The sequence below is a fragment of the Bacillus sp. AFS037270 genome (assembly GCF_002585305.1).
The window spans coordinates 1-52,747 of the sequence record NZ_NUNF01000085.1 but is presented as its reverse complement, the minus strand read 5'-3'; the positions used below and the strand labels follow the sequence as shown (position 1 = coordinate 52,747).

Below are 52,747 nucleotides of genomic sequence, written 5' to 3'. Positions count from 1 at the left end.
GACAAGTCGCCCTATATCGGGGCTGACCAAGGCGCTTGCGCTTTTCTTATTTTCGAATTCAGAATTACTTTTCCTCAGACTTTTGGTTTGATGTGGAAGTCATCCCACCAGAGAGGACAAACTTCATTGCATCCTCAGCCTTCACCTCTATAATTTCCACTTGCTCTTTAGGGATTAAAAAGGTAAATCCAGCAACCTGAAACGTTTGCGGAATATAGACGGCTACATGATCCTTTAATGGACTATAAAAATCTTCCAATTCCTCTGATGTAATAAACCCAATACTTCTCATTTCTGTTCCTGGGATTATCACCAACGCCACTTTAGAAAAAGCCTTTTTATCGCCAAGAAAGGATTGAACAGTATCTTTTATAACCGAATAAATGGTTTTAACAACAGGAATTTTTTCAAGTAAGTAATCAATTAGTTTAATGATTTTTCCTGTTATGTATTTAGTAGACATCCAGCCTAAAACAGTAATAAGGATAACCGTGGTTAACAGACCAAATCCGGGAATGTAATCACCCTTGAGGTAAGGCCTTAAAGAGTTGCCTAGAATGCCGTCCAAAAATAGAAAGGTCTTGTAAATCACATAAATAACAAGAATAATTGGAACAATGGTTAAAACGCCATTTAAAAAATTCTTTAAAACTGTTTTCATCCTATCACCTACAAAATATCATTGTCTTTCATAATATAGGCGAATGCACATACAGGTCAAGCATCTAGTTCATACAGTACTTATGAAAAGAAACAAATTTCCTTGAGGAGTGAATGTTTATGTATCATCATGGTTACGGTTATGGAATTGATGGCTGCGGCGGTTACCCAGCCTATCCAGTAGGTGGATGCGGTTATCCGGTAGGTGGATGTGTAGGCTTCGGCTTTGGCGGATTTGCGTTAATTGTTGTGTTATTTATTTTGTTAATCATCATTGGCGCAAGCTGGAATTATTGATAAATAGAAAATGGCTGATCCTAAAAGCGGGTCAGCCTTTCTTTTTCCGCCATTTTCATCAGACGGCAATATTTCTTGGCAGTCCCGATGAAATGAGATGATAGAATGAAAAATTACTTCATACAATGGAATATACCTACTTATTTTGATAAAGAAAGTGGTGTCCATTGTGGGAAAGTCATTTCTAATCAAACCAATGTTAGATGAAATATACCCGGTCATTGATTATGGCAAAGGGGTTTATTTATTTGATATGGAAGGAAAAAAATATCTGGATGCCGCTTCAGGTGCTGTGACTGCTAACATAGGTCATGGGGTAACGGAGATCATCGAAGCGATGCTAGAGCAGGCCAAAAAAGTCTCTTTCGTTTATCGTTCACAATTTACAAGTGAAGCCGCTGAAAAACTTGCTGACAAACTTGCAGAAATACTACCGGGTGAGCTAAAATGGAGCTTTTTTGTAAACAGTGGTTCAGAAGCAACCGAGACAGCGATGAAAATGGCGATCCAATACTGGCAAGAAACAGGGGTTCGAACGAAGAACAAGATTCTTTCAAGATGGGTTAGTTATCATGGTATTACAATGGGAGCGCTTTCAATGTCAGGCCATCCTGGAAGAAGGGCACGGTTTGTTCCTCTCTTAGAAGATTTTCCTGCTATAAATCCACCATATTGCTACCGGTGTCCGTACAATCTTGAAGCTCCCTCCTGTCAATACTTGTGTGCCCATGAATTAGAAACAGCAATAAAGCGAATTGGTGCTGAACAAATTGCAGCCTTCATTGCCGAACCCATTATCGGAGCAGCCGGAGGAGCAATTACGCCCCCAAAGGAGTATTTTAAACATATTAAAAAAATTTGTGAGGCCAATGACATCCTTTTTATTGCGGATGAGGTCATGACTGGTTTTGGCCGATCTGGAACTATGCTGGCCTGCGAGCATTGGGGAGTAGTACCTGATATTGTTGCTTTGGGGAAAGGAATGGGGGCAGGCTTTGCACCCATTGCCGCGGCTGTAGCAAGTGATAAGGTCATGGAGCCGATTCTGGCCGGGTCAAAGTCAGTCATGAGTGGTCATACCTTAAGTGCAAACCCACAATCATGTGCTGTGTCTTTGGCTGTTCTTGAATACTTAGAAAAAAACGAGATTATGAAAAAGGTAGATAATAAAGGGATTTATTTGAAAAACCAACTTGAGAAATTAAAGGCGCAATTCCACTTTATTGGCGATATCCGTGGCAGGGGCTTGCTGCTTGGCATTGAATTTGTTGAAGACCCAAGTATAAAACAGCCATTCCCGAGAAGGTCATCCGTAACACAAAAAATAATTGAAATTGCAAAAGACAAGGGACTCCTAGTATACCCGGCGGGTGCGGGTATAGACGGGGTAAATGGAGACGCCATTATTATCTCCCCTCCTTTAACAATTACAAAAAGGGAAATTGAGGAATTGGTTTTTCTTTTAAAAGACACATTTACAGCTTTTTCAAAAATAATAAGTACAGGAATGGATGGTGAACATTAATTGGAAAATCCATTCGGAAAAATTACGACGATTGAAACGGTCATGGATTTTTTTCACGATGGAATGACCTTAATGTTCGGCGGTTTTGGCGGGGTGGGTTCACCACCAACATTGATTGATAGCATTTTGAAGAAAGGCGTTCAAAATCTAACATTAATCGGCAATGATACGGGATTCCCCCACATAGGAATAGGTAAAATAGTCAGCCGTGGCAGGGCAAAGAAAGTTATCGCTTCCCATATTGGCTCAAATCCCGTCGCGGGTCAACTTATGCATGATGGTAAGTTAGAGGTTGAGTTCTCACCACAAGGAATCTTAGCAGAAAGAATCCGTGCTGGAGGGGTTGGTCTGCCGGCGATTTTATCTGACATAGGTATGGACAATGAAATAGTCTCCAATGATAAACCGCGATATGTACTAAACGGAAACGAATACTTAATAGAAACTGCCTTAACGGCCGAAGTTTCGATTGTCTATGCCAAAAAGGCAGATGTGTATGGTAACTTAATTTATGACAAAAGTGCCCGCAATACTAATCCACTTGTCGCAATGGCCGGGAAACTCACCATTGCAGAGGTAGAGGAAATAGTACCATTGGGCAGTCTTGATCCGGATGAAATTATCACACCCGGAGTATTTGTTGACTATGTAATCTCCTCCCAAGGGGTGAATTGGAAATGGGCATGGGAATAGACGAAAGAAACCGAATGGCCAAACGAGCTGCAGAGGAAATTCAGAATGGTATGGTGGTGAATCTCGGTATTGGTATTCCATCCCTTGTCCCTAACCACCTTTCAAGAGAAATACAGGTAATGTTTCATGCTGAGAATGGGATTACGGGAATGGGGCCAAGTCCCGGAAAAGGAAAAGAAGATGAGAATTTGTGCAATGCCGGCGGCTTTCCAGTGACCCTAATGAGTGGTGGTTCATACTGTGACAGTGCTGTTGCCTTTGGTATGATTCGCAGGGGAAGGGTTGATATTACCGTTCTAGGATCACTGCAAGTGAGTCAATATGGTGATTTGGCCAATTGGATTGTGCCGGGTAAAAAAGTACCGGGTATGGGAGGAGCAATGGAGCTCGCACAAAAAGCCAAAAAGGTAATCGTTGTGATGAACCACTGTGATAAAAACGGGTACCCCAAAATTGTTAATACATGTTCACTCCCCTTAACATCCTCCCGATGCGTTGACTTAATTATTACAGAAATGGCTGTCTTTAAGGTGTCCCACGAAGGACTGCTTTTGTCCGAAATATTTGCACCGTACAATCTTGAGAGTGTGGTCAGTAAAACAGGCTGTGAATTTAAAGTTAGTGAAAATATTCGCAACATACCGTACTAATGGGGAATTTGGCTTAAAGGGGTGAACAAAAGTGGAAAAATATGAACACCATGTAAAGCAATGGTTAAAGGAGAATCGGGCTCGAGCAGCAAGACTTTTACAACTGCTTGTCCGAGAAAATAGTACCCGTGGAAATGAGAGCAGTACACAAGCTATTGTCATTGAGAAATGTCGTCAGCTTGGATTAACACTCGACATATGGGAAATTGGCGGTGATGAATTAAAAAGCCACCCGGCCTATTGCTGCGACCGCCAAAGCTTTGATGGAAACCCAAACTTGGTCGCAGTCTTAAAAGGAGCTGGCGGTGGCAAATCGATTATTTTAAACGGCCATATTGATGTGGTTCCGGTTGGCGATGAGTCAAACTGGGATCATGAACCATTTAGTGGAGTAATTGAGTGCGGCAATCTTTATGGAAGAGGGTCAACTGACATGAAAGGAGGGAATGTTGCCCTATTAATGGCAATGGAAGCGATTATTGCCAACGGTATAAAGCTAAAAGGGGATGTTATTTTTCAAAGTGTCATTGAAGAAGAAAGTGGAGGAGCAGGTACACTGGCAGCTGTTTTAAGAGGCTATCAAGCAGACGGAGCAATCATTCCTGAGCCAACCAACATGAAGATGTTTCCAAAACAACAGGGTTCCATGTGGTTCCGGATTACTGTAACTGGAAAAGCGGCACATGGAGGAACAAGATACGAAGGTGTTAGTGCGATTGAGAAATCTCTAATAGTAATTCAGAGTTTGCAACAATTAGAGAAAGATAGAAATGCAAGGGTTACTGATCCTCTATTTAAAAAAATTCCTATCCCTATTCCAATTAATATCGGCAAAATGATGAGCGGAGATTGGCCTTCATCAGTCCCTGATACAGCCGTAATAGAAGGAAGGATGGGAGTATCTCCTGATGAAAGTATTCAATCTGCACAGATGGAAATGGAAAAATGTTTGCAAGATCTTTGTGATCAAGATGAATGGCTGAAGAGGCACCCTCTTAAGCTAGAATGGTTTGGCGGGAGATGGCAGCCGGGAAGTCTCGAGACTAACCACCCGTTAATTAATGAATTAACGAAAAGCTTTATTGAAGTTAAAGGAGAACCGCCTGTTATTGAAGCAAGTCCATGGGGCACAGATGGGGGAATCCTCTCAACTGTGGGCCATACTCCCGTTGTCGTCTTTGGACCCGGTTTAACGGCAGTAGCACATGATGCTAATGAACATATTATCCTTGAGGATTTGTTTGCAGCAAGTAATATAATCGCCCTAACCATTTTGAGATGGTGTGAAGTCGCGGAATCATCATGATTGGCACCTTCATTTGTTGATTGATAAAATCATATTATGATAATTCCGAATGCAGACTAGCATATGGAGAGTATTAGTATGAAATTTTAAGTCTGGCTAAATACCGGCCAGACTTTCATTTCGTCTACGATTGAAGAATTTATTCTCCGGGTTTTAGAAAAGCAGTTGAGGAGTGACAATATGAACCAAACCGCATCCACTATCTATGTGAACGAAACTAACTATTTTTGTGAAGTATATTTAGACCCCTTTAATAAACGAATCAGGGTTGATGATTACCGTGGAAATACAAAATTTTTATTAGAAAAAGTGGAAGAGCTTGTTAAGAAGTATCAAGCTGAAAAACTCATCATTAAAGCCCGTAGTGAAGACTTTAAAACGTTTGTCGAAGCAGGACTTCAGCCTGAAGCGATGGTGGACCGTTATTTTCTAGGTTCAGACGCTCATTTTTTTTCAAAATTTTTTACGCCTGAACGCAAAAGGAATGACCATTGGATTACCGAGGATGGAATTATTCAGAGTATCTATCAATTAAACCCTACAATAGATCAAACATTCCCACCAAAGGAATATAAATTGAATAAGGCAGATGAAAGCTGCGCTGGAGAGCTTTCCGCCTTATACAAACAAGTATTTCTAATTTATCCCACTCCATTGCATGATCCTCAATATGTAAAAAAGACTATGAAGGATGGGACAATCTATTATGTCTTTACCTATCAGGGAAAAATAGTAAGTGCCGCCTCTGCAGAGATTAACGCTTATTACAAAAATGCTGAATTAACCGATTGTGCAACGTTAATCGAGCACCGAAAATATGGACTTATGAAAATCATTCTCCAAGAACTAGAAAAGGACTTAATGAAAAATGGAATTTTTTGTGCCTATTCCATCGCTAGGGCTTTATCATTTGGGATGAATGCTGCTTTATTTCAACTGGGATATTCCTACAGAGGCAGGTTCATGAATAATTGCTACATCTATGACAAACTAGAGAATATGAATATGTGGGTGAAAAATCTGGCAAACTGCTAAGATTTCGGCTGGCGGTGCCAATTTTTCAGCACACTAGATGCTATAGCAGGCAGGTGAATAAAATAGGACAATTAACGGCATTAACACAAGAGGTTTTGACTGCCATTCTTAAAAGCATTGATGAAGGAATCCATGTTGTCAATACTGAAGGAAAAACCATTTTCTACAATGAAATAGCTGCCAAACATGATGGGATGGACGTAGAGGAAGTGTTAGGAAAGCATTTAATTGATGCATTTCCCTCTTTGACAGAAGAGTCGAGCACTCTTTTAAAGGTTATAAAAACAGGAAAGCCCATTTATAATCAAGCTCAGGTGTATGTCAATATGCACGGAGTGAGGATTGATACCATTAATACCACGCTGCCTATTTTTCTTGCGGAGGACTTTGTTGGCGCAGTCGAAATTGCCAAGGATTATTCAAGAATGAAGCTGCTTGCAGAAAGACTTTTAGACTTACAAAAAGGTTTTTCTAAGAGCAGCCCCAACAGACGTGCAAAGCAGGTAAAGTATACACTAAATGATATAAAAACAATCAACCCGGAATTAATTAATACTAAGGAAGAGGCAAGGAAACTGGCAAAATCGGATTCTCCGATTCTTGTCTACGGGGAGTCTGGAACTGGAAAGGAATTGTTTGTCCAGGGTATACACCATGAGTCCCATCGTTCAGAAGGTCCATTTGTCGCTCAAAATTGTGCTGCCATCCCAGAAACGCTGTTGGAAAGCATCCTTTTTGGGACAGTCAAAGGCAGTTATACTGGGTCTGTTGATCGGAAAGGTTTATTTGAATTGGCTGACGGCGGGACCCTTTTTCTCGATGAACTTCACACGATGTCGATAGAGCTTCAGGCCAAACTTTTACGGATATTAGAGGACGGGATGATTCGCAGGGTGGGCAGCTCACAAAATATTTCCGTTAATGTTCGTGTTATTGCCGCCATGAATGTACACCCACAAACAGCACTCCAAGAGAAAATGATTCGCCATGATCTGTATTATCGCTTGAATGTGTTTACCTTTTCTCTCTTGCCCTTAAGGGATAGGAGAGAGGATATCATGTACTTAACTGATTTTTTTATACAAGATTTTAATAGACAATTAAGTAAGACGATTCAAGGTGTGGAAAAAAATCTAGAGATATTTTTAACTGGATATCAATGGCCCGGAAATGTCCGAGAACTTAAACATACGCTAGAATATATGATGAATGTTTGTGAGGGAAATCACCTTGGGGTTGTTGATTTGCCTGTTATCCTGAGGCAGTATCCTGCTGGTGCCAAAGGTAATAATCATCCTTCTGATAATCTATCATTAAGAAAGAATTTGGAGGAAGTGGAGAAAAAGCTAATCATAAGTGCCCTCGACCTTTCTAAAGGAAATATCAATCAAGCTGCCAAGCTACTTGAAATACCAAGGCAGACTCTTCAATATAAATTAAAAAAAATTCCTCACTAAACCGCCGAATTTTCGGCGGTTTTTTTGAGTCTCAAAATCAAAATAACCAAGGAATCGGCTTTTTATCTGACTGTAGAGTTGGCACAATTCTTGCATATTATTTAGTGAAGCAAGATTGGAGGAAATGATATGAAACATTTTATATATAAACCAAACAGATATTGGAAAGATATAGAACTTTGGAAAGATGTTACCGAGGAACAGTGGAACGATTGGCTATGGCAATTAACCAATACCATTCGTACAGTCGATGATTTAAAAAAGGTAATCAACTTAACCCCAGATGAAGAAGAGGGGGTAAGAATTTCCACTAAAACCATTCCCTTAAATATCACACCCTATTACGCTTCATTAATGAATCCAGATGATCCCCGCTGTCCGATTCGGATGCAATCGGTACCGATCTCTAAAGAAATCTACAAAACGAAATATGATCTTGAAGATCCCTTACATGAGGATGAGGACTCACCGGTACCAGGACTAACACACCGCTATCCTGATCGGGTGCTCTTTCTAGTCACTAATCAATGCTCGATGTACTGCCGTTATTGTACGAGAAGACGTTTTTCGGGTCAGATTGGCATGGGTGTGCCTAAAAAACAGCTTGATGCTGCTATTTCCTACATCAGACAAACACCGGAGGTTCGCGATGTATTAATTTCCGGCGGGGATGGACTGTTGATTAATGATAATATTTTAGAATATATTTTGAAAAATCTACGTGAAATTGACCATGTGGAAATTATCCGAATCGGAACAAGGGCACCAGTGGTCTTCCCGCAGCGGATTACTGAAAACCTCTGCAATATTTTGAAAAAATACCATCCAATCTGGTTAAACACCCATTTTAATACTTCAATTGAAATTACCGAGGACTCAAAAAAAGCCTGTGAAATGCTGGCTAATGCCGGTGTACCTGTTGGAAACCAATCTGTCATTCTAGCAGGAATTAATGATAGCGTTCCAATCATGAAAAGGCTCATGCATGACCTCGTAAAAATCCGTGTCCGTCCTTACTATATCTATCAATGTGACCTTTCAGAGGGAATCGGGCATTTTCGTGCTCCTGTTTCCAAGGGACTAGAAATTATCGAGGGGTTGCGCGGCCATACGAGCGGATATGCTGTGCCAACCTTTGTCGTCGACGCTCCAGGTGGAGGCGGGAAAATTGCGCTGCAGCCGAACTATTTAATTTCTCAGAGTCCGGAAAAGGTCGTGCTCCGAAATTTTGAAGGTGTGATTACCTCCTATCCGGAGCCTGAAAACTATGTTCCTGGCAGAGCTGATGAATACTTTGAAAAAGTATACCCTGATATGGCAGACAAAAAGTCACTTGCAGGGATTGCCGGAATTATGAATGACCAGCATTTCAATTTAGTACCTGAAGGATTATCAAGGCTCAATCGCCGTAAACAATACATTCAAGACCCTGCTCATTCTTCGTTAAAAGATAAGCGGAGTAAACGGGATGAATTAAAGGAAAAGAAGTTTAAAGCAATGACGGAAAAAGGAAAGGGAAATAATTTAGGTGAAAATACAAACCAAGTAATTAAACCAATTAAGGAGTAGGAGGTGTATGGAGTGAAAATTCAATGCGAATGGTGCAATAATTCTAATGTTAAAGCCACATCAGACTCTGTTTACTGGGAATTACCTGACGGTTCGCGTGCAATTGAAATCAAAGAAACACCTACACAGCATTGCTGTGACTGTAATATGACCTATCAGAGTGAGAGCATTGTAAAAGAAATAGAAGATCAATTGTTTTTAATTAATTGTAAACAAATTGGAAAAGTGATTTCCTACGAGGAATTAATGAAAATTCCAAGATTATTAAAGAGGAATTATTTTGACTTTTCAAGTTAACATAAGAGCAGCCCTAAAAAGGCTGTTTTTTATTATGGTTTCCTGTAATTCCAACTGGACGATACGAATAGTATCCGTTATAGTAATTCATAAGAAAAATGACTCGTTTCCGAATTGGACAAGAAAGGCGTTAGAAAGTATGAGAAAATCATTTTATCATTTTTTAATGAAATATAGACATCCTGCACCGAAAGATGATATCAGTGCTTTTGCAAATAATGCGTTTTTGGATCATGGGTTTCCAAAAACATCGGAAGATTACCACCAAATAAGTTCATACTTGGAAATGCATGGACAGTATCTAAAATCGATGTCCGTCTTTGATGAAGCATGGGAGCATTATCTAAGTGCCGAAAGTTAAATAAAAACATTTAAATCGCCCAAAGCTGGCGATTTTTTTATTTCAAAATTGTCATGAGCGATATTTTTCACCCTGCATATACTATTGTAATTAAACTACACGACCAATCCATTTGAGGGGATGGGAGGATATGGCAAAGAGGAAGAAACCAAAGTATAAAATTGGTGATACCGTCGTGATCACCATCTATGGTACGGTTGGAAAAGTTACCGATATTAAATTATTGGACGGCAATTACGTTTATGAAGTCAATAAGAGTGAAGGTCTCTATATAGAAGAAGCCCTTCAATTGCTTTCAGAATATGATGGCACCTTGGTAGAGCAAGAGCAGATTGATATTGAGTATAAATTCTTTTTCGGTGACTTAGTTCAAGTAAGTGGATATGGCGCTGATTTATTTAAGGTAGTCGGTTTTAGAACGGAAATTTGGCGTTATAAAGAAGATGCTTGGGAAGATGTTATTTACGAACTATCTCGGGTTAGTGATGGAGAATGGCTTGAAGCCGGCGAAGAGGAATTAACCCTAGTCGCTGATGCCGAGAATGCTGATACCTTCATCCAAAAGCTGGGTCTCCTATACTTAGTCAATAAGCAAGAAAAAACTGAAAAAACACCTAAGGTTCAAGGAATGGTCCGAAAGGCCGAATTTGAGGAAATTGAACGAAAAAAAGAAAAAAAGGAATTAATCGATAACTTATTGGACATATTTAATGATTACCGGATTTTATATGAAATGTTTCAAGACCAAGAATACTATCAAGTAATGCGGGTAATCCTTAGGAAACTAGAAAGCCTGGTAAATAATGATGGCAAAAGCCATGTGTAACTACCATCTTGAAATCTCAAACAATAAATAAAGGACAAAGGGAATGCCGGCCCATTTTATTAAAGAAAACATGGTGTTAGTTAACTTCTCAAATAGTTGGAGGGTGTACCCATCCTCCTTGTTTACATCTTCAATAAATGCCTCTAACTTCAATTTGAAATTTGACATTCTATCACCTCATCAACTTCTTTTTTTTCATCCTATGCTTGTCCACTCAAAAAAAGACATAAATTTATTGGAACTTTATTAAGATGGAAACAGTGGAAATCCTTTCAAAGTAACTAGCATGAAAAGGCCATGTACATCATACATTCTCTAAAAAGGGGGCGATGCTATGAGAGAAATCGAAGTGTTTATTGATACAGAAGAAATTGCCGAATTTTTCTTTCATGAGCTGGTGAAGCGGGGTTACGTTCCTAGCGAAGAAGAATTAGAAGAACTCGCAGATATAACCTTCGAATATCTAATTGAAAAGAGTATTATTGATGAAGAAGTAGAGGATGACTAACTACCTAATTAAAAGAGTCTACCTCGTTAATGATAGATATGGCAAAAGACGAGCATGATGCTCGCTTTTTGTTTGTAATCAACATGTATAGTAACTCCTATGAGATTTGGATTATTTTTTTGTTTTTGACGAAACCTTTATTTGTTTGCCTCGTATATATGATTACGAACCTAAGGAGGGGTTTTTATGTTAAAGAAAATCCTTAAATCTCTTATAAGCGGAAAATTAAACAATCATCACAAATACTCATCTTCTAGTGATGTGTGGAAGAAAATGAATCACCATAAACATAGTCACTATGGACATCATCATTACAAAAAAAAGCATAAAAGCGGCAGTTTTTTGTCTAGTTTTTTTAGCAGCTAAAAAGGGGTTTAAATGTTTAAAAGGATTGTTTTGTTCTTTTCTAATTTGTTTGAAAGACCATTATCATCTGACGAAACAATTGCCGGGAAATTTAGGATAATCAAACATCTTGGAATGGGCAGCTATGGGCACAGTTATTTAGTTATGGATCTCTTAACCCAGCAGAATAAGGTATTAAAAGCATTAAGGATTCATAAAAGAATCACAAAATCAGGCAGGAAAGGCTTTGAACTGGAGAAGGAATTATTAAAATCCATTCATCATCCGGGATTCCCTAAGTATTTCGAAGATGGAACCTACAATAAAATTCCTTTTTATACAATGGAGTATATTGATGGGAAAAATTTTGAACAGCTTATTTTTTCTGAGGGCTTGACAATATCTGAGCAAGGGGCTTTTAAAATTGCTGATGAATTATTGACCCTAATCGAATATTTGCATGGCAGAGATATTATCCATCGAGATATTCGGATTCCGAATGTCATTTTTGATGGGTCGAAGGTCAGGTTGATTGACCTGGGGTTAGGGAGATATTTACGGCAGGAAAAAGAAGGTATAAAAAGAACAAAAGGATTAGATTTACGAAAAGGAATTAATTTTCAGGCTGACTTTTATGGACTCGGCCATTTCCTATTGTTTCTGTTGTATTCCAACTTTTCCTTTGAGCGGCACGAAAAGGAAAAAAGCTGGGAAGAAGAATTAGAAATTTCATCCTGGGCAAAACACATTATTAGAAGACTTTTACAGATTGAGCCTGCATATGACGACTGCTCACAGCTGAGAGTAGATATAGAAAAGCTAAGTATCTAGGAGGAGAAAAATGTCATTTTTTAACAAAGTATTTGCCAGTGTGGGAATTGGGTCCGCTGAGGTGGACACAAAACTTGAAAAGGATACGTACATGCCGGGAGAAACAGTTCAAGGTGTGGTGGCAATTAAAGGCGGGAAGATTGATCAGCAGATTGATGAAATATATCTTGCCTTAAATACAACCTATTTAAGAGAGTCAGATGACAGGAAATACTCTGTAACAGCAGCCATTGACCGGTTCCGGTTAACAACCCCATTCACGATTCGGGCCAATGAGAAAAGGGATATCCCTTTCTCCTTTCAGCTGCCATACGACACACCGCTTTCGATTGGTCGTTCAAAAGTATGGGTAACTACTGGGCTGGATATTAAGGGGGCAGTCGACCCTAGTGATCAGGACTACTTAAAAGTGGTCCCTAATCCATTAATGTCTGCTGTATTTAATGCAATAGACCAGTTGGGATTTAGAATCCGTGAGGCAGATTGTGAGGAAGCACCGCGCCGATTGCGCGGGCGTTTACCGTTTGTTCAGGAATTTGAATTTGTTCCAACTTCTGGATTATTCCGCGGTAGATTAGATGAATTAGAAGTTGTATTCTTTCCAGCTGGAAATGGTTCTCTTGATATTATTTTCCAAGTTGATAGACGTGCCCGAGGATTATCAGGTTTATTCTCTGAAGCGTTGGGAACCGATGAGACCAATGTAAGATTAACGGTTACAAACGAGGATATCCCATCGATTCAGCAAAAAATTCAAAACGTTATCCAAAGGTATTCATAGTTGTAATTAGGACAATAGGGTCATGTAACCCTATTGTTTTTTTTGCCAAGTAAATGAAAATCGACAAAAAAAGTGGGGTATTAATGGAGGAATCGACCCTTGTTATCGCCAATTATTTAGAATAGATAATTAAGTCAAATAATTGGAGGGATAAGATGATCAAAATGTTAACGAAAAAGGCATATAACCCATACGACGTGACAATCTTTCAAACTCCAAGGTACCGTGAACGTAGAGGATATAAAGAGGTGTATCGGACAACTATTCCTGCCAGCAGCCGCAAGCAGTGCTTACAGGAAACGTTTAGCCGCTTTAATGTGACCGACAGGATTCCAGCTGATTACAAAGGGAGATTTATGTCGACAGGTGATATTATTTTAATTGATGAGGGCCGAGGTGGCCAACATTATTACCAATTAAGATCAGGTGGTTGGGAACTCGTAAATCGAATAAATATTAGGTGAACAATACATAAAACCTAAGGATAATCCTTAGGTTTATTTTTATTAGATCATCGAACAAACGGATGTTTCCGCTTTCCGTGTTAACTTTTACGTTCTGCAGCACTAAATTCTTTGGCGTGTGCATCATGTTCTGCCACAATGGCTTCAGGTGGGATGTGATTATTCTTTTTTTTCCCACGGATACGTGCTCGGTGTTTTTTACCCATTAATACCCCTCCTTTAACCTAATAATAGGTTTCCACAATTTCAAAAAATCATGTCTTCGTTTTCATTAAAAAACGATTATGTTATAGTGTCTATGGTACAAACTTATTACTGTACTTACTTTTTTTGGGAGGTTTATTTATGAGTGTACATATTGGGGCAAAAGAGAATGAGATTGCTGAAACAGTATTACTTCCTGGGGATCCACTTCGGGCAAAATATATAGCGGAAACATTTTTAGAAGATGCCAAATGTTACAATGAAGTTCGGAATATGTTTGGCTACACCGGAACATATAAAGGAAAAAGGATTTCTGTCCAAGGTACTGGGATGGGTGTTCCTTCTATCTCTATTTATGTTAATGAATTAATGCAAAGCTACAATGTTCAAAACCTTATTCGGGTCGGTACTTGTGGAGCAATTCAAAAGGATGTAAAAGTTCGAGATGTTATTTTGGCGATGACAAGCTCAACCGACTCCAATATTAATCGTTTAACCTTTGGTCATGTCGATTTTGCTCCGACAGCAAATTTTGACTTGCTAAGAAAGGCTTATGATGCAGGGGTTGCAAAAGGTCTTAATTTAAAAGTAGGGAATATTTTTACTGCTGATTCATTTTATAATGATAATGCTGATCTTGAGAAATGGGCTAAATATCAAATCCTTGCTATTGAGATGGAAACAACGGCCCTTTATACATTAGCCGCAAAGTTTAATCGCAAGGCTCTTTCTGTTCTTACTGTTAGTGACCATATCTTAACAGGTGAAGAGACAACAGCAGAAGAAAGACAATTAACCTTTAATGATATGATAGAAGTAGCATTAGAAGCTGCGACTAAAGAATAATGTTTTAGCATGCCTCTTCCAATCTGGAAGAGGTTTTTTCTTTTTTATAAAAAGGAACTCCGTTGTAAAATGGAGAATTTAATTGATAGTAACAATCAAGGCAGTAGTGAAAATCGTCATCAAAAGTTGGCATATGAGTTGTAAAATGAAAAAAAAGCAAATACGTGACAAAAATCGAATATACATTGTGTGATATAGGGTGCAGGGGTATAGTATGAATGAGGTGAACGAAATGAAAGAGCAGCTCAAAATAGATATAACTGGTATGACCTGTGCAGCATGTTCAACAAGAATTGAAAAAGTGCTAAATAAAATGGACGGTGTTGATGCCAATGTCAATTTACCGTTGGAAAGTGCAATCATTTCATATGAAAAAAACAAAGTAACAAGTCGTGATATTATCACCAAAATTGAGAATCTCGGATATGGTGTACGGTTTGAGAAATCAGATTTTGATATATATGGGATGACCTGTGCAGCATGTTCCACAAGAATTGAAAAAGTGTTAAATAAAATGGACGGTATTAAACATGCAACCGTAAATTTAGCTGCTGAATCAGCAAGTGTTGAATATAACCCGGGAGAGGTTACGATTCAGGGTATTAAGGATAAAATTAATAAGCTTGGTTATGAAGCGAAGGAGAAAGGGCAAAGGGAATCAAAGCAACAGCATAAAGAAGAGGAAATTAAACAGAAGAAACAAAAGTTCCTCCTATCCGTGATATTAACAATTCCACTATTATATACGATGTTGGCGCATATTCCCGTTGACCTGGGCCTGCCAGTACCGCATCTATTAATGAGTCCATGGTTTCAATTCCTTTTAGCCACACCGATTCAGTTCTATATTGGAGGTCCGTTTTACGTTGCTGCCTACAAGGCACTTAAAAACCAAAGTGCAAACATGGATGTCCTTGTTGCATTGGGAACCTCTGCCGCCTATTTCTATAGTCTTGCAGAAGGCATAAAGACCATCCGATACCCTTATTATATGCCGCATCTCTATTTTGAAACGAGTGCTGTTCTTATTACGTTAATTCTGCTTGGAAAGTTATTGGAAACAATGGCAAAAGGGAGGACAACTGTTGCTTTATCAAAACTGCTAAACCTTCAGGCAAAAGAAGCCACAGTGATTAGAGACGGAAAAGAACAGCAAATTCCAATCGATGATGTGAAGGTAGCCGATCGCATAGTTGTGAAGCCTGGTGAGAAAATTCCAGTTGATGGGCAAGTGATTCAAGGGCAATCCTCGGTGGATGAGTCGATGATTACGGGAGAATCCATCCCGGTAGAGAAATCGATTGGTGACACACTAGTTGGTTCTACTATTAATAAAAACGGAACGCTGACTATGACCGCAACAAAGGTTGGAAGAGATACTGCACTGGCAGGAATTATTAGAATTGTCGAGGAGGCACAGGGTAGTAAAGCACCCATTCAACGGCTAGCGGATACGATATCTAGTTATTTTGTCCCTGTAGTAGTTACTATATCAATCTTAACGTTTATGGTTTGGTTTTTATTTGTTAATCCGAACGATTTCCCTTCTGCGCTTGAAACTGCGATTGCTGTTCTCGTGATTGCTTGTCCTTGTTCACTTGGACTTGCAACCCCGACCTCCATTATGGTGGGAACAGGGAAAGCCGCTGAAATGGGGATTCTTTTTAAGGGTGGGGAATACCTTGAGACCGCCCACAAAATCAATGCCATCGTCTTTGATAAAACAGGTACGATTACAAAAGGACAACCTGTTGTAACAGATTTTATTGCCTATCAGGATGAGAAAAAGGTCCTCCAGTATCTTGTTTCTGCAGAAAAGTCATCTGAGCATCCACTTGCGGAAGCGATCGTTAAATATGGAATGGAAAAACGGTCGAGTACCTTACCGGTAAAACGTTTTAAAGCAATACCAGGATATGGTATTGAAGCGAAAATTGGCAATGACGAGGTTTATGTCGGGACACGTAAACTTATGAATTTAAAAAGCATTTCATACCATGACTTGGAAAGCGATCTTCTTCGCTTTGAAACAGAAGGAAAAACAGCAATGTATATTGCCATAAATGATACGATCATGGGAATGGTGGCAGTAGCAGACACTGTAAAAGAAACAGCTGCACAAGCAGTGCAGCAATTATCAGAATTAGATATCAAGGTATATATGCTGACTGGTGATAATGAACGGACAGCTAAGGCCATTGCTAATCAGGTTGGAATCCAAAACGTCATTGCCGAAGTTCTCCCGGAAGAAAAAGCTACACATGTGAAGGAACTACAGTCTAAAGGGTTAAAGGTAGCGATGGTGGGTGATGGAATCAATGATGCCCCTGCTCTTGCTGTAGCCGATATTGGCATTGCCATAGGTACCGGGACAGACGTCGCGATTGAAGCAGCTGACATTACCATTCTTGGTGGAGAACTTACTTTGGTCCCAAAAGCTATTTCGTTAAGTAAAAAAACCATGCAAAATATTCGGCAAAATCTCTTTTGGGCACTCATTTATAATTCCGGAGGAATTCCGATTGCTGCATTTGGGCTGCTTGCCCCTTGGGTAGCAGGGGCTGCGATGGCCTTCAGTTCAGTTTCTGTGGTAACTAACTCACTACGGTTGAAGAGAGTAAAAATATAGAAAACGGTACTTACCACCCGGTAGTGCCGTTTTTCTTTGGGTAAAATGAAGGAAAATGTAATTCTTATTATATTCATTAACTTTTCTTTGTTAATATTATATAAAAGATGTTATTCTAATCACTAAGGGTTTACTTTTAAAAATGGCTTCAAAAAATGTAAGATTTACCCGTATGATAGTTTAAAATTCATATTTTTATGGTGAATGAAAGTGGTGAAGGCTTTGGATGAAAAAAATGAAGAACAACTGAAGGGTAAGGAAGAAAAAGTAGAACAAGAGCAAGTGATTGAAAATAAATCAAGTTACATACGCTTGAAAAAGTTTCATTTTATTATGCTGCTATTTTTCCTTGTTTTCTTATCGGCTGGGATTACAACCTTTGCTCTTGCGTTTGGAAAAGAAAAAGTGGTAACAGTTACGCCGGACAGAACAGAATTTAATAAACTTTATGAAGCATTTGATACCTTAAAAAATGGCTACTATAAGGATGTCAACCAGCAGAAACTGATTAATGGTGCGATTGACGGTATGGTCAAATCATTAGATGATCCATATTCAGATTATATGAGTGATGACGAAGCGAAAAGCTTTCATAACAGCATATCCTCTTCATTTGAAGGAATTGGTGCCGAAATCCAAGAAAAGGACGGGCACATCGTCATCGTTTCTCCTATTAAAGGGTCTCCTGCTGAAAAATCAGGTTTAAAGCCAAATGATATGGTCATCTCCGTAAATGGGAAAAGTCTTCAAGGGATGAATTCGACTGAAGCTGTCACCTTGATAAGAGGTAAAAAAGGAACAAAGGTAACATTGTCGATTCAACGGCCAGGAATGGCTGCACCAATGACCGTACCGATTGTTCGTGACACGATTCCAATTGAAACCGTTTATGGGGAAATGGTCGATGATCGAATCGCAAAGGTTCAAATAACTAGTTTTTCAAGCAACACATCTAAAGAATTGGTAACTACTTTAACCGATCTCCAGAAAAAAGGAATGAAAGGTCTTGTTTTAGACTTACGCCAGAATCCAGGGGGATTATTGGATCAAGCGGTAAGCATTACAAGTATGTTTGTTCCTAAAGGAAAAATTATTGTCAAGGAAGAGGACCGAAACGGAAAAATTAAGGAAATTGCTTCACAAAATGAAGGAAATCCTGATCTTCCTCTGGTTGTCTTAATTGATAGCGGCAGTGCAAGTGCTTCTGAAATATTTGCTGCAGCCGTAAAAGAATCTGCAGGTGTACCACTTGTTGGTGAAAAGTCGTTTGGAAAAGGAACTGTTCAAACGGCAGCTGATTTTGAAGATGGTTCAAATCTGAAATATACCATTGCTAAATGGTTAACACCAAACGGTAACTGGATTCACAAGAAGGGGATTGTACCGGATGTTCAAGTGGCGCTCCCGGATTATGCCACATTACCGATAATTAACCCAGATAAAGAACTAGCAATCTCCACTTCATCGACAGAGGTACAAACTGCCCAGAAAATGTTGAAGGCGATTGGATATGACCCAGGCAGGGAAGATGGATTCTTTGACGATAAGACAAAACAGGCAGTCATCAAATTCCAAACAGCCCAGAAGCTTCCTGGTAATGGTGTGTTAAAGGGTGACTCTACCTTAAAGCTTATGGATGTATTACGTGAGAAAATTAAAAACAGCGATACCCAATTACAAAAAGCAGTTGAGGTACTAAAAGGCCGAATGAAATAACATTTTTAACCCGACTCCAACTGGAGTCGGGTTAAACTTTATTACAGAAGGGATAGAATTATGAAAAAGGCAGAGGTATACATATTGTCAGGATTTTTAGGAAGCGGGAAAACTACATTACTAAAACTCCTACTTGCGGACGAGCGCAGGCACGGAAGAAAAGTAGCTGTCTTGATGAATGAACTTGGTCAAGTGTCAATTGACTCAGATGCGGTCGAAGATGAAGATGTTTTATTAAAAGAGTTATTAGGAGGTTGTATTTGCTGTTCCATCCAGGACAAGCTTGAAGCACAGCTTCAAGGACTATTAATTGAGGAACAACCGGAAGTTATTTATATTGAGACAACAGGTGCGGCTCATCCAGTGGAAGTATTAGATTCCATTCTTTCACCCCTGTTTGCAGATCAATTATTGATAAAAGGGATTATTACGACAGTAGATGGCACTAGGTGGAAAAACAGAAAAGTGTTAAGCCCTCAACTGCAGCAATTGATCCTTGAACAAGTGAGGAATGCGGACTTTATCCTGATTAACAAAATTGATGAACTGAAAGAAAATGAGCAGGCACAGCTGATTTTTGAGATGCAAGGGTTAAATCCAAAAGCGCAATGTTTACTAACCAGCTACTCAAAGGTTCCTATGGACCGGCTAAGAAATTTATCTGTGAATGTCAAAAAGGAATCTAGCCACATTCACTTAAACTTATCTACTTACGTATACCAGTTTCATAAACCAATCAGCGATACAAGTTTTGAAGAATTTTTAAAGAATTTACCAGATACCATTTATCGGATAAAAGGATATATTAAGTTTCACTATTCGGAACAGCTTTTTCTTTTTCAATATGCATATGGGATGCCGCTCTACATGAAGGAATATATGAACATGCGCTTGAATCTTGTATTTATCGGTGAAAACGTGGATTGGGGGATAATTGAACAACAGCTTGTCTCACTTGAAAATGAGACAGAGACAGTATAGCTTGAATAAAAATGAGTGATGAATGAATGATAAATTCCACTTCAGGTAACTCTTTTAATGTAGCAAAAAAACCATTAAAGGAGGAGCTCCAATGAAGAAGGCAGTTTGTTGTTTCTTATTAGTTATTCAAATCCTCCTAAATGGATATGGAGTACATGCGGCAAACGAGATTAAGGACAATGTAGAAATGCCGGATTGGAACAAGGTTAATCAGTTATTACCGAAATATTCAAAATTTACCATCCAAGATATGGAAACAGGGAAAAAGTTCAAGGTACAAAGACGAGCAGGAAGTCACCATGCTGATGTACAGCCGCTAACCACAAAAGATACTGAGATTATGAAAAAAATCTATGGAGGAAAATGGAGCTGGAAACGCCGCGCTATTTATGTCATTCATAAAAAGCATCGGATTGCCGCATCCATGCATGGAATGCCGCATGGAGCAGGGGCACTGCAGAATAATTTTCCAGGTCATTTTTGTATTCATTTCTTCGGAAGTACAACCCATCGAACCAATTCAATGGACTTGTCTCATATGCTTATGATATATAAGGCTTCGGGCAAATTAAATGAATACCTGGCAAATGCAGATCCCTATCAGGTCATTAACGCCTATATTGCTGGTTTCAAACAGCAGGATTCTGTTATTGTTTCGAAAATATCGCTCCAAAAAGTAAAGTGGAACCCAATCCTAGATAAAGTTGAGAATGTCAGGCTAACACGATTAGAGGTTCTGCCGCCAGAAGACCTCACCCAAGAAATAAGTTTAGACGTACCTGCTGAAATCGATTGGTATATTAAGGATGTCGGCGGGCAAACATTTCGAGGAGAGATCCATTTAATTCGGTTTTCTCCTGCAGATGTTTGGAGAGTGGATTCCAAACCATTTATAAAAGAAAATCACTTTTAATAAACAAAAACACCTTTAGAATCACTAAAGGTGTTTTTAAATGAATTATCTTTGTTCACCAAATTTGATGAAGGTCAGTTCATCTTCGATTAAACCGCAAGCACCACATTGGACTCGATAATCTGGTCCGTTATAGGGAAGATGAAATGGTTCCAACTCATTTTCGCCATATTGGCGGATAACATCTCCGGACTGAGGATCAAGCTTAACAGATTGAGAAACTTGTTGAATAATATTAAAACGGCTTCGGTTTGTTTTACAATTCGGACATTTGTAAGGGGTTGACATAGGTTTCTCCTTTCTTACTTTTGTTAAACATTATTTTTTGCAATAATATTGGTAAATATGTAACAATGCTAGTGAAGGAAGTGTTCAATCATCAATTAATGAACCAACTAAGTTAGGGGAGAAAAGCCGTGAGAAAGATAGTACTTATGCTTATTACAATATTGTCTTTAAGTGTAGCTGTTTCCTGTAGCAATGAGCAAGAGAAAACAGGTGATATGCCGGAAATGGTGGATGTAAATTTATCAGTAAAACCTAATCCCGGTGAAGCAAATAAGCCAATCATATTTGAGGCTAAGGTTACGCAAGGAAAGGAAAAAATTAATGATGCGGAAGTTACTTTTGAGGTTTGGCGATCAAAAGATCCAAATCACGAGAAAATTGCCCTTAAACACGCAGAAGATGGTGTTTATCGGTTAGAAAAAACATTTCAACAAGAAGGTACTTATTATATTATTTCTCATGTAACCGCCAGGGACATGCATAATATGCCTAAGAAAGAGTTTACGATTGGGAAACCAAGTGAGAAGGAAGATTCCACATCTGACCACTCTATGGATGGAATGAACATGGATGATCACAAAAGTCAATAATCATACGGGTTTATATACAGGAAAGACAGCCACTTGGCTGTCTTTAAGTTTTAAGTTAGTATTGTTATTCCTCTTTTTTTGCCTTAATATTTACCGTTGCTTCCTTTCCAAGCTTCTGATTCACGATTTCCTTTACTTTTTCGGAAATATCTCCTTCATATGTTGAACCGATATTTAACTTGCCTGATAATTCTTTAATACCTAATTGGCCAAAATTATTAGCATAATCTAAGTGTTCGATAACGATTTGGTCAACCTGCAGGTGGTTAATTTGAACAGCTGGAGGACTATCTTTTTCTTTTTTTTCTACAGGGACACTAATGGATTTTACCTCTGTTTTGACCTCAATAATTTTTGATTCTAAAGAGGATATCTTATTTTCCAATTCCGATATTTTTTTCGTAAAAGTTTTATTTGAAGTAAACAAGCGAAAGATGAATCGCATAAAAACCCTCTATTCAGAATTGGTTTTTTCAAAACCGAACCTGGATAACTACCTTAGTTAATCTTATTTGTAATAACCGGAAACATGCAAAAAAAATCAACGTCTACAGAATTTCTGTCACGTCGATTTGTGAGTATTGCATATCAATATTTTTGGGAATTTTTATTTCCAGAATTCCATCTTTATAATTTGCTGTACCGCCTTTCTTTTTAACAATAGCTGGAAGAGTGATGGTATTAGAATCCTCTCGCTCCGGAATATGTTCAACTATAAGCTGATTAGAAGTATGATAGAGGCGAAGCTGATTCAGCCAGTCTTCGTTTCGAATGGGAATTCTTACAAACACATAATCATGAGTCTCAAAGGCGGATGAATTTAATACATTGGCCGACCTCTGTTTTGTTTCTGGTGTTTGAAAGCTGCTAAATAAATCTTGGCCATTCATCATATTGCCCATGTTGGGCATCATTTTTCCAATAAGATCCTGAACATAATTGTTAATCTCATCCGGTTTCATTTTTTGTAATGATTCTTTCATATCCTTTGTAAAAGGAAACATATTCCAAGGAAACATGTCTTTCAACCTCTCTAATAACTAAAATTGATTGGCAATTGGTGAGGATGGGTTTGCAATTTGATCTTGGTCACTAATATCTGTGTCACCGAAGCCATTTAGAGAAAACGAACTTGATGGAGAAAGATCCCCTAAGGCAAAATTGGATCCGATCCATTTTTGGTTAGCAGTATGGCTATTTTGGACGGAAGGTCCCAGAGAAATATTGGCATTGTTAGCAACGGAATTCGTCTTTATATTAAAAATGTTTATTTGAAAGGGCATTTTTTTCAGTCCTTTATCTCGAATTACTAAAGACGTTCGATGGATTTGCGATATCACCCATATCATTGATATCTGGATCAATAAAGACATTCTCCATGGCCGCTGTCGGCGGCGCAAAATCTCCATAGGATGAATTTTGACCTTGGGATTTTGAATTAGCTGTATGGGCATTGTGAAGGGCTTCGCCGATGTTGACAGACCCGTTGTTAGAAACACTGTGTATTTTCAGGCTGAAGATATTAATTACAGTCTGCATCCTGTCACATCCTTTATTGTTGTTATCCGTATCATATGCAACCACTCGCCCATCCGTTATCAAAACTTCAAATCCCTTAAAAAGGGACATGAGATAAAATTTGCATATATAATGATTTCTTTTTAACATATATATAAGGGGAGAATTCTTTTAAGCGAGGTAATGATTGTGAAAAAGAAAACGGCTTTGATTACAGGAGGAGCTTCTGGTATCGGCAAAAAAACGGCACAACTACTTGCGGAAAATGGGTATCAACTTGTGATCAACTATCGAAAAAGTGAGTCAGAGGCAGTTTTCTTAGTAAAGCAATTAAATGATCATTACGGGACGAAAAATATCGCCATCCAAGGTGATGTTGCAAACAAAGAGGATTGCATACGCATTGTGAATGAGTCTCTCTCAGCCTATTCAAGTGTGGATGTTTTAGTTCATAATGCCGGTCCATACATACATGAACGAAAAAAACTGACAGATTACTCCTTTGAGGAATGGGATTATTTAATCCAAGGTAATTTAACAGCGGTTTTTTATTTATCAAAACTGATTATTCCAGTGATGAGAAAACAAAGCTGGGGCAGGATTATTACGTTAGGATTTGATCGTGTTGAAACCACACCCGGCTGGATTTACCGATCGGCCTTTGCAGCAGCAAAAACGGGTTTGGCTTCCTTAACAAGAACAATTGCAATGGAAGAAGCGGAGCATGGGATTACCGCTAATATGATCTGTCCTGGGGATATTACAAAAGAGTGGAAGGAAAAAAGCATTAAAGAATCCATTTCGTTAAGCGGTGAAAAGCACTCGGTGGGAAGACTAGGCACGGGTGAGGATATTGCTCGCGTTATCCAATTTTTAATTGATGATCGATCTGATTTTATTACAGGTAGTATAATACCAGTAACCGGCGGGGTAGATGTCCTTGGTAAGGCATTAAGAACTTAAAAATTAAATAAGTTCAAAAGTTTTTGAACAATTTGATTTTCTGAATGAAACTGGCTGCTTTTGTAGATAATAGAATTTATTCATCTATGAAAGGAGCAAAGTAATTTATGAGTTTTAACATGAACCGAATTAATCCCAATCAAACCCAAGTGTTTTTTCATGATGGCCGCTTTGAAACGTTAACAAATGAGGAATTAAACGAATTTTTGCTCCATATGGGACTAAGTGAAGTCAATAATGAACAAAATTTATCGGAATAATTGTTTTTATACTAAAAGAAAAGCAATCGGCGCATGCCGATTGCTTTTTTTAGGCTTCTAGTAATTGAGAATCTGTTTGGTCTGTTCCGTTTCGCAAAAAATGGAAGGTATACAAGTCTTTTGGAATTTCATATAAGTCATAAACTTCTCCATTTGCATTCAATTGCGCGTAAAGAGATGCTCTCGTTTCATTTGCTTTCACAACATAAGGAAGTTTTTCTGCGGCTTTAATCGAGCGAATATTGACTTTTCTAATTCGCATAAAAATAGTCTCAATTCCAGCTTCATAAAAGAGTTCATTAAAAAATGCTTCCTTCGCTGGGCTATTATACCCTTTCCCATGATAGGGTTTGCCAAGCCAAGTCCCTAAGAACCCTGCATTTTCTTCAATGTCAAACAAATTGATTGTACCAATGGGGTTACCCCATTCATCAAGAATGGTCCGTGAAATTATTTCACCGCGTTCTTCCGCCTCAATGGTTTGTTTCGTCATAAATAAAAATTCTTCATATGAGTCAGCTTTTTGACGTACAAAAGGGAAGACATCTGGATGCGTCATTAACTCGTACAGTGTATGGCTGTCATGAAGATCACGTTTTTTCAACATGAAAATCCCTCCATTAGGGCATTCCGATCCCATGTGTAAAGAAGCGGTCCACCCTCGAAATTTTTTATAAAATTGCGTAAAAAATTTCGGGGTGGGAATCGAACCCACTAGAACCAGTAAACTGGTGGCGCACCATTTGCCTTCCCTATATCATTTTTTTTGTTACCGTATTATGTTCGTAAACCCCCAAATCCATCAGGTCCAAAATCATTTCACTTACAGTATAATACAAGAAAAATAGAAAAAATGAAATAGGTATTTTGCGGTTTTTCGCTAATATTTTTTACCAATTTTCTACACATTTTTAGCCTTCCGAATAAACGATTTCACCGCCAATCATCGTCCATTTCGGCTTCGCTAAATAATGGAAAGGGTGATGGTTCCAGAGGACTAAATCAGCATCCTTCCCTTCTTCAATACTGCCTAATCGATCGTCAATTCTTAGATTTCTTGCAGGAAGAATGGTAATTCCTTCAAGGGCCTTTTGTTCCGGTAAACCCTCACGAACAGCAAGACTAGCACAAATATTTAAGTATTGGATCGGTGTATAAGGGTGATCAGTTGTAATCGATACTTCTAAACCGTGATTTGTCAATTCTTGATACGTTTTCCATGTTTTATTTTTTAATTCAACCTTTGATCTTCTTGTTAATGTTGGACCAACAGAAACCTTTAATTGAAGTCCAGCTAGTTCATTGGCAATCAAATGGCCTTCCGTACAATGTTCGATGCGTAGATCAAGCTGAAATTCTTCTGCAAAACGAATCGCGGTAATGATATCATCCGCACGGTGCGCATGAATCCTTACCGGTATTTCCCTCTTTAACGCCATTACAAGCGGAGCAATTCGAAGATCTTCAGGATTATCCGTATGAAGGGCTTTGTAGAAAGCTTCCCTAAGCATTCCCATAATCCCCATTCTAGTAATCGAATCACTATTGCCATGGCTGTGAATCCTTTTTGGATTTTCCCCTAAGGCAATTTTTAACCCAGCTATTTCTTGGACAATCATGTTCTTAATATTTTTCCCGGTGGTTTTAATAACCGCAGTGGTACCACCAATCACGTTTGCGCTTCCGGGCATCACATGAACCGTTGTAATACCGCTTTTAATCGCATCGTTAAAAGCCTGATCTAATGGATAAACTCCATCAATCGCTCGAATATGGGGTGTAAGCGCTTCGACTGTTTCGTTAGCATCATTGCCGGCCCATCCAGTCCCTTCATCATATAAGCCTAAGTGTGTATGAACATCAATAAAACCGGGGAATAAATACGAGTCCGAACAGTCCATTATTTTTACTGTTAAATCTGACTTTAAATTTTTGCCTATTTTTTTAATCTTGCCCTTCTCAATAAGGATATCGGTGTATTTGGCCGGTTCTGAAGTAACCGGATATACATTTGCATTTTTCAAAAGTATTTTATCCATAGTAAAACCTTTCTTTACGTTATTAATGGTATTTTATCTATTTTAGCAACATATGTGTCATAGGAAAAGCGGCCTATTGATAATTTCTTTTACGGATTAATTTGAAAATCACGAAACCTTTATAAAGACGCAGCGTAAATATTAGCGTATTGAAAAAATTTATTCAATGGGGGAAGATGAAATGATAAAGAGTGAAGAAAGGCTATTAGCGGCAGGAATGTATGTCCTAAGCTTGTTTTTTCCTATTATAGCACCATTGATCATTTGGTTATTAAAAAAGGAAGAGTCCACTTTTATTGATATTCACGGAAAAGAATACTTTAACTTTTTCATTTCTTATTTAATCTATTCCATTGTGGCCGGAATCTTAACAATCGTAATTATTGGGATATTCCTATTATGGGTGTTAGGGATTGCAGCGCTTATATTTAGCATTATAGCAGCCGTTAAAGCCTATGAAGGAAAAGAATATCGGTTTCCATGGATTTTTAGATTAATAAAATAAACTGCAGTAAAGAACCCGGCATATAAATTTGTCGGGTTTTGGTATGCATTACTTTACATATCCCATAAGCTGCCAGATGGTTTTTTAGTCTTTTCTTTTAAAGTCTATTCGTTTTCTTTAGGGAAAAGGTTGTTCTATACTATTAGGTGTATGTATTGCTACTAATAAAAATAAAAATAAAAGGGGTGAGGCAATTTGTTAAGCCAAACAGGATTAGTTTTGGAAGGCGGCGGGATGCGTGGGGTTTATACTGCCGGGATCCTTGAATATTTCTTAGAAGAGGAACTGTTTTTCCCTTATGTTATTGGTGTTTCCGCAGGGGCATGCAATGCGGCGTCTTATTTATCAAAGCAAAAAGGAAGAAATAAAACCGTTACAGTTGAATATGCGAGTGACCCAAGATACATTTCGTGGAAGAATTACTTTAAGAACAGGCAGTTCTTTGGGATGGATTTCATTTTTGATGAAATCCCTAATCAACATGTCCCTTACCACTATGATGTTTTTTATAGCAGCCCATCCGAGTTTGTCGTCGGGACAACGGATTGTTTAACGGGTATGCCCGTATACTTTAATAAGCAGGATTATGGAAAAGATTTGCTAACCGTTCTAAGGGCATCAAGTTCTCTGCCATTTATCGCACCGGAAATCCGTTACCAGGACAAAATTTTACTAGACGGCGGGATCAGTGATCCCATTCCAATCAAAAAAGCGCAAAGTGATGGTTATAGGAAGAATATTGTCATTTTAACTAGAAATAAGGGGTATTTAAAAAAACCTTCCAAATTTCACTTCCTTGTTGACAGGAAGTATCCGAATTACAAGGGGTTACGGCAATCTTTACGGTCCAGGTATCAAATTTATAACGATACACTTGGTTATTTGGAAAAAGAGGAAAAAGAAGGTAATGTGCTGATTATTCGTCCATCCGAGCCATTAAAAGTGGGACGAATGGAAAGAAATCCACAGAGACTTGAAGAGTTATATAACCAAGGCTACCGGGATGCAAAGGCATCCATGGATAAAATTTATTCTTATATTGAAGAGTAGAGGAGAGTCTAGCAGGCTCTCCTCTACTTTTTAAAAACTTCTATCATTTTTTTCAATCCTATTAAATAAACTCTTAGTAGAGGAATCGATAAGGGGTAATCTGGATGAAAATAAATGAATATTACCGGGATGCAGCTCATATGAACTTAAATGGTAGTATTGCCGCTCTAGTTCCAACCACTATAATTATTATAGGGAATTTTTCTGTTTTTAAGAATAGAGAAATCATGCTGCTTGCCCTTCCATTTATGATTTATAGTTTGATAAGTTTTCAAGTCTACCTTTTTAGAATGAGACAATCTATCACGATTAGACGTAATATGAAAGCTTCTAAGGACATTTCCACATCTATTTTTAAAGCCCGTCATCTTTTAGTACTTTACAGGAACTCCCAGTCCTCAAGTTTATTCATCTATTTTCCTAATGGCCATATGGCGGGACAAATAAAAAAATTTAGAGGAACAGGAAAGAAAAGGTTCAAGCTCTCAAGAAGCTACGCCTTATATAATGAAGAAGACCAAGTATTGGGATATTTTGAGCTAAAAGGCAGAAAAGTATTAAAAATTGATGTATTTGATAGGAATCAAGATTTTTTAGGCAGATTTGAAAAAAGGAATATAGGTTTTCGGAAAGCAAAGAAGGAGCTTTTTGACCATACTGGAAGGTTTATAGGAGAGATAGAAGGATCTTCTGTTTTTATGGATGAGTTAGTTTATGATCATGGTGAGCATCAGGTGGGGCGGCTGCGAAGAGGGTGGATGCCAATGGAATGGAGTCCATTATTTCCAGAACCTAATACACCTGTACTGTCACTTAAAGAGGGCCTATCAGAAAAGGACAAGCTTCTTAGAATGTCGTTATTAATTAATGAATACTTTATTGAGAGATAAAACAAGACAGTTTCCTTCCATAATAATGTTTGATATGATGGATTAAAGATATTATTCTGGGGGTAAAGCTTGTGCAAATTGATTTAATTAAAGGTCATGGATCAGGAAATGATTTTCTCCTCATCGATGAAATATCAAATGATTATTTGTTTACGGAAGAAGATAGAGCTAATCTTGCCAAGGTTTTATGTAACCGTGGAAATGAGCTTGGAGCAGATGGAATTTTGTTTATAATGAAAAGTGACCGTGCTGACGGAAGAATGCGTGTCTTCAATGCCGATGGTTCAGAAGCTTCCATGTGTGGAAATGGCCTCCGTCTAGTAGCCAGATATATCTGTGAGCTGAAGGGGCTCAATAAGGCGGTTATTGAAACAATGAAAGCAAATCTAAAGGTCATGAAACAAGAGGATATATTTCCTCAGGTTCACACCTATCAGGTTGAGATTTCTCCGGTCATGTTTGAATTAAAGGCACTTCCATTAAACCTACCTAAACCGACTCTTTTTAACGAAAAGATTAAAGAGCTTTCAGATGAGTTAAGGTTTACAGCTCTGGCGGTACCAAATCCGCACTTGATTGCGATTGTGGAAACAGAGATGTTTCAAAATAATCTCCAAAAAGAGCTTAGTGAAAAAGTGAATGGCCCCAATGATTTATTCCCGGATGGGGTAAATGTCAGCTTTGTAAAGCCGCTCGAAAAGGGTTCCATTTACGTTCGAACCTTTGAACGGGGTGTAGGTTTTACAAATGCTTGTGGTACTGCCATGTCCGCTTCTTCACTAGTTACTTGTTTAACTGAATTAAACAAGTATGAAAAAGTCATCAATGTTTATAATAATGGCGGTAAAGTCCAATGTGTTGTCCATAAACTAGATGATACCTATTCAATTGATCTAATTGGAAATGCCACATATCTTTATCGTGCCTCCATCCAGTTAGCTCTAAATGAAAAAACTTTTTCCGTCACATCAAGAACCGAACTATCAGAACAACAGACCTATGAGAAGCTCCAATCAGCTGCTCAGGAAGTAATTAAGCAAACACTTTAAAGGATAAGGCATACCACCTTATCCTTTTTTGCTTGAGTTTTTTAAAAACTCAAGGACCGGAGTAAAAGCCTGGAGCTGCTTTGTTTGAAAGTAATCCATAAAAGGGTCACCCTGACTGCGAATTCGTTTAAGAGCATTTTCCATATTAAAGGAGACTGGTTTAAGTTTATCATTCACTTCCTCCCAATAAAGGGGAGTAGCGACACCGCCATGTTCATTTCCCCTCATTGAGTAGGGAGCGACAATTGTCTTTCCTTCAGAATGCTGTACATAATCAACATATAACCTGTTACCTCGATTCTTTTTCATTCGTTCAATGGTGAAAGAATCAGGAGCCCTCGAGATTAAATATTCAGCGATAAAGCTGGTGAATAACCGTGTATCATCATAGGAATAAACATTTTCAGGCAAAGGAAGGTAAATTTGCAACCCTTTGTTGCCTGAAGTTTTTATAAAACCTATTAGATTTAATTGATCCAGTACTTCCTTAATCAATAGAGCTGCTTTTATGGCTAATGGGAATGCATCTTTGGATGGCGGATCGAGATCAAACACGATCTCACTCGGACCTTTGCTGTAAACTGTTTGAAAAGGGATATGGAATTCGATGGCCAGCTGATTTCCAAGCCATACAAGGGTTTTGAGGTTATTGCACAAAATGTAATGAATCCCTTCAGCCTCTTTTGTATGCACAAATTCTGGTGCATAATCAGGACAATTTTTTTGATAAAAAGCTTCGCCAAACATGCCATGCGGATAACGAATAACTGTTAAGAGACGGTCCTTTAAAAAAGGCAGCATATATGGTGAAATTTCCCGCAGGTACAGAATATAATCAGCTTTCTGAATGGCGAGCCTTTCCCACAAGGGTTTATCCGGATGTGTTATTTCCAAGTCTTGAGGCAGGTTTTTTTGGGCAAACATAAAGCGGTCAAAGGTACAATCTGCAGGTTCTAAATCAAAGCGAAAACGGTCAAAATGAGGTTCACGCAGTTGATTATCATATAGTTCTAAGTATTTCACTTCAAGGCAGATGGCAGGTTCGACATAAATAAATTTGTCATCCTCTTTGATCATATTCTGTTTTATCGTTTGCTTTAAGGCATCTTTTTCTTCAGGTTTAAAACCAAATAGCACTTGGCCGATGCTATAAATTTTTTTATCTTGATAAACACCAATATAAAAATAGCCATTTGTTTTTTCATAGGAGGTAATAAAGCAGCTGACATATTTCCAGTTTTTATACTTTAGCCATTGAAGTGTGCGTTTTCCTTCTTCCCAAAAACTATTTTTAAATTTAGCAATTATGCCTTCTCCATCATATAGAACGATTTTTTCCCATAATTCATTAAAATCATCATGGGCTTTTACGAATTGAAGCAGCTGATTATTATACGGATCAGATTCTAGCTCAAACCCTATTGTTAGGAATAATTCCTTTAACGCTTCTTTTCTCTTAAAAAAGGGTTCAGTAGAGAACTTTTTTCCCTTTAACATCAATAGATCAAAAACCATCAGTCGGCATGGGGAACGAGTTGCCTGCTCTGATATTTTTTTTTCTGATTTTAGTCTTCCTCGAACCTGGATAGCAGAAAAATTAGCCTTATGCGTGTTTTCTAAATAGACAAGTTCCCCATCTATTTGCAGTGGTAAATAGGGTTTAAAAAGGAGTTCATATCGCAAAAGGAAATCTTTGATTTCTGGAAATTGCGGTAATAAATCCTTGCCATTTCTGCTAATAAACTCAATTCCTTTTGAATTCCAGGTTAACATGGCCCGAAATCCATCAAATTTAACCTCGTACTGCCAATCTGGCCGTACAGGAAGGTCAAAAGTTAAACTTGGCAGCATTGGTTTCATTGTATTGATCCTTTCTTTTTTCCTTATTTTGCTTCAATTAATACCACTTCATCCTTTTCCAATACTTTTTAGGAATGAAGATAAGACGGTACCACAAACTAATAACAAAAAGATTGGAGAATTCTTATGCATACAATGTGGAAAGGCAGCATTAGTTTTGGGCTTGTTAATATCCCCATTAAGCTCCATACAGCAACTGAAGACAAAGATATAAAACTTCGAACCCTGCACAATAAATGTCATGCTCCCATTAAATACGAAAAAATTTGTACAGTCTGTGAGGAAGAAGTAAAACCAGAAGATATTGTCAAAGCGTATGAGTATACAAAAGGAAAGTTTGTCGTTTTAGATAATGAAGAACTAGAAAAGCTTCGGAAAGAGAATGAAGAAAAGGCTGTAGAAATTATTGATTTCGTAAAAATGGAAGAAATAGATCCGATTTACTTTGATCGAACGTATTATATGTCCCCAAATGAGGGCGGCAGTAAGGCATACTCATTACTGCGCAAGGCCTTACAGGAGTCCCAAAAGGTTGGGCTGGCTAAAATTATTATTCGTTCCAAAGAGCAGCTTGCCGTAATTCGCGTATACGAAAATACCTTAGTTATGGAAACCATTCATTATCCTGACGAGGTACGTAAAGCGGGAGATGTGCCGAATGTTCCTGCGGAGGATAAGGTCACAGATAGAGAGTTAGACACGGCGATTATGCTCATCGATCAATTAACCACTAATTTTGAGCCTGAAAAGTATACCGATGAATATCGAACGGCACTTTTAGAACTCATTGAGTCAAAACGTACTGGGCAAGAAACAGTAACAGCAGCGACTAAGGAAATTACATCTAATGTTACCGATCTAATGGCAGCCCTTCAGGCATCCATTGATCGAACAAAACCTAATAAAACAACTGCACCTGCATTAAAGCCAGCGGCAACGGAAAAAGCCAAACCGAAAAAAACAGCTGCAGCACCAAGAAAAAAGGCACCAGCTAAAGTTAAGAAAGAAGCTTAGAGATAAAAGTCCTTGAAGGCCAAGTTCTTTTAACTTGGTCTTCATTTCATTTTTAGGACTGCTCATAAAATTGACTCAAAGTGGAAATTGTGTTAAAATAAAAATACATTTTAATGTTTCGGTATTATCTGGTTTAATTGGTCGTAACTGCACGAAAGTGGGGGATAACTATTACCTATCGTGCAGAGTTACGTCTTTTTTATTATGTAAAATGGTCAGAAAAAATAAAAGGGTGATGCAAGCATCACCTTTTTATATATTTAATTTTACTAGAATAATAGTTGGTTTCAATTACTGGTTCAAAAACAGTCATAACTACTTATAAGGAGTGATCGTTTTGGCGTTTGGCAGAAAAAATGAAGAAGAAATTAAATTAGAGGAAACAAAAATTTGGGTTTGTACTTCTGAAACTTGTAAGTGCTGGGTTCGGGACAATTTTAAAAGCAGTGAACTTCCACTTTGCCCAATCTGCAAAAGTGAAATGAGTCAAACAACCAAAGAACTACAAGTCATTCATAACCATAGTAAAAATTTTATGTGATCAATAAGAAAGCAGGGAGAGCAAAGCTCCCTGCTTTCTTATTCTTCTTCTTCTTCAGCAAATTTTTGGCAGTAAGTAAGGACTAGTTCTTCTTCATCCTCCTCCAATTCAAAGTCGAGTACCTTTTCGGTCCCGCGTTCATAAAAGTGATAGCTGGTTATTTTATCTTCGCTTTCATTACGAACAAAAATACACTTTAAACCGACCCCTTTTTCAGAATACAATTCATCATCTTCATCCACTTCGAGTTCTAGAAAAAACTCATAGCGCTCTCCAGATAGTAAACCAAAGGGATCTTCTAATTTTTCAACTTGGTGGCCTGTAATGTTCAACCATATCATCCTTTACAGTTTATTGACTCTCTTATTATACACATTTTCGGTCATAACCCAAAAAAGTGATTTAGCTTACTGCAATTTTCATGATTTTGAATTTAATGTGAATAATTGCACAAAGTCAACCTAACCTAAATAGATTAAGGTAAGATAAATTTATGAGGGGTTACGAATCATGGAAGTTGGTGTATACACATCACAAACAAGGAGAGAGGAAATGATAACAGGAAAGGATGCAATACAGATCGAATTACAACCATTTTTATTAGCTAGGAAAAATTTATACCAAATACTTCATACTTTATTTTTAGAGCCAACCAATGAAAACCTATTACTAGATTTATGTCGTATGAGGACTTTTGATGAATTAAAAGAGTTTCATGAAGGTGGCAGAATTCTAGCTTCCTTTTTTAAGCAATTGACCAAGATAGAGAAAGTGCACTCGGAAAGAGAAGAATACCGACGGTTATTTATTGGTCCAGGAACACTAGTGGCCCCTCCTTGGGAGTCTTATTATCGAAGCAAAGAACGACTTTTATTTGAAGAGTGGACTCTCCAGATTAGAGAACTATATCATCAATTTGGGCTCCAATTTTTAAGAGAAAATTATGAACCTGATGATCATTTACTACTAGAATTAGAGTTTATGATTTTTCTAATAGAACTAAGTTTGCAAGCCTCGGAGACAGAAAGGATTCAGGAACTGATTGCAAGTCAAATTCTCCTTCATAAAGAGCACCTATCCATTTGGATTCCAGAATTTTGTAAAAGGATTATGGATCATACCAATAGCCGCTTATATCTAGGGGCTGCCATGCTGCTTGAGGACTTTTTAGACTTTGATTTTACATCTTTATTGGAAGTAAGGGAGGCATTGGAAAATGTCTGATGATAACCATTTAAAGAACTTATTAACTAATAAAATGCAGAGACGAACCTTTCTAAAATGGTCAGGCGCAATAGGAATACCAGTGATTGCAGGTGGAATAGGCACGAAAATGCTTGTCAACCGTAAAGAAGAAACTAAGCCTGTAGGTGCTAAAGAAGAAAGCCCCGAGACGATTATTTCAACTTGCAGTATTAATAACTGCGGAGGACGGTGTGTAATTAAAGCGCATGTAAAAGAAGGGGTTGTAGTACGAGTCAGTACTGATACACAGGAGGGTGGAGACTTATCGACACCACCTCTAAGAGCATGTGTCAGAGGGAGAAATTATCGAAGTATGCTTTATCATCCTGATCGACTTAAGTTTCCGATGAAACGAGTGGGTAAACGGGGCGAAGGAAAATTTGAGAGGATTTCGTGGGATGAAGCAGTTGAAACAATTGCAGCACAAGTAAAACGGATTGGTGATAAGTACGGACCTGAATCAAGATATGTCAACTATGCATCAGGACAAAGCTGGGGATTACACGGTGGTAAAGGTGCAGCGAAAAAACTTTTAGCCCTAACTGGCGGTTATTTGAATTCCCGAAATGACTACAGTTCTGGTGCAGGTAATGTTGCCACTCCTTACACTTACGGAACAAATGACTCAGGTAGTAGTTTTGATTCACTATTACATTCCAAATATATCATTTTATGGGGGCAAAACCCTTCTGAAATGATTTTCTCTACCCCGTATCGTGAATATTTAATGCAGGCAAAGACAAATGGTGCAAAGATTATTGTAATTGACCCTAGATATACTGATACGGCAATCACTTTTGCTGATGAGTGGATACCGATCCTGCCAACAACAGACACAGCGATGATGGATGCCATGGGGTATGTGATTGTTACGGAAAAACTACACGAACAGGTATTCCTCGATAAGTACTGCCTTGGATTTGATGAGAATCACATGCCTGATGGTGTACCGAAAAATGAATCATTAAAGAGCTACTTACTTGGAGAAAACGATGGCACTCCTAAGACCCCTGAATGGGCGGAAAGGATTTGTGGTGTACCTGCAAATAATATACGAGAGATTGCCCGGGATTATGCTAAATACAAGCCAGCAGCATTAATTCAAGGCTGGGCAGCACAACGTCAAGCGTTTGGGGAACAATACATGCGTGCCGGGGCACAATTAGCCTGTTTAACTGGGAATGTGGGGAAACTAGGAGGCTGGGCCGCTGGTACAGGCTATTGGAGCCGAAGTGATATTGTCTATCCGTTTGTATTTGAAAATCCAGTAAAAGCTTCCATACCATGTTTTCTTTGGACTACCGCAGTTGAAAAAGGGACCGAAATGACTGCAGCCGATGGATTACAAGGAACAGAAAAATTAACTACTAATATTAAAATGATTTTTAATATGGCAGGTAATATGCTAATAAATCAGCATGCGGATATCAATAAAACACGAAAGTTACTTGAAGATGAAAGTAAAGTAGAGTTTATTGTTGTCAGCGATCTCTTTATGACCCCAAGTGCAAAATATGCGGACATCTTATTACCGGGAACGACATTCTTTGAACGCTACGATATTGGTGTACCATGGTGTTTTGGGGATTATGTGGTCTTCGGGGATAAAACGATTGATCCATTATATGAATGCAGAAATGAATATGATGTGTTTGCAGATATTGCCGATAAGCTGGGATTAAAGGAAAAATTTACGGAAGGCAGATCAATTCTTGACCTCGTAAAGGAAAGTGTCGATAGAACTAAAAAGGAACTTGATCCAAACTTCCCGACATTTGAGGAGTTCCGAAAAAAAGGAGTTCATCACTTTATACATAACGAGCCATTAGTAGGGTTTAAAGCGCAAATTGAAGATCTTGAAAAAAATCCATTCAAAACACCATCAGGGAAGATTGAATTGTTCTCAAAAGCATTGTGGGATATGAACATGCATGATGAGATACCGGCAATTGCCAAGTATATTTCTTCATGGGAAGGGCCAGAAGACCCGCTAATTAAAAAGTACCCGCTTCAGCTCATCAGCTGGCATTATAAACGGAGATGCCACTCAACCTATGATAATCAAGAATGGCTTGAGGAAGCAGCCAAACAAGAAATGTGGATAAATCCTAAAGATGCTGAAAAAAGAGGAATCAAAAATGGTGACCGTGTTCAGGTATTTAATGATCGAGGTTCACTCATGATTGATGCGAAGGTCACACCACGAATCACTCCAGGAGTGGCTGGAATTCCACAAGGTGCTTGGTATACTCCTGATAAAAACGGACTTGATCAACGTGGTTCAGTAAATGTGCTTACATCACAGAAACCTACTGCATTAGCAAAAGCCAATCCTCAGCTAACAAACCTTGTTGAAGTAAAGAAGCTTAGGGAGTGAGTAATTTTGGCACAGTTAGGATTTTATATAAATCAAAGTCTTTGTATAGGTTGTAAGGCATGTACTGTGGCCTGTAAAGATAAAAACAACCTTGATGTTGGCATCAATTTTCGCAGGGTATACCCGTATGAAGAAGGAACCTTTGTGGAACAGCCGTCGAGGGGAATTGTTCATAATATAAAAGCTTATTATTTTTCCATTTCATGTAATCATTGCAAGAACGCAGCCTGTATTCCAAGCTGCCCGACCGGAGCGATTGTAAAGAATAAACAAAACGGTGTCGTTACAATTACCCAAGATGTATGTCAAGGTGCGCAATTATGCATTAAGGCTTGTCCTTATGGGGCTCCTCAATACAATAAAAAGGTATTTAAATCGAATAAATGTGATTTTTGTGTAGATTTGCAGGAAAAAGGCGAAGAACCCGTGTGTGTCGCTGCATGTCCGATGCGGGCAATTGAATTTGGCCCCATTGAAGAGCTGCGAAAAAAGTATGGCACGGTAAGCCAAATTAAAGGGATGCCTAGTGACACATTAACACAGCCAAACCTTGTCATTAATCCGCATAGGGATGCAAGGCTGTCCAGTAATTAACAAAAACTTGAGGCGGGTGATCATATGTCGCTGCTTGTTAATTGGCTTGAAAGCATGCATGGATATGCCAAAGTAACCAATAATTGTTCCAGGAAGAAACATCTCCGCTCTACTTGTAGGACTTGTGCAGATGCTTGTCGCTATGGAGCCCTTATCATTACTTCGACATCCATTGAAATCGATCTTGAGAAATGTAATTCATGCGTTGATTGTATAATTGCCTGTCCGCTTTCTGCAATCGAAGGTGTCTTAGAAACAAGGAAATTTGATAAGGGTAGTCTTGTCTATAAAGAGTCTTATATTCCAACTGTAAAGGAATTACTCATTTACAAACAAAGAGGGTTGACCGCTATTAAGTCAGGTTCAACCCCTCTTAATCAAAATTGGATAAATGTTCTTTATCAAGCCAACAAAATCTTACAGTTATTTGAAGAAAGTCCAATCAGGATACTAGAAAACCGAAAAGAGAAGGGAATGTCGAGGAGAGCATTTTTAACTTCCTTACAAAAAGAGGGTAAACAATTTGCAAAAACCATGGCACCAGCAGTTTGGAAATTGGAAGCAAATGAATGGAATCTATCCCGCTATTATCCTGACTATCAATTCTATCAAGTGGAATTAGATCTTGGCCAATGTACATTTTGTCAACTCTGTTTTTCCTTCTGTACTCAAAAAGTATTTTCCTTAGAGGCAGGTTTTTTGCGGGTAGCCAATGAAAAGTGCGTAAACTGTTTCGATTGTACGGATATATGCACGGAAGATGCCTTACATGTTAACCAGAAAATAACCAAGAAACAAATTCAACAATACCCGTTTATGACTAAAGAATGTGAAATTTGCGGGAAACCCTTCTCAACATTCCATCAGGAAATAGACAGCTGCCCGATTTGTCACGATCGGAATCCTGAATGGTTAAATCCTTAAGACCAACGAAAAAAAGAGGTTCTTTCTCCTTAGAGGTACGTGCCATTAAGAGGCCTCTTTTTTTACAGTTAGAAAAAATAAAAAAACACTCGATAAGAAGTGTTTGAACTTTGAACTGTATGTATGGAGGAGAAGATGAGATTCGAACTCACGCAACGGTTACCCGTCCTAACGCATTTCGAGTGCGCCCCCTTATAACCACTTGGGTACTTCTCCGAATGGAGCGGGTGAGGGGAATCGAACCCCCGCCGTCAGCTTGGGAAGCTGAAATTCTACCATTAAACCACACCCGCATTGTCCAAAAAGAACACTTATATTATAGCATAGTTGGAGCATTTTTTGTCGAAGAATTTGCTTCGAAAAACAAAAAGTGCCGAGGTATTCCTCAGCACTTCGCTAAGCTTCTGCTTTTGGTTTTATCGCGAACATAGTGATGACTGCGGCTATAACACTAAGGCTGCTTAAAACAATAAAAATCCAATGGCTAGCATATTTCATTAGGACTGCAATCAAAGGAGGGCCTGCAGCAACTCCAATAAACCTCATCGAACTGTAAATGGAGGAAATGGTCCCGCGTTCCTTTTTCTCGATGCCTTCCGTGATCAATGCATCTAAACATGGAAGACTTAACCCAATCCCTACCCCGGTTATCAAAAACATAGTTAGCATATACCAAAGCTTAATCGAAAACCAAAGTGCAGCAATTGAAATTGCAGCAAGGATAATACTGATCAAGGTCATCCATTTCATTAATACTTTATTTTTCTTAATGATCTTTCCGCTGATAAAAGATGCTAAACATAGTGCACCAAGTGGTAATGATAAAAAGAACCCCTTTTTTAGATCTTTAATTCCATATTCTTTCTCAAAGGTTTCTGAAAGGTAAAACAAGATTCCAAACAAGACGAGCATAAGAATCCCGCCAATAAAAAAGATGGCATATAGCCAACGTCCTTTTTCAGTAAAGGTCTTTTTCACATTTATAAAAAATTGTTTAAATGGAATTGGTTCTTCTTCATTCTTGGGACATTTGACAAGAAAAATCATGAGTATAACTGAAATAGCGCAAAATACTGGAAATGAAAAAAATGGTAAAAACCAGATAAATCCGGCAAGAAAGGATCCTAATATCGGACTTAAAACCTTTCCAAACGTATTAGATGTTTCGATTAGTCCTAAACAGCTGCTAACATCATCCTCACTTTTAAACATATCACCAACTAAGGGAAGGACGATAGGCATTGCCCCTGCAGCTCCCACTCCTTGAAAGGCACGTCCCACTAAAATGAGCCAATAGGCATCCGTTAACTTCCAGGCAGCCCATCCAGATATAAGTCCGCCAATTCCCGCAATAAGCAGACTGGGGATAATCACCTTTTTTCTGCCGATATGGTCGGATATGTATCCGGCAACTGGAATTAAAAAGATGGCTACAATTGAATAAACCGTTATAATCATGCTGGTTTGAAAGGAGGAGATTGATAATTCTTTTTCCATAGAAGGTAATACAGGAATCAACATTGAATTTCCCAAAGTCATCACTAAAGGAATGGAAGACAGTGAGACGATTGCCCACTTTTGTTTGGCAATTTCACCTTGCTTTTTTTGGTCAGCTGCCGAGTGTTTTTTCTTTGTTGCCTTTTGTTTTTGGCTTAATCGTTCAATATGTTCCATGAATCTTCTATCCCGCCTTCATTTTATGCTCTAACATACCACGCCGAAGAGACATGTTTGCTTGCTAATGTTAATATTGGCTAATACATTTGAAAAAACACAAGTTTAAGGTATCCTTTAATTGGAAGTGGATAATTTAAACAGTGAAATAGGAATAAAAATCCCAAAAGAAAATATTTGATTTTGAATTTTTGAAAAATAATCTCTTGACATTATTGGTGAAGTTGGATAGGATAATAATCAATAAAGTAAATCATATAGGTGTTGACGAAGAGTAGTAACTTTTACGGATTCTTAAGAGAGCTGATGGTTGGTGCAAATCAGTGTAGACGTTTAAGCGAATGGACTTCCGAGCCTCCAAACCGAACCCTTATAGGCAGTAGGCTTTGGCGAAGATCTCATCGTTACAAGAGACAGATATTCAAGCTTTTTTGCTTCGATATCGGTTGAGTGAGCTAATTTTAGCTAATGAAGGTGGCACCACGGGTCTTCCGTCCTTTTTGGATGGAGGGCCCTTTTGTATTTTTAAATAAAATAATTAACTCGTTGAGCAAGAGTAGTACACAAAATTAATTCTTTCCAGAGAGTCGGGGGAGGTGTGAGCCCGATATGAATGAATTTGTGGAATGGACTTGTGAGAGGTGTCTTGAACCTTAGTAGGGACGCCCGGTTTCCCCCGTTAAAAGGATAGGATATCGGACAGAATATGTTCTGTATCTGAATGAGGGAGCAGAACTTGATCTGTTCCAAAGGGAGGTGGCACCACGGTCTTAGAATCGTCCTCTATATGCGCAATCTATTTGCGCGTATAGAGGACGATTTTTTTATTTTCGAAAAGGGGTTGTGACATGAAGACAATAAATCGATGTTTAATACAGGAAATCAAAGGAGATACATTAACGCCCATCTCGATCTTACAAAAGATAAGCGGAACAAAGAAATTCTTATTGGAAAGCTCTCATAAATACAATGACTCGGGGAGGTACTCATTTATTGGTGCAGACCCCGCCTTTGAACTCATTTCTAGAGGCGAAATAAATGAAATTATTTATCGTGATGGTGCAAAGCGTATATTGAAAGGAAACCCTTTAGAAGTTATAAAGAAGCTATTACCTGACGGGATATTTGACGAATGTGATTTTCCTTTTATAGGAGGCGCAGTGGGGTATGTTGGCTACGACATTATTAGAGAGTTTGAAGTAATTGGTGAGGAATATCCAAATGGCTTGGAAATGCCTGATGTGCATCTTATGTTTTTTGAAGAGGTGATAGTTTTTGATCATCTGCAAGAAAAAGTAAAAATTTGCGGACTTCCATTATCAGAAAAAAGTAGTACAGCGATAATCGAAAAACGAGTAATGCAAAGGATAGAAGAATTAAAAAAGCCAAATTATTATTACGAAGAGGAACCTTATACTTTTAGCGGTTTTGAATCGGATACAACAAAAGAAACGTTTATTAAAAGTGTTGAAATCGCAAAAGAGCATATCCTTGCAGGCGATATTTTTCAAGTAGTCCTCTCAAGACGTATGAAATCATCGTTTCAAGGTACACCCTTATCACTTTATCGGAAGCATCGAAGCACCAATCCAACACCGTATATGTTTTATATCGACTTTGATGAATATACCGTCATTGGTTCGTCGCCAGAAAGCTTAATTAAAACAAGTGGCAATACAGTAATCTCAAACCCGATTGCCGGTACAAAGCGAAGAGGAACAACTGCTGAAGAGGATGAACGGATTGGGCAGGAATTAGTTAACGATGAAAAAGAGCTAGCTGAACATCGAATGCTTGTGGACCTTGGAAGAAACGATCTAGGCAAAGTTTGTGAATTTGGCACGGTTCAAATTGAGAAATATATGTCGGTAGAAAAATTCCGTCATGTTATCCACTTAGTATCAGAGGTCAGCGGAAAGCTCCATCCGGAAAAAACGGCATTAGATGCCTTGGCTGCCTGTCTGCCAGCAGGGACGGTTTCTGGTGCCCCAAAAGTTAGGGCAATGGAAATTATTAATACGTTAGAAAAATCAAAGCGCGGTCTTTATTCAGGGGCAGTTGGCTATGTGTCTGTAAACGGGAATATGGATTTCGCTTTGGCGATTCGTACCATGATCATCAAAGACGGTGAAGCAATTATCCAAGCAGGTGCAGGTATTGTTCACGATTCAAATCCAGAGTCTGAATATGAGGAAACACTAAACAAGTTGAGATCCTTTTTGGAGGGTGAAAAATGATTTTATTAATTGATAATTTTGATTCGTTTACCTTTAATCTTTATCAATACCTAGGGGAGCTGGGTGAAGAGGTTGTTGTTTACCGGAATAATCAGCTGAGTATGGAACAAATTCAAGATTTGAACCCGAAAGCGATTATTTTATCACCAGGGCCTGGCCGGCCTGAGGATGCGGGTATTTGTATAGAATTAATTCAAACTTTCCATAAGACCATTCCTTTACTAGGTATATGTCTTGGCCATCAAGCAATTGGCGCAGCCTTTGGGAGTGAAGTGAGGAGGGCTCATTACATTAAGCATGGGAAAACTTCCTTCATCACTCATCAAGGCAATGAAGTATTTGCAAACTTAAGTACTCCATTAGAGGTAATGCGTTATCATTCGTTGACATTAGAAGAAAGTAATCTTTCAGCGGAGTTGGAGTGCATTGCTCATTCCGACGATGATCATGAAATTATGGCAATAAAACATAAGGAATATCCGGTTTATGGGCTGCAATTTCATCCGGAATCAATCGGAACTCCGGATGGAAAACAAATGTTAAAAAACTTTTTAATCGAAATAGAAGGGATGAGGGAAAATGAAAAACTATCTACTCCAATTAGCTGAGCAGCGATCCTTTTCTGAAGAGCAAATGCAAGAAGCAGTTGATTTAATCTTAGGAGAAGAAGTTTCTGAATCTGAAATTGCCGCCTTTTTAATGGGGTTAAAGTCTAAGGGTGAAACAGTTGACGAAATCGCTGGAATTGTTCGGGCTATGAAGGGCAATACCCTTCGCTTTAACCAGAAATTTCCGAATGTTCTGGATAACTGTGGGACTGGCGGAGACGGTTCATCAAGCTTTAATGTTAGTACAACTTCAGCCTTTGTTATAGCTGGTGCCGGAATTCCAGTCGCTAAGCACGGCAATAGAAGCATCTCAAGTAAAACAGGAAGTGCAGATGTCCTTGAGTATCTGGGAGTTAATCTAAATTTACCCTCTGAAAGGACGGAAGAAATACTTCATGAAATCGGGATCGCCTTTTTATTCGCTCCACATGTTCATCCAAAATTAAAGAAAGTGATGACAGTCCGGAAAGAATTGAAAATTCCCACGGTCTTTAATTATATTGGCCCATTAACAAATCCGATTGAACTCGATTATCAATTGTTAGGAGTTAATCGCAGGGATTTATTAAATGTTTTTGCAGAAGTACTCAAAAAGCTGGGACGTAAAAGGGCGGTTGTCATAAATGGTGCTGGATTTATGGATGAAGCTTCTCTTCAGGGAGAAAATCATTATACCCTTTTGGAGGATGGAAAAATCACTAGTCATATATTTACACCTGAAGACGTTAATCTCCCGCAATACGATAACAGCCAGATAAAGGGCGGGGATTCGAAAGAAAATGGGGAAATCTTATTAAAAGTACTAAAAGGGGAAAAAGGTGCCCCTCGTGATACAGTATTATTAAATGCCGGAATCGGCATTTATACAGCTGGAAAAGCCAGTTCTATTATTGAAGGTATTGATGTAGCCAAGGAAATAATCGATTCAGGTGCGGCATATGCAAAACTGACAACTCTTATCGAAAAATCTAAATTAGGCCAGAAAGAGGCGATTTAAATGGAAACCATTCTTGACCGGATCATTGAACAGAAGAAAAAGGAGGTCCAGCTGCTTCAAGAAAGGACGGAAATCATTCAGGAAACAGCTTATCCAAAAAGATCCTTTTTAGAAAAACTGCAAACAGCAGAGGAACTTTCCATCATTGCCGAATATAAACGAGCATCCCCATCAAAGGGTTTAATCAATAATGGAGTGGAACCAGAAGTACAGGCCGCAATTTATGAGAAATCAGGAGCGTCTGCCATTTCAGTATTAACGGATTCTACCTTTTTTAAAGGCTCTTTCGCCGACTTGAAGTTAGTTCGTGAAGCAGTTAACCTGCCGATTTTATGTAAGGATTTTATCATCAGCCCTCTACAGATTGATGTTGCAGCTGCCAATGGGGCTAACATCATATTGCTAATTGTTGCCGCGCTAGATGAGAGCAGGTTACATTCGCTCTTTCAATACGCGAAAGCAAAAGGCTTAGAAGTGCTGGTAGAGGTCCACAACCAAGTAGAACTGGAAAAAGCGCTTAAAACAGGAGCAAAGTTAATTGGTGTCAATAATCGTGACTTAAAGACATTCAAAGTTTCACTAGAAGTAACCGAACAATTAGCCACGATTGTAAAAAAGTCTGGAGCTTATTTAATAAGTGAAAGTGGAATCCATACGGAGCAGGATGCTGACAGGGTTCGAAATGCGGGTGCAAATGGAATTTTAGTAGGCGAGGCCTTAATGGTCAGCCAGGATATTGAGAAATCCTTCTCTAATCTCCGTCTTCCACTTCAAGAGGGTGTTAATAAATGAACATTAAGGTAAAAATCTGTGGACTCATGGATAGCCAGACCGCACTTAAAGCTGTTGAGTATGGCGCAGATGCCATTGGTTTAGTATTTGCAGAAAGTAAGAGGAAGGTAACATCAGATAAAGCACAAGAAATCGTTTCTAGCTTACCAGCAAATGTCATGAAAATTGGTGTTTTTGTTAATGAAACGAAAGAAGAGATTGAAAGGATTGCGTCTCTAGTTGGCTTAACCCATGTTCAACTTCATGGTGATGAGTCTGCTTCCTTTTCTCAATCGCTTCCGCTAGCGGTAGTAAAAGCGATGAGTTTTGAGGATAATGAAGCCTTAGAGGAGATTGGTCAATTCCCAGCCGATTATATTTTGCTCGATGGGCCAAAAGGAAAATATCGGGGCGGAAATGGAACATCGTTTGATTGGAGTCAAGTTAACACTTTATGTTTGAAAGAAAAAAAAGTCATTCTTGCCGGGGGATTACATCTTGAAAATGTCACTGAGGCCGTACAGATCATTAACCCTTATATGGTCGATGTGAGCTCTGGGGTTGAAACAAATGGAGTAAAAGATCTTGTGAAAATAAAAGCATTTATTGAAAAGGTGAAAACTATACCAATTGGAGGAAAATAAAATGAGCACCTATACATTGCCGAATGAAAAAGGCCATTTCGGAATATTTGGAGGAAGATTTGTACCGGAGACACTGATGAAGGCGGTAATTGAATTAAATGAAGCTTATGAAGAGGCAAAAAAGGATCCTGCTTTTCATGCTGAGATTGCTAGATTAGCTAGTGAGTATGTTGGTAGAGAGACACCATTATATTTTGCGGAAAACTTGTCCAAACATGCGGGCGGGGCAAATATTTACCTGAAAAGAGAAGATTTGAACCATACGGGTGCCCATAAAATAAATAACGCTATTGGTCAAGCATTGCTTGCTGTCCGTATGGGAAAAAGACGAATCGTTGCTGAAACAGGAGCAGGTCAGCATGGTGTCGCAACAGCAACGGTATGTGCATTATTAAATCTCGATTGTATCATTTTTATGGGTGAGGAAGATATAAAACGACAGGCGTTAAATGTCTTCCGGATGGAATTACTCGGTGCCAAGGTTGTGGGCGTCTCATCAGGCAGTGCCACTCTTAAGGATGCTGTCAATGAAGCATTAAGGTATTGGGTGACTAATGTGGATGATACACACTATTTACTGGGTTCAGCTATGGGGCCACATCCATTTCCAATGATGGTGAGAGATTTTCAAAGTGTCATCGGCAAGGAGACGAGAGAACAATTTCTTGCGCGCGAAGGCCGCCTGCCTGAAGCTGTTGTTGCTTGTATCGGAGGAGGTAGTAATGCAATCGGAATGTTTTATCCATTTATTGAGGATAAGGAAGTTCGTTTATATGGGGTCGAAGCTGCAGGGCAGGGTGTGGAAACTGAGTTCCATGCTGCGTCCTTAACAAAAGGGAAACCAGGGGTTCTCCATGGTTCATTAATGTATCTATTGCAAAATGAAGATGGTCAAATTCAAGAGGCCCATTCCATTTCAGCAGGACTTGATTATCCTGGAGTAGGTCCTGAACACAGCTACTTAAAAGATAGCGGCCGGGCTAATTATGTTTCCATTACCGATCAAGAGGCACTTGATGCTTTCCAACTTTTATCAAAACTTGAAGGAATTATTCCTGCGCTAGAGAGTTCTCATGCGGTTGCCTACGCTATTAAGCTTGCTGCTGAAATGAAAGAAAATGAAAATATTGTCGTTTGTTTATCCGGTCGTGGAGATAAGGATGTAGATGCAGTAAAAGCAAGACTTGAGGGGAGGAACTAACATGAATCGAATTGAAAAAACATTTGCGGCATTAAGAGAAAATCAAAAGAAAGCCTTTGTTCCCTACATAATGGCAGGTGATGGAGGTTTAGAAACGCTGGTTGACAGACTTGCTTTACTTGAGAAGTTCGGGGCTACTGCGGTCGAAGTTGGGGTTCCCTTTTCTGATCCTGTAGCAGACGGGCCGACGATTCAACGGGCTGGCCTAAGGGCTCTTGCTAATGGCACCACCTTAAGAGGGATTATTCAAGAAATTGAAAAGGCTAGAAAGGTAGTATCAATCCCAATTATACTTATGACTTATTTAAATCCAATTTATTCTTACGGGATAGCTGAGTTTGTCCTCGACATTCGGAATGCCGGGGTGGATGGCTGCATCATTCCTGACCTGCCAATTGAAGAGGAAGAGATTATTGTGCCGAAACTTGAAGCAGCCGAAGTGGAATTAATCCGGCTAGTGACCCTGACAACACCACTCGAAAGAATTAAGACAATTTCAAGTAAGGGAAAAGGTTTTCTATATACGGTAACTGTTAAAGGAATCACCGGGGTAAGAAATGAGTATGATGCCGAACTAACCAACTTTTTAAAGTCTGTTAAAGAAGTGAGTAAGATCCCCGTTATGGCAGGGTTCGGTATTTCAAGTAAAGAGCAAATTCAAGAAATATCCAAATATAGTGATGGCGTTATAGTAGGCAGTAAAATAGTAGACCTATTTGAACAAAATCTTCTTAGTGAAATGGAAGATTTAATGTCTGTTAGTAAACAGAAATCAAACGTATGATAAACGAAAGGGTCTACTCTGTTTTCAGAATGGACCCTTTTTATCATTCAGCTGATTGTGAAGTGTTAAATCTTGACATGATTTTTCAATTTCTTGATAGCAGGGGTAAACTTCTTTATAATAGATATATAATCATAAGAAGAAAAAACTTTTTTATGATGCATTTGTTCTTTTGAAACTTCCAGTAGTGGAAGTTTTTGTTCGTTTTTTAAAGGGGCGTAATATAGATGAAGGAAATAACTGTTGAAGAATTATTAACCCTGAAGGATCCAGTCATCATTGATATACGTTCACCGATTGAGTTTGCAGATGGGGCAATTCCTGGCGCCGTCAACATACCATTATTCACGGATGAAGAACGTCAAGTTATTGGTACGATTTATAAGCATGAAGGGCAAGCGGCGGCCAAGTGGCAGGCGATGGAATTTGTTTCTCCAAAGATTCCTGTCCTTTTAAATACAATTAAATCATTCCAAACGGATGGGGAGTTAGTAATCCATTGCTGGCGTGGAGGTATGCGTAGTAAAGCTGTTGTAACCTTCTTAGAGTTTGCCGGCATTTATGCATGGCGCTTGGTAGGAGGGTATAAAGCCTATCGTCATCATATCCTTGAACAAATACCGACGATGATACCGGAAAAAACCGTTGTGCTCCATGGGATGACAGGAGTAGGAAAAACAGAGGTTCTAAAAATTCTAAAGAAAAAGGGTTATCCTGTACTTGATTTGGAAGAAATGGCTGGTCATCGCGGCTCCATATTTGGCACAATTGGACTTGGAGAAGGGCACAATCAAAAGACATTTGATTCACTGTTATTCAAGGGACTTAACGAAATCTACGGGAGCAATTATTTTCTTGTTGAGGCAGAAAGTAAGCGAATCGGTAAAGCTGTTCAACCTGAAAAATTAATGGATGTTAAATTTAAAGGCTTAAATTTTTATATTCATTCACCACTTGAACAACGGGTAAAGCTTCTTGTTTCTGAATATGTACTGCCTTATGAGCAGGAACCTTGGTATGACGAAAAGATATCGTTAGGAATCGAAAAGGTTTTAAAACGGGTGAAGGATACCGAGATCAGGAAAAGATTAATTGAAACACTCCAAGAAAAAAATTATCGAGACATGATTTTAATTTTACTTGAACACTATTATGATCCGCGTTACGATCATGCAAGACAAGATTATTTGGGTGAGTTTATAGATATATTTGCTGAAAATCCTATTGATGCTGCCGAGCAGATCGCTATAAAACTTAAAGAGTTATCCATACCTCCCTTTCTAGAAACAAATAGCCGCGTATAAGTAACAAAAATAATGAAGCACACGCCTATACAGTCGTGTGCTTCATTATTTTTCTAAGGGAATTCTAATCTTCTTCTCATTGCAGTTTTCGGAATAACAGGTAAGATGATAACAATCCTCTAAATAACGTATCTTCAATCATAATCAAATCTTAAGGTACTGAAAAACAGTTCAAAAAGGAGGAATACAATATGTTCTGGTTCCGATTAATTATTGTTGGCTTCTTTTCGTTTACTGCACTTTCTCTCGTTTCGTACCAATCAATTGAAATTATTCATGCAGTCTTCGATTTTATTCGAGATAAACATCAGTTAAAATAATAGAAAAACGTAATGTGAGTGTGGGAGTATGTCCAAATTACTAATTATTGAAGATGAAAAGAGCTTAGCCAGATTTATTGAGCTAGAAATGCAGCATGAGGGCTATGAAACAACCGTTGCCACTGACGGGCGCATTGGCTTACAATTAGCTATTACAGAAAGTTGGGATGCCATTTTACTTGATTTACTGCTCCCTGAATTAAATGGGATGGAGGTATGCCGAAGAATTAGGCAAACTAATAAAACGATTCCCATTATTATGATAACAGCCAGGGATAGTGTACTTGATCGGGTTTCTGGACTTGATAGCGGGGCAGATGACTATATTGTAAAACCATTTGCGATTGAAGAGTTATTAGCAAGATTAAGGTCATTATTTAGAAGGGTTGAAGCCCTGCAATCTAATGAGGTCACGACCCTTGTATTTAAGGATCTGATTGTTGAGCTAGAATCCTGCGTGGTTAAAAAGGGAGAAACGGTGATTAGTCTTACAAAAAGGGAGTACGATTTATTAATTACCTTCATGAGCAATATAAATATCGTATTAACAAGAGAAGTACTCCTTAATAAGGTTTGGGGCTATAGTACAGGCGTTGAAACAAATGTGGTGGATGTATATGTTCGTTATTTAAGAAACAAAATAGATGACTCAAATGATGAAGGCCGTTATATTCACACTGTTCGTGGTATAGGATATGTTATGCGATGATAAAGAAAATCAGCAGTCATTTTAACCGTCTCCGCTGGCAGGCTAAACTGGTGTTAAGCTGCTCAACAGCTATTTTTTTGACTTTCTTTTTATTTAGTTTCTTAGAATATCATATCGTTTCAAAATGGATGATGAATCGTGAAGAAATTGCCATCAATCGAACAATGAGTGATATCACAACATTTTACAATGCAAAATCAAACAAGCCTAATCGAGGAGAGATTAAAAATAGCCAAACATTTTTAAGGAAAATGAATGATAAAGACCAATTAATTAGAGTGTATGACAAAGATGGCCGTGTTCTTGTTTCGGATAAAAATGGTGACTTCCCAGTTTTAGAGGCTGCTCCTACAAGAAAAAAGGTCACCCAAAGGGTTTCAATCGAAGGAGATGAAGCATTTGTTTCAAGAGCCCCGTTAAAGGGGGATGACTTTACAGGGACTGTAGAAATTGTCCGTCAATTAAATAACTACAGAAGAATGATGGGGTACCTCTTTTGGGTTATGACCATATTTGGGGTTGCTGCAATTATCTTTAGTGCGATCAGCGGATATTTACTTGCAAAGCAGCTTTTAAAACCTGTAAGGGACTTGGCTAAAGCGATGAAGCAGATTAAGGAAACCGGCTTTCAAGAAAGGATGAATGGCTATAAACAAAAAGACGAATTAACAGCCCTGACCAATGTTTTTAATGAAATGATGGATGAAATTGAGAAGTCATTCCTCCTTCAAAAGCAATTTGTCGAAGATGCCTCTCATGAACTCAGAACACCTGTGTCGATATTGGAGGGACATCTTTCCTTATTGAACAGATGGGGGAAAAAGGATTCTGCTATTCTAGATGAATCTCTTGAAGCTTCACTCCAAGAAGTAACAAGATTAAAAAAATTAATCAATGACTTGTTACATATTACAAGAGCAGAGCATCCTAGATTAATAAATGAGGAAAAAACCGATATTACAGAAACGCTTCATCAATTGGTGAAAAATTTGGAAATCATCCATCCGGATTACAATCTTTTTTTAGAAGTGGGTCAGAGATTACCAAAAATCCCAATTTCAAGACAACATATGGAGCAGATCATGATCATCTTATTAGATAATGCCATTCAATACTCAAGCAATAATAAGGAAATTTGGATTACAGCAAAGCTAGAAGGCGAGGAAATGATCATTTCTGTAGTTGACAGTGGAATTGGCATAGGGAGCGAAGATTTAGCGAAAGTATTTAATCGCTTTTATCGGGTCGATCAAGCTCGAAGCCGAGAAAATGGAGGAACGGGACTTGGACTGTCAATTGCCCAGCGTCTAATCAAAAAGTATAATGGAACTATCTCAATTGAGAGTCAGGAAGGAGTCGGAACAACAGTAAAAATGGCTTTGCCGTGCTCAATATAAAATTAAAAACCGCTGGAAAAGTTCAGCGGTTTTATTATGATCAGTTTCTCCGGCTTAGTTTTTTAGGGCTCTTAATCCCCTGCGCTTTATTTCATCTTTTAAAAGTTTAATCCATTCCTTTTCACCAGACTTTAATGCATCCCGATACGAAACAACCAACTGCTCGTTACTCATAATTTTCAATTTTAGAATGCCCTCCTCAATGGATTGTATATTCAGTTTTTACTATTGTAATAGTTTAGCCATAGTTTGAGAACACTTATTTACTGATTGTAAAAAAAGGTTCACAAATTATGGCTAAGTTTTTAAAATATTGAAGAAGCAGCTGGCAAAAGCGAAGGAAGTCGTTATTCATTAAAATTGTGTTACTTTCAGCAAATAATGATATGGTTGCACAGCAGCACTGCAATTGATTATACTAGTACTTGGACAAAGACTGAAAGGACGGTGGCAGCATTGATTCATTTATCATGGAAAAATCGCGAAACCAATAAAAAAGTAAAATGCGTGCATACAGATGCTAAGAAATATCTCGTTCATAATGCATTAACAACAGGGAAAATTTATGATGTAAAAAACGAAACAGAAGAGTTTTATTACATTATTGATAATACTGGAAAAGTAGGCGGGTTTTACAAGGAATATTTTCAAGATGCATAACATGAAGACTGTGAGGTAAAAGCCTCCGGTCTTTTTAAATTCAAAACAAAATAGCTGCCTGAACCGAAACCAGGCAGCTGCATCTTATAATCATTAACGGGCATCAGGGAAAACTCTGCGAATGGTATCGGAAAACTCATCGATGAAATCGGAAGAGGTTTGCCCATTTCTAATATTTCTTGTATATCTCGCCATTCGTTTATAGAATTGCGGATTTTTCGATATATAAACATTGTCGATATTGCCATCAACCGATTTTACTGCTTTTGTAATTTTACCTCTGAGAGATGCTGTCATCTGATTGCCATTTGAATTACTTAATTGAACAGCTACATAAGCATTATTATCGGTAACAATGATATTTGCATGGTCAATTTCAGATAAATCCGCAACCTTATCTGCTGCTCGATTCGCAACAATGATTTTTGATGAGTTGTAATGAAATTGAGTGTTCGTCGGGCGTCTGTTGTTTTGATTTTGTTGCCGGTCTATTTCCGGGTCACTGGTATCAACGCTCGTGATGGCTGGACCACCATGATTTGGTGTATTATAATTTTCTCTTGTTGGTTCTGTTTTATTTAGGCCAAGCTTCTGATTTGAAACATCATCGTCTACATTATTCTTTGAGCAGCCAGAAATATACAAACAAATGATGAGAGATACAAGAACAAACAATCGTTTTTTCATTATATGTATGCACTCCTTCTACGAGTTACCATACAGATAGTTTTCCTATTTTAGAACAAATTATCCTATTCGGTTAACTTAAAAGCCTTCCAGAAAGCGATCCCATTTATGAACAAAAAAAGAAGCATTGAACCAATGCTTCTTTTTTTGTTC

At 38.4% G+C, this 52,747-nt stretch carries 61 protein-coding genes, 2 tRNA genes and 2 other annotated features; of the genes, 46 read left to right on the top strand and 17 right to left on the bottom strand.

Going from position 1 to position 52,747, the window contains the following annotated elements:
• Nucleotides 1-64: 64 nt before the first annotated feature.
• Nucleotides 65-661, bottom strand: a complete 597-nt coding sequence (locus COD92_RS28940; protein WP_098529437.1) for a DUF502 domain-containing protein — start codon at nucleotides 659-661, stop codon at nucleotides 65-67.
• Between the two features lie 119 nt (nucleotides 662-780).
• Between COD92_RS28940 and COD92_RS28935 the strand changes: the two genes are divergently transcribed.
• From COD92_RS28935 to COD92_RS28885, 11 genes are all read left to right on the top strand, one after another.
• Nucleotides 781-957, top strand: coding sequence for a YjcZ family sporulation protein (locus tag COD92_RS28935; RefSeq protein WP_098529435.1), 177 nt, complete (start codon nucleotides 781-783; stop codon nucleotides 955-957).
• Nucleotides 958-1,126: 169 nt separating this feature from the next.
• Nucleotides 1,127-2,482 (top strand): aspartate aminotransferase family protein, encoded by a 1,356-nt coding sequence (locus COD92_RS28930; protein WP_098529433.1) that lies wholly within the window; start codon nucleotides 1,127-1,129, stop codon nucleotides 2,480-2,482.
• Nucleotides 2,483-3,175, top strand: coding sequence for a CoA transferase subunit A (locus tag COD92_RS28925; protein ID WP_098529425.1), 693 nt, complete (start codon nucleotides 2,483-2,485; stop codon nucleotides 3,173-3,175). It abuts the gene before it with no gap.
• On the top strand, nucleotides 3,160-3,825 hold the full coding sequence (locus COD92_RS28920) for a 3-oxoacid CoA-transferase subunit B (RefSeq protein ID WP_098529423.1): 666 nt from the start codon (nucleotides 3,160-3,162) through the stop codon (nucleotides 3,823-3,825). The genes COD92_RS28925 and COD92_RS28920 overlap by 16 nt, the downstream gene beginning before the upstream one ends.
• 31 nt (nucleotides 3,826-3,856) lie before the next feature.
• Nucleotides 3,857-5,131, top strand: a complete 1,275-nt coding sequence (locus COD92_RS28915) for a peptidase (protein WP_098529421.1) — start codon at nucleotides 3,857-3,859, stop codon at nucleotides 5,129-5,131.
• Nucleotides 5,132-5,311: 180 nt separating this feature from the next.
• Nucleotides 5,312-6,166 carry a putative beta-lysine N-acetyltransferase gene (gene ablB / locus COD92_RS28910; protein WP_098529419.1) on the top strand — a complete coding sequence of 285 codons (855 nt, stop codon included), beginning with the start codon at nucleotides 5,312-5,314 and terminating at the stop codon, nucleotides 6,164-6,166.
• Between the two features lie 62 nt (nucleotides 6,167-6,228).
• Nucleotides 6,229-7,623 (top strand): sigma-54 interaction domain-containing protein, encoded by a 1,395-nt coding sequence (locus COD92_RS28905; protein WP_098529471.1) that lies wholly within the window; start codon nucleotides 6,229-6,231, stop codon nucleotides 7,621-7,623.
• Between the two features lie 129 nt (nucleotides 7,624-7,752).
• A complete protein-coding gene (kamA, locus tag COD92_RS28900; RefSeq protein ID WP_098529418.1) occupies nucleotides 7,753-9,192 on the top strand; it encodes a lysine 2,3-aminomutase in 1,440 nt (479 codons plus the stop codon).
• Nucleotides 9,193-9,204: 12 nt separating this feature from the next.
• Entirely contained in the window at nucleotides 9,205-9,489 is a 285-nt protein-coding gene (locus COD92_RS28895; protein ID WP_098529416.1) for a YokU family protein, read from the top strand.
• Nucleotides 9,490-9,628: 139 nt separating this feature from the next.
• Nucleotides 9,629-9,850: a YozE family protein gene (locus tag COD92_RS28890; protein WP_098529469.1), complete on the top strand. Its 222-nt coding sequence runs from the start codon at nucleotides 9,629-9,631 to the stop codon at nucleotides 9,848-9,850.
• Nucleotides 9,851-9,980: 130 nt separating this feature from the next.
• Nucleotides 9,981-10,676: a hypothetical protein gene (locus COD92_RS28885; protein WP_098529414.1), complete on the top strand. Its 696-nt coding sequence runs from the start codon at nucleotides 9,981-9,983 to the stop codon at nucleotides 10,674-10,676.
• Here the strand turns inward: COD92_RS28885 and COD92_RS32370 are convergent, their stop codons facing one another.
• Nucleotides 10,677-10,844 (bottom strand): hypothetical protein, encoded by a 168-nt coding sequence (locus COD92_RS32370; RefSeq protein ID WP_176541152.1) that lies wholly within the window; start codon nucleotides 10,842-10,844, stop codon nucleotides 10,677-10,679. It lies immediately after the preceding gene.
• Nucleotides 10,845-11,010: 166 nt separating this feature from the next.
• Here COD92_RS32370 and COD92_RS28880 point away from each other — a divergent pair, with 166 nt between their 5' ends.
• The 5 genes from COD92_RS28880 (at nucleotide 11,011) to COD92_RS28860 (ending at nucleotide 13,605) form a co-directional block, all read left to right on the top strand.
• Entirely contained in the window at nucleotides 11,011-11,184 is a 174-nt protein-coding gene (locus COD92_RS28880; RefSeq protein ID WP_098529412.1) for a YozD family protein, read from the top strand.
• 186 nt (nucleotides 11,185-11,370) lie between these two features.
• Nucleotides 11,371-11,550, top strand: a complete 180-nt coding sequence (locus COD92_RS28875) for a hypothetical protein (protein ID WP_098529410.1) — start codon at nucleotides 11,371-11,373, stop codon at nucleotides 11,548-11,550.
• A gap of 12 nt (nucleotides 11,551-11,562) precedes the next feature.
• On the top strand, nucleotides 11,563-12,360 hold the full coding sequence (locus tag COD92_RS28870) for a serine/threonine protein kinase (protein WP_098529408.1): 798 nt from the start codon (nucleotides 11,563-11,565) through the stop codon (nucleotides 12,358-12,360).
• A gap of 10 nt (nucleotides 12,361-12,370) precedes the next feature.
• Entirely contained in the window at nucleotides 12,371-13,141 is a 771-nt protein-coding gene (locus COD92_RS28865; RefSeq protein WP_098529406.1) for a sporulation protein, read from the top strand.
• A 155-nt stretch (nucleotides 13,142-13,296) separates the two neighbouring features.
• Nucleotides 13,297-13,605, top strand: a complete 309-nt coding sequence (locus COD92_RS28860) for a YodL domain-containing protein (RefSeq protein WP_098529404.1) — start codon at nucleotides 13,297-13,299, stop codon at nucleotides 13,603-13,605.
• An 80-nt stretch (nucleotides 13,606-13,685) separates the two neighbouring features.
• On the opposite strand, the gene COD92_RS33120 is transcribed toward COD92_RS28860, so the two are convergent.
• Nucleotides 13,686-13,811: a hypothetical protein gene (locus tag COD92_RS33120; protein WP_098529402.1), complete on the bottom strand. Its 126-nt coding sequence runs from the start codon at nucleotides 13,809-13,811 to the stop codon at nucleotides 13,686-13,688.
• A 139-nt stretch (nucleotides 13,812-13,950) separates the two neighbouring features.
• On the opposite strand from COD92_RS33120, the gene deoD reads away from it, so the two are divergent.
• The 5 genes from deoD (at nucleotide 13,951) to COD92_RS28830 (ending at nucleotide 20,894) form a co-directional block, all read left to right on the top strand.
• Nucleotides 13,951-14,655, top strand: coding sequence for a purine-nucleoside phosphorylase (deoD, locus tag COD92_RS28850; protein ID WP_098529400.1), 705 nt, complete (start codon nucleotides 13,951-13,953; stop codon nucleotides 14,653-14,655).
• 214 nt (nucleotides 14,656-14,869) lie between these two features.
• A complete protein-coding gene (locus COD92_RS28845; RefSeq protein WP_480253571.1) occupies nucleotides 14,870-17,284 on the top strand; it encodes a heavy metal translocating P-type ATPase in 2,415 nt (804 codons plus the stop codon).
• Between the two features lie 204 nt (nucleotides 17,285-17,488).
• On the top strand, nucleotides 17,489-19,000 hold the full coding sequence (locus COD92_RS28840; protein WP_098529398.1) for a lmo1851 family serine protease: 1,512 nt from the start codon (nucleotides 17,489-17,491) through the stop codon (nucleotides 18,998-19,000).
• Between the two features lie 60 nt (nucleotides 19,001-19,060).
• Nucleotides 19,061-19,981: a CobW family GTP-binding protein gene (locus tag COD92_RS28835; protein ID WP_098529396.1), complete on the top strand. Its 921-nt coding sequence runs from the start codon at nucleotides 19,061-19,063 to the stop codon at nucleotides 19,979-19,981.
• 91 nt (nucleotides 19,982-20,072) lie between these two features.
• Nucleotides 20,073-20,894: a hypothetical protein gene (locus COD92_RS28830; RefSeq protein ID WP_098529394.1), complete on the top strand. Its 822-nt coding sequence runs from the start codon at nucleotides 20,073-20,075 to the stop codon at nucleotides 20,892-20,894.
• A 45-nt stretch (nucleotides 20,895-20,939) separates the two neighbouring features.
• On the opposite strand, the gene COD92_RS28825 is transcribed toward COD92_RS28830, so the two are convergent.
• Nucleotides 20,940-21,182 carry a DNA alkylation repair protein gene (locus COD92_RS28825; protein WP_098529393.1) on the bottom strand — a complete coding sequence of 81 codons (243 nt, stop codon included), beginning with the start codon at nucleotides 21,180-21,182 and terminating at the stop codon, nucleotides 20,940-20,942.
• Nucleotides 21,183-21,310: 128 nt separating this feature from the next.
• Between COD92_RS28825 and COD92_RS28820 the strand changes: the two genes are divergently transcribed.
• Nucleotides 21,311-21,772 carry a FixH family protein gene (locus COD92_RS28820; protein ID WP_098529390.1) on the top strand — a complete coding sequence of 154 codons (462 nt, stop codon included), beginning with the start codon at nucleotides 21,311-21,313 and terminating at the stop codon, nucleotides 21,770-21,772.
• Nucleotides 21,773-21,836: 64 nt separating this feature from the next.
• Here the strand turns inward: COD92_RS28820 and COD92_RS28815 are convergent, their stop codons facing one another.
• From COD92_RS28815 to COD92_RS28800, 4 genes are all read right to left on the bottom strand, one after another.
• Nucleotides 21,837-22,217 (bottom strand): hypothetical protein, encoded by a 381-nt coding sequence (locus tag COD92_RS28815; protein ID WP_098529388.1) that lies wholly within the window; start codon nucleotides 22,215-22,217, stop codon nucleotides 21,837-21,839.
• Nucleotides 22,218-22,320: 103 nt separating this feature from the next.
• Nucleotides 22,321-22,791: a spore coat protein gene (locus tag COD92_RS28810; protein ID WP_098529386.1), complete on the bottom strand. Its 471-nt coding sequence runs from the start codon at nucleotides 22,789-22,791 to the stop codon at nucleotides 22,321-22,323.
• A gap of 21 nt (nucleotides 22,792-22,812) precedes the next feature.
• Nucleotides 22,813-23,055: a spore germination protein gene (locus tag COD92_RS28805; RefSeq protein WP_098529384.1), complete on the bottom strand. Its 243-nt coding sequence runs from the start codon at nucleotides 23,053-23,055 to the stop codon at nucleotides 22,813-22,815.
• 13 nt (nucleotides 23,056-23,068) lie between these two features.
• Entirely contained in the window at nucleotides 23,069-23,311 is a 243-nt protein-coding gene (locus COD92_RS28800) for a spore germination protein (protein WP_098529382.1), read from the bottom strand.
• A gap of 168 nt (nucleotides 23,312-23,479) precedes the next feature.
• Between COD92_RS28800 and COD92_RS28795 the strand changes: the two genes are divergently transcribed.
• On the top strand, nucleotides 23,480-24,253 hold the full coding sequence (locus tag COD92_RS28795) for an SDR family oxidoreductase (protein WP_098529465.1): 774 nt from the start codon (nucleotides 23,480-23,482) through the stop codon (nucleotides 24,251-24,253).
• Nucleotides 24,254-24,360: 107 nt separating this feature from the next.
• Complete coding sequence (locus COD92_RS32365) at nucleotides 24,361-24,513, top strand: hypothetical protein (protein ID WP_176541151.1); 153 nt, start codon at nucleotides 24,361-24,363, stop codon at nucleotides 24,511-24,513.
• Between the two features lie 49 nt (nucleotides 24,514-24,562).
• Here the strand turns inward: COD92_RS32365 and COD92_RS28790 are convergent, their stop codons facing one another.
• Nucleotides 24,563-25,120 carry a GNAT family N-acetyltransferase gene (locus COD92_RS28790; protein ID WP_098529381.1) on the bottom strand — a complete coding sequence of 186 codons (558 nt, stop codon included), beginning with the start codon at nucleotides 25,118-25,120 and terminating at the stop codon, nucleotides 24,563-24,565.
• Nucleotides 25,121-25,424: 304 nt separating this feature from the next.
• Nucleotides 25,425-26,552: an amidohydrolase gene (locus COD92_RS28785; protein ID WP_098529379.1), complete on the bottom strand. Its 1,128-nt coding sequence runs from the start codon at nucleotides 26,550-26,552 to the stop codon at nucleotides 25,425-25,427.
• 181 nt (nucleotides 26,553-26,733) lie between these two features.
• Between COD92_RS28785 and COD92_RS28780 the strand changes: the two genes are divergently transcribed.
• The 4 genes from COD92_RS28780 to dapF all read left to right on the top strand — a co-directional run bounded on the left by COD92_RS28780 (nucleotide 26,734) and on the right by dapF (nucleotide 30,046).
• Complete coding sequence (locus tag COD92_RS28780; RefSeq protein ID WP_176541150.1) at nucleotides 26,734-27,057, top strand: DUF4870 domain-containing protein; 324 nt, start codon at nucleotides 26,734-26,736, stop codon at nucleotides 27,055-27,057.
• Nucleotides 27,058-27,252: 195 nt separating this feature from the next.
• On the top strand, nucleotides 27,253-28,107 hold the full coding sequence (locus COD92_RS28775) for a patatin-like phospholipase family protein (RefSeq protein ID WP_098529375.1): 855 nt from the start codon (nucleotides 27,253-27,255) through the stop codon (nucleotides 28,105-28,107).
• Nucleotides 28,108-28,211: 104 nt separating this feature from the next.
• Entirely contained in the window at nucleotides 28,212-28,997 is a 786-nt protein-coding gene (locus tag COD92_RS28770) for a hypothetical protein (RefSeq protein ID WP_098529374.1), read from the top strand.
• Between the two features lie 71 nt (nucleotides 28,998-29,068).
• Nucleotides 29,069-30,046 carry a diaminopimelate epimerase gene (gene dapF, locus COD92_RS28765; RefSeq protein WP_098529370.1) on the top strand — a complete coding sequence of 326 codons (978 nt, stop codon included), beginning with the start codon at nucleotides 29,069-29,071 and terminating at the stop codon, nucleotides 30,044-30,046.
• Nucleotides 30,047-30,064: 18 nt separating this feature from the next.
• On the opposite strand, the gene COD92_RS28760 is transcribed toward dapF, so the two are convergent.
• A complete protein-coding gene (locus COD92_RS28760) occupies nucleotides 30,065-31,906 on the bottom strand; it encodes a DNA ligase D (protein ID WP_098529368.1) in 1,842 nt (613 codons plus the stop codon).
• Nucleotides 31,907-32,032: 126 nt separating this feature from the next.
• On the opposite strand from COD92_RS28760, the gene ku reads away from it, so the two are divergent.
• Together ku and COD92_RS28750 are read left to right on the top strand one after the other, a co-directional pair.
• Nucleotides 32,033-32,920, top strand: a complete 888-nt coding sequence (ku, locus tag COD92_RS28755) for a non-homologous end joining protein Ku (RefSeq protein ID WP_098529366.1) — start codon at nucleotides 32,033-32,035, stop codon at nucleotides 32,918-32,920.
• A 337-nt stretch (nucleotides 32,921-33,257) separates the two neighbouring features.
• Nucleotides 33,258-33,461: a cold-shock protein gene (locus COD92_RS28750; RefSeq protein ID WP_176541149.1), complete on the top strand. Its 204-nt coding sequence runs from the start codon at nucleotides 33,258-33,260 to the stop codon at nucleotides 33,459-33,461.
• Nucleotides 33,462-33,499: 38 nt separating this feature from the next.
• Here the strand turns inward: COD92_RS28750 and COD92_RS28745 are convergent, their stop codons facing one another.
• Nucleotides 33,500-33,802, bottom strand: coding sequence for a DUF6509 family protein (locus COD92_RS28745; protein WP_098529364.1), 303 nt, complete (start codon nucleotides 33,800-33,802; stop codon nucleotides 33,500-33,502).
• 169 nt (nucleotides 33,803-33,971) lie between these two features.
• Between COD92_RS28745 and COD92_RS28740 the strand changes: the two genes are divergently transcribed.
• The 4 genes from COD92_RS28740 to COD92_RS28725 are packed head-to-tail and all read left to right on the top strand — an operon-like array spanning nucleotide 33,972 to nucleotide 38,601.
• Entirely contained in the window at nucleotides 33,972-34,685 is a 714-nt protein-coding gene (locus tag COD92_RS28740) for a TorD/DmsD family molecular chaperone (protein WP_098529362.1), read from the top strand.
• Entirely contained in the window at nucleotides 34,678-37,083 is a 2,406-nt protein-coding gene (locus COD92_RS28735; RefSeq protein WP_176541148.1) for a DMSO/selenate family reductase complex A subunit, read from the top strand. The genes COD92_RS28740 and COD92_RS28735 overlap by 8 nt, the downstream gene beginning before the upstream one ends.
• 6 nt (nucleotides 37,084-37,089) lie before the next feature.
• Nucleotides 37,090-37,677, top strand: a complete 588-nt coding sequence (locus COD92_RS28730) for a DMSO/selenate family reductase complex B subunit (protein ID WP_098529360.1) — start codon at nucleotides 37,090-37,092, stop codon at nucleotides 37,675-37,677.
• 24 nt (nucleotides 37,678-37,701) lie between these two features.
• Nucleotides 37,702-38,601, top strand: coding sequence for a hypothetical protein (locus COD92_RS28725; protein ID WP_098529359.1), 900 nt, complete (start codon nucleotides 37,702-37,704; stop codon nucleotides 38,599-38,601).
• Between the two features lie 124 nt (nucleotides 38,602-38,725).
• On the opposite strand, the gene COD92_RS28720 is transcribed toward COD92_RS28725, so the two are convergent.
• The 3 genes from COD92_RS28720 to bcbE form a co-directional block, all read right to left on the bottom strand.
• Nucleotides 38,726-38,817 (bottom strand) — tRNA-Ser (locus tag COD92_RS28720).
• 3 nt (nucleotides 38,818-38,820) lie between these two features.
• Nucleotides 38,821-38,894: transfer RNA gene (locus COD92_RS28715), tRNA-Gly, on the bottom strand.
• A 103-nt stretch (nucleotides 38,895-38,997) separates the two neighbouring features.
• The gene (gene bcbE / locus COD92_RS28710; RefSeq protein ID WP_098529357.1) at nucleotides 38,998-40,275 is read right to left on the bottom strand and encodes a bacillibactin exporter BcbE; all 1,278 of its coding nucleotides are present in this window, start codon (nucleotides 40,273-40,275) and stop codon (nucleotides 38,998-39,000) included.
• Between the two features lie 255 nt (nucleotides 40,276-40,530).
• Nucleotides 40,531-40,777, top strand: a binding site (T-box leader).
• 35 nt (nucleotides 40,778-40,812) lie between these two features.
• Nucleotides 40,813-41,062, top strand: a binding site (T-box leader).
• 61 nt (nucleotides 41,063-41,123) lie between these two features.
• On the opposite strand from bcbE, the gene trpE reads away from it, so the two are divergent.
• From trpE to COD92_RS28660, 11 genes are all read left to right on the top strand, one after another.
• Nucleotides 41,124-42,512 carry an anthranilate synthase component I gene (trpE, locus tag COD92_RS28705; protein ID WP_098529355.1) on the top strand — a complete coding sequence of 463 codons (1,389 nt, stop codon included), beginning with the start codon at nucleotides 41,124-41,126 and terminating at the stop codon, nucleotides 42,510-42,512.
• Nucleotides 42,509-43,120 carry an anthranilate synthase component II gene (locus COD92_RS28700; protein ID WP_098529353.1) on the top strand — a complete coding sequence of 204 codons (612 nt, stop codon included), beginning with the start codon at nucleotides 42,509-42,511 and terminating at the stop codon, nucleotides 43,118-43,120. The genes trpE and COD92_RS28700 overlap by 4 nt, the downstream gene beginning before the upstream one ends.
• Nucleotides 43,092-44,117 (top strand): anthranilate phosphoribosyltransferase, encoded by a 1,026-nt coding sequence (gene trpD / locus COD92_RS28695; RefSeq protein ID WP_098529351.1) that lies wholly within the window; start codon nucleotides 43,092-43,094, stop codon nucleotides 44,115-44,117. Before COD92_RS28700 ends, trpD begins: the two co-directional genes overlap by 29 nt.
• A complete protein-coding gene (gene trpC, locus COD92_RS28690) occupies nucleotides 44,118-44,909 on the top strand; it encodes an indole-3-glycerol phosphate synthase TrpC (protein ID WP_098529350.1) in 792 nt (263 codons plus the stop codon).
• A 2-nt stretch (nucleotides 44,910-44,911) separates the two neighbouring features.
• On the top strand, nucleotides 44,912-45,532 hold the full coding sequence (locus tag COD92_RS28685) for a phosphoribosylanthranilate isomerase (protein ID WP_098529459.1): 621 nt from the start codon (nucleotides 44,912-44,914) through the stop codon (nucleotides 45,530-45,532).
• Between the two features lies 1 nt (nucleotide 45,533).
• Nucleotides 45,534-46,733: a tryptophan synthase subunit beta gene (gene trpB, locus COD92_RS28680; RefSeq protein ID WP_098529348.1), complete on the top strand. Its 1,200-nt coding sequence runs from the start codon at nucleotides 45,534-45,536 to the stop codon at nucleotides 46,731-46,733.
• A 1-nt stretch (nucleotide 46,734) separates the two neighbouring features.
• A complete protein-coding gene (gene trpA, locus COD92_RS28675) occupies nucleotides 46,735-47,517 on the top strand; it encodes a tryptophan synthase subunit alpha (RefSeq protein WP_098529346.1) in 783 nt (260 codons plus the stop codon).
• Nucleotides 47,518-47,744: 227 nt separating this feature from the next.
• Nucleotides 47,745-48,821 carry a tRNA 2-selenouridine(34) synthase MnmH gene (gene mnmH, locus COD92_RS28670; RefSeq protein ID WP_098529344.1) on the top strand — a complete coding sequence of 359 codons (1,077 nt, stop codon included), beginning with the start codon at nucleotides 47,745-47,747 and terminating at the stop codon, nucleotides 48,819-48,821.
• A gap of 191 nt (nucleotides 48,822-49,012) precedes the next feature.
• Entirely contained in the window at nucleotides 49,013-49,141 is a 129-nt protein-coding gene (locus COD92_RS33115) for a hypothetical protein (RefSeq protein ID WP_255286612.1), read from the top strand.
• A gap of 28 nt (nucleotides 49,142-49,169) precedes the next feature.
• Nucleotides 49,170-49,850 (top strand): response regulator transcription factor, encoded by a 681-nt coding sequence (locus COD92_RS28665; protein WP_098529342.1) that lies wholly within the window; start codon nucleotides 49,170-49,172, stop codon nucleotides 49,848-49,850.
• Complete coding sequence (locus tag COD92_RS28660; protein WP_098529340.1) at nucleotides 49,847-51,247, top strand: HAMP domain-containing sensor histidine kinase; 1,401 nt, start codon at nucleotides 49,847-49,849, stop codon at nucleotides 51,245-51,247. The genes COD92_RS28665 and COD92_RS28660 overlap by 4 nt, the downstream gene beginning before the upstream one ends.
• A gap of 54 nt (nucleotides 51,248-51,301) precedes the next feature.
• Here COD92_RS28660 and sda read toward each other — a convergent pair whose 3' ends face one another.
• The gene (gene sda, locus COD92_RS28655) at nucleotides 51,302-51,421 is read right to left on the bottom strand and encodes a sporulation histidine kinase inhibitor Sda (protein WP_374110530.1); all 120 of its coding nucleotides are present in this window, start codon (nucleotides 51,419-51,421) and stop codon (nucleotides 51,302-51,304) included.
• A gap of 282 nt (nucleotides 51,422-51,703) precedes the next feature.
• On the opposite strand from sda, the gene COD92_RS28650 reads away from it, so the two are divergent.
• A complete protein-coding gene (locus COD92_RS28650) occupies nucleotides 51,704-51,907 on the top strand; it encodes a DUF6501 family protein (protein ID WP_098529336.1) in 204 nt (67 codons plus the stop codon).
• Between the two features lie 93 nt (nucleotides 51,908-52,000).
• Here the strand turns inward: COD92_RS28650 and COD92_RS28645 are convergent, their stop codons facing one another.
• The gene (locus COD92_RS28645) at nucleotides 52,001-52,594 is read right to left on the bottom strand and encodes a YhcN/YlaJ family sporulation lipoprotein (protein WP_098529334.1); all 594 of its coding nucleotides are present in this window, start codon (nucleotides 52,592-52,594) and stop codon (nucleotides 52,001-52,003) included.
• Nucleotides 52,595-52,747: the final 153 nt, after the last annotated feature.

Coding starts and splice junctions, on each gene's coding strand:
- COD92_RS28890 (WP_098529469.1), top strand. CDS start 9,629: ATGAGAAAATCATTTTATCATTTTTTAATGAAATATAGACATCCTGCA.
- COD92_RS28825 (WP_098529393.1), bottom strand. CDS start 21,182: ATGTCAACCCCTTACAAATGTCCGAATTGTAAAACAAACCGAAGCCGT.
- COD92_RS28880 (WP_098529412.1), top strand. CDS start 11,011: ATGAGAGAAATCGAAGTGTTTATTGATACAGAAGAAATTGCCGAATTT.
- COD92_RS32370 (WP_176541152.1), bottom strand. CDS start 10,844: ATGTCAAATTTCAAATTGAAGTTAGAGGCATTTATTGAAGATGTAAAC.
- COD92_RS28745 (WP_098529364.1), bottom strand. CDS start 33,802: ATGATATGGTTGAACATTACAGGCCACCAAGTTGAAAAATTAGAAGAT.
- COD92_RS28835 (WP_098529396.1), top strand. CDS start 19,061: ATGAAAAAGGCAGAGGTATACATATTGTCAGGATTTTTAGGAAGCGGG.
- COD92_RS28785 (WP_098529379.1), bottom strand. CDS start 26,552: ATGGATAAAATACTTTTGAAAAATGCAAATGTATATCCGGTTACTTCA.
- COD92_RS28760 (WP_098529368.1), bottom strand. CDS start 31,906: ATGAAACCAATGCTGCCAAGTTTAACTTTTGACCTTCCTGTACGGCCA.
- trpC (WP_098529350.1), top strand. CDS start 44,118: ATGGAAACCATTCTTGACCGGATCATTGAACAGAAGAAAAAGGAGGTC.
- COD92_RS28645 (WP_098529334.1), bottom strand. CDS start 52,594: ATGAAAAAACGATTGTTTGTTCTTGTATCTCTCATCATTTGTTTGTAT.
- sda (WP_374110530.1), bottom strand. CDS start 51,421: ATGAGTAACGAGCAGTTGGTTGTTTCGTATCGGGATGCATTAAAGTCT.
- COD92_RS28840 (WP_098529398.1), top strand. CDS start 17,489: ATGAAAGTGGTGAAGGCTTTGGATGAAAAAAATGAAGAACAACTGAAG.
- COD92_RS28940 (WP_098529437.1), bottom strand. CDS start 661: ATGAAAACAGTTTTAAAGAATTTTTTAAATGGCGTTTTAACCATTGTT.
- trpD (WP_098529351.1), top strand. CDS start 43,092: ATGAAAAACTATCTACTCCAATTAGCTGAGCAGCGATCCTTTTCTGAA.
- ablB (WP_098529419.1), top strand. CDS start 5,312: ATGAACCAAACCGCATCCACTATCTATGTGAACGAAACTAACTATTTT.
- COD92_RS28665 (WP_098529342.1), top strand. CDS start 49,170: ATGTCCAAATTACTAATTATTGAAGATGAAAAGAGCTTAGCCAGATTT.
- COD92_RS28875 (WP_098529410.1), top strand. CDS start 11,371: ATGTTAAAGAAAATCCTTAAATCTCTTATAAGCGGAAAATTAAACAAT.
- COD92_RS33115 (WP_255286612.1), top strand. CDS start 49,013: ATGTTCTGGTTCCGATTAATTATTGTTGGCTTCTTTTCGTTTACTGCA.
- COD92_RS28845 (WP_480253571.1), top strand. CDS start 14,870: ATGAATGAGGTGAACGAAATGAAAGAGCAGCTCAAAATAGATATAACT.
- COD92_RS28830 (WP_098529394.1), top strand. CDS start 20,073: ATGAAGAAGGCAGTTTGTTGTTTCTTATTAGTTATTCAAATCCTCCTA.
- COD92_RS28740 (WP_098529362.1), top strand. CDS start 33,972: ATGGAAGTTGGTGTATACACATCACAAACAAGGAGAGAGGAAATGATA.
- bcbE (WP_098529357.1), bottom strand. CDS start 40,275: ATGGAACATATTGAACGATTAAGCCAAAAACAAAAGGCAACAAAGAAA.
- kamA (WP_098529418.1), top strand. CDS start 7,753: ATGAAACATTTTATATATAAACCAAACAGATATTGGAAAGATATAGAA.
- COD92_RS33120 (WP_098529402.1), bottom strand. CDS start 13,811: ATGGGTAAAAAACACCGAGCACGTATCCGTGGGAAAAAAAAGAATAAT.
- COD92_RS28770 (WP_098529374.1), top strand. CDS start 28,212: ATGAAAATAAATGAATATTACCGGGATGCAGCTCATATGAACTTAAAT.
- COD92_RS28920 (WP_098529423.1), top strand. CDS start 3,160: ATGGGCATGGGAATAGACGAAAGAAACCGAATGGCCAAACGAGCTGCA.
- COD92_RS28735 (WP_176541148.1), top strand. CDS start 34,678: ATGTCTGATGATAACCATTTAAAGAACTTATTAACTAATAAAATGCAG.
- ku (WP_098529366.1), top strand. CDS start 32,033: ATGCATACAATGTGGAAAGGCAGCATTAGTTTTGGGCTTGTTAATATC.
- COD92_RS28815 (WP_098529388.1), bottom strand. CDS start 22,217: ATGCGATTCATCTTTCGCTTGTTTACTTCAAATAAAACTTTTACGAAA.
- COD92_RS28800 (WP_098529382.1), bottom strand. CDS start 23,311: ATGCAGACTGTAATTAATATCTTCAGCCTGAAAATACACAGTGTTTCT.
- COD92_RS28780 (WP_176541150.1), top strand. CDS start 26,734: ATGATAAAGAGTGAAGAAAGGCTATTAGCGGCAGGAATGTATGTCCTA.
- COD92_RS28860 (WP_098529404.1), top strand. CDS start 13,297: ATGATCAAAATGTTAACGAAAAAGGCATATAACCCATACGACGTGACA.
- COD92_RS28935 (WP_098529435.1), top strand. CDS start 781: ATGTATCATCATGGTTACGGTTATGGAATTGATGGCTGCGGCGGTTAC.
- COD92_RS28865 (WP_098529406.1), top strand. CDS start 12,371: ATGTCATTTTTTAACAAAGTATTTGCCAGTGTGGGAATTGGGTCCGCT.
- COD92_RS28810 (WP_098529386.1), bottom strand. CDS start 22,791: ATGTTTCCTTGGAATATGTTTCCTTTTACAAAGGATATGAAAGAATCA.
- COD92_RS28725 (WP_098529359.1), top strand. CDS start 37,702: ATGTCGCTGCTTGTTAATTGGCTTGAAAGCATGCATGGATATGCCAAA.
- trpE (WP_098529355.1), top strand. CDS start 41,124: ATGAAGACAATAAATCGATGTTTAATACAGGAAATCAAAGGAGATACA.
- COD92_RS28790 (WP_098529381.1), bottom strand. CDS start 25,120: ATGTTGAAAAAACGTGATCTTCATGACAGCCATACACTGTACGAGTTA.
- trpA (WP_098529346.1), top strand. CDS start 46,735: ATGAATCGAATTGAAAAAACATTTGCGGCATTAAGAGAAAATCAAAAG.
- COD92_RS28885 (WP_098529414.1), top strand. CDS start 9,981: ATGGCAAAGAGGAAGAAACCAAAGTATAAAATTGGTGATACCGTCGTG.
- deoD (WP_098529400.1), top strand. CDS start 13,951: ATGAGTGTACATATTGGGGCAAAAGAGAATGAGATTGCTGAAACAGTA.
- COD92_RS28870 (WP_098529408.1), top strand. CDS start 11,563: ATGTTTAAAAGGATTGTTTTGTTCTTTTCTAATTTGTTTGAAAGACCA.
- COD92_RS32365 (WP_176541151.1), top strand. CDS start 24,361: ATGAGTTTTAACATGAACCGAATTAATCCCAATCAAACCCAAGTGTTT.
- COD92_RS28660 (WP_098529340.1), top strand. CDS start 49,847: ATGATAAAGAAAATCAGCAGTCATTTTAACCGTCTCCGCTGGCAGGCT.
- COD92_RS28700 (WP_098529353.1), top strand. CDS start 42,509: ATGATTTTATTAATTGATAATTTTGATTCGTTTACCTTTAATCTTTAT.
- trpB (WP_098529348.1), top strand. CDS start 45,534: ATGAGCACCTATACATTGCCGAATGAAAAAGGCCATTTCGGAATATTT.
- mnmH (WP_098529344.1), top strand. CDS start 47,745: ATGAAGGAAATAACTGTTGAAGAATTATTAACCCTGAAGGATCCAGTC.
- COD92_RS28805 (WP_098529384.1), bottom strand. CDS start 23,055: ATGCCCTTTCAAATAAACATTTTTAATATAAAGACGAATTCCGTTGCT.